Here is a 57,671-nt window from a genome sequence, read left to right on the forward strand (position 1 = left end):
AAATGAAAAAATCTCCCCGCGTTACCTTTGTCCCAAAGCGAATTGCTGAGGGCGAATGGCAGATCGAAGCGCATCTTTCGGGCACGGAAGTCCGGTACATCAAAGGTCTTGCGAACAAGACCGAAGTTCACGAATGGCTGGACGGCAATCGCAAGTTGGCGTGGCTGAGATCAGAGGGCTACGCGAAATGATTGCCGGATCTCGCTAGGCCTGCGGGGGTTGCTCCTCGCGCTTTTCGGTTCTTTTTTGCGCTTGCGCCGCCGACGGGAAATTCGGCTGCCTTTCACAATGCCGGCAAGAAATTCCCCCATCATCTCCCAGGAACGTTTGACGACCGACGTTTGGCGCCCAACATTTGGCGACCGCGGGGTCGTAGCGCGTCGCGGCCGGCGAGGTGCCTGTCGCCGGCGCCGACGTGTCCGCAAATGCACGCTGGCCGCGAATTTCGGCCGCGCATCGCGGGGCACGCGTGCCAAATTGAGCCGCAATCTCATCCAAGTTTCTGACTAATTTCCCGGGCGTATTGATTCCGGCTGATTCGGCGGAATGATCTCGATCGTCGGGGGATATTCAAAAATGGCATTTTTCACGCGAGAACTCACCCCGGTCGAGCGGTTTGAAAATGCGCTCAGGGACCGGCGTGCGGCCCGCCAGAAGCAGGCCGACCGGGTGAGTGCCGTTGAAACGGTTGTTGCAGAAAAACGTGCGGTGGCCGAACGGCTGGCGGTGGCCGGTGCCGCCGATGCCAAGCTCGGTCTGGCCGAGATGAAGCTGCGGGCGGTCGAGGAGCGCGCCAAGACGCTGCGCGCCGAATTGGCGGAGTTCGACGAGCAGATCGCCTCGACCGAGCGCGCATTGACTGAGGCGAAAGCGCAGCGCGACCGCGACCTGGCGGCGGATCAGATCGAGGAGATGGCGCTCGCCATCGAGCGCGCCGCGCCCGGGTTTGGCGCCAGCGCCGCCGTGCTCGTCGACGCCGTCACCAAAAATGCGGCGTCGGTGCCGGAGGCGACCAGGTTCTCGACCAGCGTGGATGCGATGCGGCGGGAGGTTCTCGCAGCGGCGGACCTGATCTGCTGGCAGCTCCGATCCGCCGCGGTGCGCACGCGCGCGGGCAACGCCAATATCGCCGTCGGTGGGCCGGCCGAGTTCGAGCAACCGCCAACTCAAGAGATCGACCGGCAGTTGATTTACACGCTCAATGCGCTGCTTTGGCGGGAAGGCGGGGAAGTGCGTAGGGCTCCCGCGTTCGCGCTGGTCGAGTTGCCGAAGGTGTTGCTGCCGGTCGCGCTGCGGCATCAGCATGTGGACTATCTGAATGCCCGGCGTGTGCAGACCCTGATTCACATTCATGGCAGCGATGGCGCCCAGGGCGAGCCGGCTGCCGACGATTCGCAGCCGATCGATCTAGACATGCTTGCCGCCGAGGAAGAGAGCGTCCGCGCCAATGTCGCGTGAACATTGTCGTTGAAGGTGCGGCGCCGAGGATCGCGGCGTCTGATCAATCCACCGCTTGAAGCGCTTCCGTGAAAGCGGCGAGATCGGCTCGCGTCGCCTCATCCGGCACCTGCTTGTCATGGCCGGCGATGTATTCGACGAGGCGGGTCCGATCCTGCGGCAGGAAATGGTTCGCCCAGATCTCGCGCGTGTCGCGGACCGCGGCCGTCACCAGGCGGGCGTTGGCAGGCTTGCCGCCGCTCTCGACCGTTGAACAGATGGCGGCGAGGACAAACTCGGCCATGCCTCTGCGTGCGCCCGTGAATCCGTCCGCCCGAATGCGCGTGCGCTGCGCCGGCGCGAGACCGTCCCAGAACATTCGCATCGAAACCGCCTCCCGCGCCTGGCTGCGGATCAGGAAGTTCATCGCCGCCGCGTACTGGTCCTCGTACTCGGTCATGTTGCGCTGAAGCGCTTCCAAATCGGGCTGCGGCCCCGGCTTCGAGCCATATCGAGTGATCAATTTGTTGACCGTGTTAGCTGCCTCCGTCCAGTCAAGCAGCCACTCGAGATCGCTTCCCTTGACGGGCGGCAGCGCGTTCAAGGCCTCAAGATCGAAGACGCGGCCGAGCATGGCGGCGACCTCCGGCCGGGTCAGGTCGGGCCGCTCGCCTTTTCTCCTCACCCCGTCGACGTAAACCCGGAAGTCCATCGCGGCCTCGCGCGCAGCGGCCGTGCTGCGTGGGGCGTCCTGCGCCAGCGCAGGCGTTGCGAGCGCAAGAAAGATCAGGAGGATTCTGGCGATCGGCACGGGCAACCTCGACATGGCAACCTCGATACGTTTTCACGATCCGCGCGGCACGCCGCCGCTCGCGAACCATGGCGATTGTTTGTCGCGGGCCGCGCCGCCAGGGTTCACGCCCGGCGGCCCGCCTGGGTATAAAGTAGCGGCTTCTCGAAGCGTGGGAGGAAGGGATGGCGCGCATACTCATCCTGGGCGCCGGGTTCGCCGGCCTCTGGGCGGCCATTGGCGCGGCGCGAAAGCTTGACGAACTTGGCGAGGCGGCGGAAATCCTCGTCGTCGACCGCAACCCCTATCACAACATCCGGGTTCGCAATTATGAGGTTGACCTGAGCGATGTCGCGCTTCCGCTTGCCGAATTCCTCGATCCGATCGGCATCCGTCATGTGGTGGCCGAAGTTTGCGCCATCGATCCCGCCGAACAAAGGGTAACGGTCAACGCGAACGGCGGCCGGGACGTTCTGAGTTACGATCGCCTCGTGCTGACATTGGGCAGCGAGTTGGTACGGCCGCCGGTTCCGGGGCTCGCCTCTCACGGCTTTGACGTGGATACCTATGCGGCCGCGGTCCGTCTCAATGGTCATCTTGCCGCTCTGGGCAGTCTCGGGCCCTCGACGGAAAGCTCAACGGTGGTGGTCGTTGGCGCGGGCTTTACCGGCATCGAGGTGGCGAGCGAAATGCCGGGCAGGCTTGCTCATGCCGGTATCGCCAATCCGCGCGTCATTCTCATCGATCCGAACCCGGTCATCGGAGCAACGATGGGTGAATCCGGGGGTCCGGTCGTCAATAAGGCGCTTTCAGCGCTGGGCGTGGAAACGCGGCTCGGTGTCAAGGTCAACGCCGTCGAGGCGGCCGGGGTCGCCCTGACGAACGGCGAGTTTATCCCAACGCGAACGGTCGTGTGGTGCGCGGGCATGAAAGCAAGTCCGCTGGCCGCGTCGCTGGCCGGAGATCGCGACCGGTACGGCCGGCTTGCGGTAGATCAATTCATGCGGGCCATCGACCTGCCGAACGTCTTTGCCGCCGGCGATGTGGCTGTTTGCAAAATTGACGGCGTGCACGCGACCGTGATGTCGTGTCAGTTCGCCCGCCCCATGGGTCGATTTGCCGGTCACAACGTTGCGGCGGATCTGTTCGGGAAGCCAATGCTTCCGCTTCACATCGACTGGTATGTCACCGTGCTCGATCTCGGCGCATGGGGAGCGCTTTACACCGTCGGTTGGGATCGCCAGGTGTCGGCTGTCGGATCTGCGGCCAAGGCCACCAAGCAGATCATCAATCACAACCGCATTTATCCACCGCGCACCGGACGCCGAGAAGACCTTCTTGCCGCGGCTGCCCCCACGGTCCAGGCGCCGCCGCCCGTGCGCGCCAAGCCTTCATGATGGAAAAGCCGTCGGGCAAAATCCTCGCAACAAGGCCGCGCCGTCAGGCGGCTTTGCCGGCCGCGTTCCTCAACAAGCTCTCAAGCCCCGAGATGGCTTTTTCTTCGGTGATACATTCCACCAGTGCTACTTCCGCGGACAGCCGATCGAGCGCCGTCGCGTAGAGCTGCCGCTCGCTATAGCTTTGCTCGGCCGTGGCCGACCGCCGCTGCAGATCGCGGACCACCTCGGCCAACGCGATGATCTCGCCCGATTTGATCTTGGCTTCGTATTCTTTGGTCAATTTTGCCCAATTGGTCCGCGACCTCGGGGCCGATTGACCCAGGGTCCGTCGAACCTGCGCGATGGCGGCCGGGCTGCACAGCTTGCGGATTCCGATGCTGGCCGCCTTTTGGGTCGGAGCGCGCACCTTCATCTTGCTTTTCGCAAAATGGATCACGAAAAATTCCAGGCTGGCGCCCGCAACCGTTTGAACCTCGATCGCCGTTATCTGGCCGACGCCGTGACCGGGATAGACGACAAATTCGTTTTTCCTGAACCCGAGAGCGTCCGCCGTCGACTGGACCAGGCTCCCATCGCTTTCAACCGTGAAATCTATTCGGGCCTCTCGCCCCTGATCCGCACCATCGAGCCTTCGAAGTTCAAGATTCATTTTGAAGAGCATCCATCGTTCGAGATCGGCGATCCCGCAAGTAGCCCGATCACTAATAAGCTGCCAGGCAGACAGCTTCTACGTCGATGATGCAGATGATACGATTACGTTGAGGTCTGTGCTTTCCCGGCAACTTGTTCCTGGCCGTTGAACTCAGCAACAGATCCGTAGATTTGCGGAATTGCGTCAAGTAACGCGATTACTGCAACGAGGGAGAGGAAGCATGAGGGCTCGGCTGGGTCTGCCGTTGCTGCTGCTGGCGTTTGTCGTGCAGGCGTCGTTTTCAGCGTCGCAAGCCGCCGAAATCCGCATCGCGGAGCAGTTCTCGATCGGCTATCTGCAATTCAACATCATGAAGCGCGATCGGTTGATCGAAAAATATGCACAGCGACGCGGTGTTGAGGACGCCAAGGTGAGCTGGATGCGCTTCAACGGTCCCTCGACCATGAACGAAGCGCTGCTCTCCAACTCGGCCGATGTGGTCGCGGGCGGCGTGCCGGGCCTGATCACGCTGTGGGACAAGACCAGGGGCACTGCCCAGGAAGTCAAAGGCATCTGCCCGTTGAGTACGCAGCCGTTCCTGCTCAATACCAGCCGCGAGGCGGTCAAGACGATCGCCGACTTCGGCGACAAGGACCGCATTGCGTTGCCCTCCGTCAAGGTATCGGTCCAGGCCGTCGTCCTGCAAATGGCGGCGGCGAAAGCCTTCGGCGAAAAGAATTTCGCCAAGCTTGATCCGCTGACGGTTTCGATGCCGCCGCCGGATTCCACCATCGCGCTGATGGGCGGGGCGGGGAGTATCACCGCGGTCTTCAGCGTGCCGCCGTTCCAGTTCCAGCAGCTTCAGCAGGCCGGGATCCATACCGTGCTGTCGTCGTTCGACGTCGTCGGGCCTCACACATTTTCGGTGGCCTGGACCACGTTACGCTTCCACAAGGACAATCCCGAGCTCTACGGCGCTTTTCTCGACGCCGTGAAGGAAGCCACTGGTATTATCGTTGCCGATCCGAAAGGCGCGGCGGAAAGCTGGATCAAGGACAGCAACTCCAAACTCAATGCGGATGTCGTCGCAGGAATCATCGGCGGCAAGGACGTGACCTGGACGCAGACGCCGCAGGCCAACATGACCTTTGCCAAATTCATGCATCAGGTCGGTTCGATCAAGGCGAGCCCGGAGAGCTGGAAGGATCTGTATTTCTCCGAGATTCATGACTTGCCGGGAAATTGAGCAGCGGCTCGGGGTGTGAATCCGGTGCTTCGCCGATCACTTAAAATTTTATCCAACGGCTAACTGGCAAGTAACCGCCATCGCATTTCGCACGCCGCGCTTAGGCCGGTGTTTATGGCGCCGGCTCCATCATGCATTCGTTGTTGGAGGGGTGGAAACAAGATGTCCATTGCAAAAGAAACTGCCATTGCGGTGCCGGCGCTGGCCGCGTTGCTATTCGTTAGCCATATTTATCTCGGCCCTGCCGAAAGCTACCGCGAAGTTACCGCCGTCCCCACGACGTGGCTCGGTATGGCCATTCCGGATCAGCGCTTTCTCGCCAAGGACTTGATCACCGGCCGTGCATCCAGTGCCGACGTCGATGCGGATACGCCGTCGCTCGAACAAAGGCCGTCAAGCGATTTGACGCCGGAAGCCCGGATCAAGGGCGTATTCGTCCAGTTCGTGCCGGGTGGGCGCCGTCCCGCAACTTAGCTCGCGCGAATGCCGGCCCGTCGCGCCAAACCTGGCTATCTATTTCTTCTCTGAATAGAGGCGTGCGATGTAGCCCGTTCGATCGAGCTCGTTCACGAAGGACGGGTCCGACAGATCTTTGGCCTCCAGCGGTGCGGCCGCCGGATATTGCTTCTCAACGAAGCCCTTGAGCCGGGTCATCTCGTTGAAGAAGGTCGGGTCCGGTGACGCCCGAAATAACGGCACATAGTAAGCGTGGACCTGCTCGACCGCCTTGCGGTCATCGATCTGCAAAAAGCGTTGCAGCAGCGGGATCGCGAGTTCGGGCTTTGTCTTGAACAACGCGATCGTATCGACAAGCGCCGCAACGATGCTCATGACAAGTTCGCGATTGGTCCCAATCAGCCGCCGGGTGGTCACGATACCGCCCGCGCCGGAGCTGATGCCGCCGAGCACATTCCAGCCGAACTCGTTCTCGCCGAGGAAGCGCAGATCAACCGGCAGATAGCCCGCCGCGACCTCGCCCTTGCCGAGCGCCTTGTAGATCCCCTGAAACGATCCGAGCGAGACGAGATCAGCCGAAACGCCCCACTTCTTCAGCATCGCTTCGACCGCGCGTCCGTACTGCCCCGTGGCGTCGAGCGCGCCGATGCGCGCGCCTGCCAGCTGCTCGGGCTTCGTGATGTCACGCCGTCCCATCAGGAAGGCGACGTCGTGAAGCTCGGCCGGCGTCAGGATCAATACCGGGTCCTGTCCCTGCAGCACGCCCTGAATGACTGGAAGATCACCGGTATGACAGAATTCCCAATCGCCGCGGACCGTCCCGCTGGCGGCCCGAGGGCCGCCGGTCTCCACCATGACAGTGACGTCGAGGCCATGGCGTTGAAAAAGCCCGGCCTCGGCGCCGATCGATATCAGGCTTTGCAATGCGGCTCTTAGCCCGGTTGCGGCGCGAATTTGAGTGGTGCCGCCGCTTGCCGGCAGTTGCGGCTGCTGCGCCCATGCGGGGAGCGACCACGCGATCGGTGCGCCGCCAACGAGGCCGATGAATTCGCGCCGTTTCATTCTGTCCCCCCGGAGGTCGGACAGCCCATTCATTGTGCAACACATAGCACATATTAGTGGAGTGGATTTGACATTCGCTACCCACCTGGCCACGAACGCCTTAGGCGAATGTCAAATCCTAAACTCCACTAGAAACATAAGTTTGCAGTGGTCCTACGATTCTAACATTCGCAAAAGTGGCCGTTGAGAAGGGATGCGAATGTTAGAATCGGACCACTGACCTTCTGAAAATCCGCTGGCATCGAAGGCTCATCAAAGATGACTCGCCGTACCCTGCGCGCAGTGCATGGCTATACGAAAAAACCAAGCGACATCGCCCTCGACAGCTGTTGGGGTTGCGCTAACCTCTCTCCTAATGACGTGGCGACGGCCAAACGACATCGAGGCGCTGTGGGCCTATGTCACCTTGGGCGAAAAAAAATAGCGATGCCGTCGCGCATCACAGGGGAGGTGACGATGAGGTCGGTGATCGCCGCAATCGCGGCCGTTCTTTTGTGCGCGCACACCGCCGCGGCGCAAAACTTCCCGAACCGGTCGATCACGCTCGTCGTCGCGGCAGCGGCCGGAGGCACGACGGATGTGCTGGCCCGGATCGTGGCCCGGCGCATGAGCGAAGACCTCGGTCAGTCTGTCATCGTCGAGAACGTGACCGGCGGCGGTGCCACGGTCGGCACTCGCCGCGTAGTCCGCTCGGACGCCGACGGCTACACGCTGACCTTCGGCAATATGGGCTCGCTGGCCGCGAATTTCTGGCTCTTTCCGAACCTCGGCTTCGATCCGCGCCAGGATCTCGCAGCCGTCGGTCTTGTCGCGATCGTGCCGATGGTTTTGGCCGTGAGCAAGAAGAGCGGCATACGCGACATGGCCGGCCTGATCGCCGCGCTGAAGGCGAAACCGGGCGCGCTGAATTTCGGCCATGCGGGTCCGGGCACGACCACCCATCTTGCCGCCGTCACCTTTCTGCATGTCACGGGCACGCAGGCCCACGACATCCCCTACCGGGGCTCGGCTCCCGCGGTCAACGATCTCGTCGCCGGCACGATCGACGCCGTGATCGACCAGACCGTCACCATGATTCCGATGCATACTGGCGGCAACGTCACGGCGATCGCGACCTCAAGCTCCACCCGGCTCGCCCAGATTCCGGACGTGCCGACTTTCGCGGAGGCCGGCGTGCCCGCTTTCGACCTGACGGTCTGGAACGCGATTGCGGCACCCGCCGCCACGCCGCGGCCGGTGCTCGAACGCCTTGAATCCTCGCTCAAGACAGCACTCGCCGATCCGGACCTGCGGCAGCGCTTCGCCGAACTCGCAGCCGACATACCCCAGCCCGACCAGATCGGCGCGGAGCCGCTGCGGCGGTTGATCGCCTCCGATATCGAACGCTTCGGCCCGATCATCAAGGCCGTCGGTGTGAAGTTGGAGTAGCAGCGTACGGCTCGCGCGAATATAAACCCAGGCATCGTTTGTCGAGCAACTATTCGGAGCCTCCATGCCTGCGGCCAGCTACGTCGATCCTCGTAATGGAAGAACCTATCCGCTGGATGTGCCGCGCTGGTGCTCCGATGACCGAACGCCGCTGCTTGTCACACCGGGCGCAGGCATCTCACGCGACGACATTGATAGCCGCACCCGATCGCTCTGGCGATACAGGGCGGCGTTGTCTGCCGATATCGCGAAGCCGATCACGCTGGGTGAGGGATGCACACCGCTCGTCGAGCAGGAGTGGGGCGACCTTCGTCCGTTCTTCAAGCTGGAATGGTTCAATCCGACCGGCTCCTTCAAGGACCGTGGCTCGGCGGTCATGTTGTCCTTTCTCCGGCGGATCGGCATCGATGCTGTGCTGGAAGACAGTTCGGGTAACGGCGGGTCCTCGATGGCGGGGCTCGGCGCGGCCGGAGGCATGCGCGTCAAGATCCTGGCGCCTGCGTCGACTTCGCCTGCGAAGATTGCGCAGGTGCGCAGCTACGGCGCGCAGGTGCAGTTGGTCGAGGGGCCGCGCGAAGAGTCGGAGGCAGAAGCGATCCGCCAATCGAACGAGACCTTCTACGCCAGCCACAACTGGCAGCCGTTCTTTCTGGAGGGCACGAAGTCGTTCGCTTACGAACTGTGGGAGGACCTGGGATTCCGCGCCCCGGATAATGTCATCATGCCGGTCGGCGCGGGCTCTAGCCTGCTCGGATGTGCGTTCGGCTTCCGTGAATTGATGAAAGCCGGCCAGATCGCGAAACTGCCGCGTCTCTTCGTGGCGCAGCCGCTCAACTGCTCGCCAATCGATGCGAGCTTCCGTGCCGGCGTCGACACGCCCGTCGCGCGCGAAGTTCACAAGACCATCGCCGAAGGCACCGCGATCAAGCATCCGATGCGCTTGCGCGAGATCATCGGCGCGTTGCGCGAGAGTGGTGGCGGCACCATTGCGCTGACGGAAGAAGAAATCGTCATCGCCTTACGTCGGCTGGCGCGACAGGGATTGTTCGCCGAGCCGACCAGCGCGAGCGGAGCCGCCGCTTTGGACAAGTTGGCAGGAACCGGCGCGATCAAGGCGAACGAAAACACCGTGGTCATCCTCACCGGCACCGGGTTGAAGGCGGCATCCGCCGTCGCCGATCTGGTACGGTGAGTAGTTTCGATGAACCCTGAAAAGTCCGGGGTTCGCGTTGCGCAGTTGGGAGAAGGCCTGATGGCATTTCGTGTCTTGATCATAGGTGGCACGGGGCAGGTGGGAGCGGCCGTGGTGCGCGCGCTCGCCGCGGAGCCATCCTGCACTGAGGTCGTGATGGTCAATCGCAAGGCGATTTCCCTGCCGACTGATCCCCGTGTACGCAGCGTAACTTTAGATACGGCGGCAGCCGAATTTCCGGCCGAAGTAACCAGGCTTGCGCAGGCCCTCGTTGCGCAAGGCGATCCGGTCTATGGCGCATCCTGTGTCGGCGTCGGCAGAGGCAGCATGAACTGGAGCGAGGAGCAATTAAAGGCGCTCGAAATTGGCGTGGTCGGGGGCTTCGCCCGCGGCTGTCTCGCCGGAGGCATCACCCGGTTTTCGCTGCTCTCGGCCGCGGGAAGCAGCACGAAAAGCCGAATTCGCTATGCGCGGATCATGGGGTTGAAGGAAGAGACGGTTCAGGGAACGGGCTTCCAGCGCCTCGCGGTTTTTCGCCCCGGTATTATCGCAGGCAATGCGCACACGCCGGGCTATGCGGCCTGGCTGGGGCGTCTCGTTCCCGGCTCTTTCGGCACGATTGAGCAGGACGATATCGGCCGCGCCTTTGTCGCTGAATTCGTCGATAGCCCCGCCCCAAGCGGGGTCGTGTATCTCGATAATGCGGCGATGAGGCAGATGTCTCGCGCTCTCACTGTCCACCAATGACCTGAAGGGGCGTGACGACCTCGCCGGTTTCCTTCATTCGCGCCCCTGACTGACGGTCCGTCTTCGCTCTCATTTCATTTGAGCTACGCCGGACACGCTTCGGTCTTGCATGGCTGTGCCACGCGTAGCCCGACTTGTCCGCCGAAGCTCGGAGAGCGAAGGCGGAAGGGCGAAGCGTGGTAGCGAATTTTTAACGATAATTTCTTTCCGGCGCGGGGTGCGGGGTTGCACAACTCTTTAAATACCCTTGGGGCGATAGGCTTTTCCGCAAAGATGGTGTCCCCTTTGTTTGGTGCATGATCTTTCGGAAGACCGCTACACACTTTTCCGGATCATGCCTTGGCGAGATCAAGCCCTAGATGTCCGTGTACGAGCGACCTGCAGTGGAAAATTCCGACGTCCTGCTGGCCGCCCTCGAGCGGGCGAACGATGCTGTCGTGATCCTGGATCAGGATCATCGTATCACGCATTTCAACGCCTCGGCTGAGCGGATTTGGGGGCTGGCCCGCGCTGAGATTCTGGGCCGGCCCGCCAGCCTGCTCGGCCTCAACGACCTCGACGACGGCGCGAGAGCCGAACGCACGATCACGCGTCCCGACGGCGCCCGTCTGCGCGTCGCGCTGTCGCTCTCGCATGTCACATCCGGCGAGGCGCCACGCACGACTGCGCTGGTACGGGACATTACGCCTGAGCTCGAGCTGCGCGAGCGGCTGGCGCTGCACGTGATGATCGCCGACGGGACCAATCGCGCCGTGGTCATCGTCGATCGCAACATGAAGGTCGTCTACGTCAATGCCACCTTCGTTGGCATGTTCGGCCACAGCATCGAGCAGGCCGAGGGCCGGCAGATGGGCGAGCTGCTCGCCGGGCCCCATACCGATCGCTCCGTGCTGAAGCGGTTGCAGCGCTGCATCGGATACGAAAGCGGTATGGACGAGGAAATCCTCGCCTATGACAGCAAAGGCGAAGAGATCTGGCTCGGCGCCCACGTCAAGGCGTTCCGCAATGCCCGTGGCAAGGTCAAGTACATCGTGGCGCTGCTCGCCGATATCACCGAAAGCCGGCAATTATGGTCGTTGCAGCAATTGATCATGACGGCGCTCGCCGACGAAATTCCGATTACGGAAATCGCCGATCAGCTTTGCCGGCGCGTCGAGGAGATTGCGCCGGACGTTGTTTCCTCGCTGCTCCATATCGACGCCGAGGGACTGGTTCATCCGTTGGGTGGCCCGAGCCTTCCCGACGACTATTCCCGCGCACTGGACGGGATTGCGATCGGACCCGAAGTCGGCTCCTGCGGATCGGCGGCCTTCCATGGCAGAGCGGTACTTGCCATGGACATCGACAGCGATCCGCGCTGGCAGCCCTACAAGACGAGGCCGCTGGAAGTAGGCTTGCGGGCGTGCTGGTCCTCGCCGATCAAGGCCAAGGACGGCCGTGTGATCGGAACCTTCGCCTTCTATTTCAGGGAATGCCGCGCCCCCTCGCGCTGGCATGAGCGGATCGTCGAGGCCTGCGTTCGCCTCGGCGCGCTTGCGATCGAGCGCAAGGAAGCGCGGGCCCAGATCGCGCAGCTTGCCTATTACGACACGTTGACCGGCCTGCCCAACCGGGCGCGCCTGCGGCATCTGATCTCGGAAGCTCTCGCCTCCGTGTCCGGCGGGAAGAACGTCGCGCTGGCCTTCCTCGATCTCGACAATTTCAAGGACGTCAACGATTCGCTTGGACATTCCGCCGGCGACGAGATGCTGGTCGAGTTCGCGCAGCGGCTGCACGCGCAGGTCCAGCCGGGTGACGTGCTGGGGCGTCTCGGCGGCGACGAATTCGTGATTCTGCTTCCCGAGCGCGACGCTGCGGGAGCCTCGCTGGTGGCTTCCCGGATCATGGAAGCGCTAAGCCTGCCGCTCAAGTTAGGGGCGCGGCAAGTGCCGGTTTCGGTCAGCATGGGTATCAGCATCTATCCGGATAACGCGACCAACCTCGACACGTTGATACAGCAGGCCGATGCGGCGATGTACAAGGCCAAGCAGGCCGGCCGCGCCACCTATCGTTTCTTCAGCGCCGACATGAACCGGCTCGCCGAGCAACGGCTGGCCCATAGCGCGGCGCTGCGTGCCGCGCTCGCGAGCGGCGGCCTCACGCTGCACTATCAGCCGCAGATCAGGACCAACGACGGCTCCTTGCAGGGCGTCGAGGCGCTGGCGCGCTGGCATGACCCGGTGCTTGGCGATGTCTCGCCAGCGAAATTCATTCCGCTCGCCGAGGAATGCGGGCTGATCGAGCAAATCGGATTGTGGTCGATCCGCGAGGCCTGCCGGCAAATGGCGCAGTGGCGTGACGCGGGCCTCGACATTCCCTGCGTGTCGGTCAATCTTTCTCCGATCAATTTCCAGAACGCAGGCCTTGCTTCCGTCGTCGCCGAAACCCTGGCGGCGTTCGGTTTGCCGCCGGAAGTCCTGATGCTCGAGGTCACCGAAAGCGTGTTCCTGAACGAGCACTCGGTGGCGATCGAGACCATGAATGCGATCCGCAAACTCGGAGCGGGGCTGTCGCTCGACGATTTCGGCACGGGTTATTCGAGCCTGAGCCGGCTCGCGCATCTGCCGATTCGCGAATTGAAGATCGACCGCAGCTTCATGTGCGATCTGGAGAGCGATCCCGCGGCGCGCGCCATCGTGACGACCGTGGTGCGCGTCGGGCAGAGCCTGCAACTCACCGTCGTCGCCGAGGGCGTCGAGACCGAAGGGCAACGAAATCTGCTGTCCATGCTCGGATGCGATGTCATCCAGGGATTCCTCTACGCGCCCGCGCTGTCGCCGTCTGCCTTCGGACGCTGGCTGCTCGACCATAGCGCTACCGAAGCGAGCGCCATGCTGCGAAGCGTCGGCCGTTCGATCTCGGCGCGGCCATCCGGCGGCGCTCATGCGCGCAGCCTGCCGAACCAACCGGCATCCGCTATTGGCGCTTAGCGGACAATGCAGGTCGCCGACGCTTTAAGGGCGCTTCTTAATCCCTGGCGAGAGATTGAATTGAGTCGATACGCGGCACATACACGACGATTCCGTCTCGCGCATAGATACGCTGCCACATCTTGCTGTGCGCGAGTTCTTCGGTAATCGGGGCATTGCGGCCCGTATCAAGCACGAAGGCGGCGGGGTTCCACCTGCGTACGACGTCCGCCAGCGGGACGATGCCGCTCTTGATGTCGCCATCGTAGCCCCACTCCTCGCTCGAATAGCGGTAGTAGCGCCCGTCGTAGGCGACGCGCCAGTCCGGATAGCCAGTATCGATGATGACCCCGCCGAACAGCAGGTCGTTATAAACGGTCCCACGTATGTGTTGATCGCGCAGCACTTGCACCGCGGCGAGCGGCAGGATCTTGCCAAAGCGCGTCGGTGCGATCTGCGGCGTTACGACGGCGACCAGCAAAAGCGACGCAAGGACCGTGACGGCCTCCGATCGTGCGGGGCGCGCGACAGGCGCCGCCACCGCGCGCGCAATGACCGGCACCATCGCGACGGCCCAGAACACCACAAAGCGGTAGGCCGCCAGCGTCATCAAGCCGAGCCCGAGCGCGATCGCAATCTCGACCGGGTCAAAGCGCCGCTGGCGCGCCACCAGCCTGGCTGTCAGCAGCGCCACGACGACGACCGGCACGGCGATCAAAAGGTTGGTGGGATCCCACAAGGGCAGCCACTCGGTCGCGCCGATGGCCATGCTCATCTCGGCGTTCGCAGCGGAAGTCGCGATGATCGAAGTCCCGTCAGGGGTAGCGAAGATCGCCGCCACGCCGATCAAGGCGAGCATCATCGGCACGACAGGCAGCGCGCTTCGTCCGCGCAGCCATCCTACCGCGCCGGGCAACGCGGCGAAGCCCATTGCCGCCACACCCACGCTCACGGAAGGATGCAGGTTCTGCCATGCGACCAGGAGCGGCGCGCCAAGGGCGATCGTCAGCGCCGGTTTCAGCTCAAGCCGTCGCAGCGCCAGCAGCAGTCCGAAACACAGGCAGCCGAAGCTTTGCGGTCGAACGCTGGCGGTGGGCACCGCGGCCAGGAACGCGAGACTGAGCGCGATAGTGACCGCGAGGAGCGACGCGCCGCGAAGGCGGCAGGCGATGGCAACCGCCCCGAAGCCGCCGAGCCAGCACGCCGCATCGAACACGCGCAGGAAATTCCAGCCACCGATCTGCCGCGCCAGGGCCATGACCACCTGCCCGGCCCAGGCCACGGCGGGAACTGGCTCGCCGATGTGTAGCGCAGCGAACGGCTCACCTGGTAGCGGCCCGCCGCTGCTTAGGATGAGTTCGCCCAGCTTGAGCTGCCAGAAAATGTCGGGGTCCCATACCGGGCGCAGCAGCAGCACGAGCAGCATTGCGGCAGGCACGAGTGCGAACACGAGATGCGTGCTTGCTGTCCAGTCGCCGCCTTCGCCGCGATTTTGCTCGATCATCTGCTCGTCCGACCTCGGTCCACAATTCATTAATTCGACGTGAACGGACCCGCAGGCGAAACTGCATTAAATCCATCAACCCGACGTTAAATCGCTATATAAAAGCCGAAGGACGTGTGGCTCCGGGGCCGATTTGTACAAGGTAGCGTTAGGAAAACCTCGCTCCGACCCTTCTCAACCAGACATGAACGGATAGTATCTGGCTCGCATTGGGCGAGAAATGAAGCGGCACGACTTCATCACCGGCCAGGCAGGGGAGGTCTTCAATAATGTCCACGGAAACAGCGCAGCCGCGAACTGCTGCGGGCGAGCGGACGCATGTCCGCGTCTGGATCTGCGCGCTGATCCTGCTGCTGTCGACCGTGGCCTATGCCGACCGCTCCATCCTTTCGATCTCGGGGTCCGGTATCAAGGACGAGTTCGGCCTGACCACGGTCCAGCTCGGCTTCGTGTTGTCGGCGTTCAGCTGGGCCTATGTCATCGGCCAGGTTCCGGGCGGGCTGATACTGGATCGCTTCGGGACCAAGCGGGTCTACGGTGTGACGCTCGTCATCTGGTCTCTTGCGACATTCCTGCTCGGCTTCGTCGGCAAGTTCGCCAGCGGCGCGGCAGGTGTCGTTGCGCTTCTGTTCGCGCTGCGCTTCATCCTTGGGTTCATCGAGGCGCCGAGTTTTCCGGCCAACGCCCGCATCGCAGTCATGTGGTTTCCCAAGCTCGAGCGTGGCCGCGTCACCTCGCTGTTCGCTTCGGCTTCCTATTTTGCGGTCGGCATCTTCTCGCCGCTCGCCGGCTGGCTGGTGTCGAGCTTCGGCTGGCCCTGGCCCTTCTTCGTCCTGGGTGCGATCGGCTTTGCCGCTGCGTTCGTCTGGGCCTGGTTCATGCATGAGCCGCGCCGCCACCCGATGATGTCGCAGGCGGAGCTTGACCACATCATCGCCGGCGGTGCGCTGGTGGACATCGATGATAGCGAAGAACTGCGGACCAAGCCGCACGTCTCCGGCACGGTCGTGAAGGCACTGCTGACCAGCCGCATGCTGTGGTGCGTCTATCTCGGCCAGTACGCCACCATTGCGCTCAGCTACTTCTTCATCACCTGGTTTCCGATCTACCTGGTGCAGGCGCGTCACATGGACATCATGTCCGCCGGGTTCGCCACCGTGGCGCCGTCGTTGTTCGGCTTTGCCGGCGGCATTTCGGGCGGCTGGATTTCCGACGACCTGATCAGGCGCGGCTGGTCGGTCACCTTTGCGCGCAAGACGCCCTACATCGTCGGCATGTTCGCCGCTTCGAGCCTGATCCTGGCCGCGTTTGCCGACAGCAACATCCTGATCGTCGCGCTGATGTCGTTCGCGTACTTCGCCAAGGGCCTCGCCGCCGGTTCCGGCACCTGGGCCGTGGTCACCGACACCGCGCCAAAGGAGGCGGTCGGCCTCGCCGGCTCCATCTTCAACTGCATCGGCAACATCGCCGGCATCGTGACGCCGATTGTGTTCGGCTACATCGTGGCGATGACAGGCGGCAATTATGGCGCCGGCCTCTACTTCGTCGGCGCGCATTGCATCGCGGCCGCGCTACTGTTCCTGTTTGTGATGGGCCGCATCGAGCGGGTGGGCGGCGAGGAGCAGCCCAAGCCCGCTATGTAAAGGCCGAGCTGCCTTAAGCGGCAGCCTGGGTTTTTCGGACGCTTTCCAGAAGCGACGTGCGCATGAGAAAGGCGCGATGCGCAACAGGTTCGGCTGCGGTACGACGCAGTGTCTCGAAGTTGGCCGCGCGCATCGCGGCATCCTTTTCTTCCAGCCGCTTTTTGTTGGCGATGGTCTGCTGCTGAACATATTCGATGTTTATCGGCCGCCGGATCGCGTCGTAGAGGGCCAAATCGCTTTCCGGCCGCTCGCCTAGCATCACGGCGGACAGTTGCCGTGAAAGTTGGATCGCATCGTGAATGCCGCAGTTCAGGCCGAGACCGCCGATCGGATTGTTCACATGCGCGGAATCGCCCGCCAGAAACACGCGCCCGTTGCCGAAGCTCGCCGCGACGCGCTGATGAACGCGATAGATGTTGCGGTGAAAGATCTCGTAAGGACCCGTCTTCGGGAAAAATTTCTGCAGCCGCATCTCGGTGGCGTTTTCGTTGAGCACCTCGTCGTCCGTCTGACCTGGCTGGGCCGGAAACACGGCTCGCCAGCGGCCCTTGCCGTCGTCGCCGGCCACCTTGAACAGATTGGCCCACTCGTCGGGATCGGAGAAATAGGCGCGAAACGCTACGCCGTGTTGCGCCGCAAAATCAAACGGCGTGGTCAGAACCAGAAACCGCTCCGGAAATGTGTAACCGTCGAACGCGATGCCGAGTTGCTTGCGTACGGTCGAACGCCCGCCGTCTGCCCCGATCAGATAACTTCCAAGATGCGTTTGCGTGCCGTCTTTCGTTTCGATCGTCGCCTCGACCCGATCATTGAAGTTGGCAACCGCGCTGACCGGTGAGGAAAACGTGACCTCTGCATGGGGAAAAGCTTTGAGCCGCTCAAGGCCAAGCCGGGCAATCTTGTGCTGCTCACACTGCACGACGAAGGGAAAAGGGGTATCGTCCGAGAGGATGGCATGGTCGAACTCGGCGACCAGTCGCCGCGCCGGCCGATCCCAGAACTGAAAAGTGCGTGCGACCAACCCTTGCGCGAGCACATCGTCCAGCAGGCCAAGCGCAGCCAGCATTTCGAGCGTCGCAGGATGCAAGGTCGAGGCGCGGGGAGCGTCGTTGACATCGGCCTCCGCCTCGAACAGGCGTACTGGAATCCCGCGTTGTGCCAGGGCCAGCGCCGCAATGACGCCCACCGGCCCCCCGCCGGCTATCAGGACGGGATCATCGCTCATTTCGCGTCGTCCTCCTGCTTCACCCCGGCCGCATCGAGGGCCTCGGTCCAGACCGGGATGTCTTTCGCCAGCATTGCCTTGTATTCCGCCGGTGTGTTGCCAAGCGGATCGACGCCGTAGTCGGCAAGCTGGCTTGCAAATTTTGGATCCTTCACCGCGGCTCCGACCTCACGAGCGACCTTGTCGATGATGTCCTGTGGTGTTCCGGCCGGCGCCATCAAACCGTTCCAGGTGAGCACGTTGAAGTTCGGGTATCCGGATTCGGAAACAGTCGGCACGTTCGGGGCCAGCGGTGAGCGCGCTTCGGACGAAATTGCGAGCATCCGCACCGTACCGCCATTGGCCTGTGCCAGCGCATCGGACAGATTGGAAAACATCGCCATAACGTGTCCCGCCATGACATCGGTGAGCGCCGGTGCATTGCCCTTGTAGGACACATGGACCATCTCGAGACCAGCCCGCTTGAGAAACAACACCATCGAGAGGTGGTTCAGGCTGCCGATGCCGGCTGAGCCATAAGACAGCTCGCCATTATGTGCGCGCACGTAATCCACGAATTCCGGCAGTGTTTTGACCGGAATGTCCTTGTTCACCACCAGCGCGAACGAATTGGTCGCAATGTTGCTGATGGGCGCGAAGTCCTTCTGTGGATCGTAACGTACTTTCGACATCGCCGGCACGATCGCCATCACCGGCAGCGCAGCGACGAACAGGGTGTAGCCGTCCGGTGCCGCTCGTTTCGACAGCTCCGCCGCGATCGCTCCGCTCGCACCGGGACGGTTTTCTACGATAAACGGCTTGCCGAAGGCAGCGCCCAGACGCTGCGCGGTCATGCGGGCGATGCCATCGGTGTTGCCTCCCGCTGCGAAAGGTACGATGACGGTCACCGGCCTCTGTGGCCAGGCTTGCGCCAGCGCGGCCGAGGATATTCCCGCGGAGGCGATACCCATGGCCACGAGAAATATTGTCAGTTGAGAGCGCACGGTCCATCTCCGCTGTCTGAAAAAGTCTAGCGCAACCCGCATCCCAGCCACCGAATACAGGTTCCGGTTAGAGATGCCGGTCAGCGAGCCATTTGGCGATTACGTCTGCAAGCGGCTGCTCATTGCCGTCAAAAAAATGTCCCTTCAAGCTGACCGGCTTGGTATCCGGTAAAATCACATAGTCGATGCTGGGCGCAAGTGAGCCTTCGGCATGGGCGGCCGCCAGCAGCTGGTAGGGCTCGAACGGTTGGATGATTCCGTCAGATTGATCGCGAACGACAAGGATTGGCGCCGGTATGCGGCGAATCCAGAGCGTGCCATCGGCAACACTGGTCTCGCTCCACCGGTAGGTCAGAAAATGCTGGCCGGTGACCGGGACGTCCTGGCCGGTGAAATAGTGCATCTTGACTGGCAGCACCTTGTCGAGCGTGCCTTCGCGCAGCGACTTCATCGCTGCATCGACAAGAGTCCTGAAGCTGTCCTCGTTCTGCACCAGGATCGTGCGGGTCTTCCACGGCAGGTTGCCGAACGGGCCCAGCAACATCACCGCTTTGATATCGCGGTCCCACGTCGTTGCCGCATAATATTGCACCTGAATGTTACCGAGGCTGTGGCCCTGCATCACGATCGTTTTGTAGCCAAGAGCCCGGCCGGTTCGAACGGCAGCGTCGATATCGTTGCGCACGTCGAAGAAGTTTTCGGTGTTGATGGCGTCGTCGTGCTGGCGGGTGCTGATCGCAAGGACGGAATAACCCTTTGCGGCCAGCCGTGCACCGAGGGCGCTTTGCGGGGGCTTTTGATAACTGTCGCCGCTGCCATGTACCATCACGACGAGCGTGGTATCTGCCGCCGGCTTTCGATCCGGTTGCCACAGGGCGGCGTCAACTTGGAACCCGTCGATGGCCTTGATCGCGAGGAACCGCAAGGAAATACCTTCATGGGGCGCGAAATCAGCCGAAAGCCCGGCAGGTGGTTGGGCAAAATCGTACTGGATGCTGGCAGCGATCTCGGCTGCATGACCTGCCGGGATGGCGAACGCCAGGGCGGCAGCGGCGATGAGCGTGAGAGCTGATCTTCGCGACATGATGTTCCTTCTCCGTTGCACAATCGAGGACGGCGCCGCTCATCAGATAGCACGCATTGCTCATCCGCCGATGGCACCAACACGATCCCCTGATGTCTCGAAATGCATGGCGGGCTCCGCCGACAGCTTTGCCCGATACCATACTGCAGTACACATAAGGGAAATGTCTCGGAGAGTGATGGTCCGGTCGGCCAAGCGCTGATAGGTTGATCTTCATCTGTCCTTTCCGACCAGGGGCGCACGAATGACCAGGGTTTTTCTGTCGGTCGCATTGCTCGTGAGCTTGGCTGGCGTGGCATTTGGACAGCAGGCGCCAGCGTCGGAAATTGCACCAAGTGGAAAACTGCGCGTTGGCATGATTGCCATCACGGTGCTCGGCGGCGTTGCTGAGCCTGTTGCGAGGTTCATTGGACAGAAGCTCGGCGTGGACGTTGAACCTGTGATGTATTCGAATCCAGATGCCTATCTGCAAAGTTTCGGCAAGAGTGAATGGGACATCGCTATCGGGCCTCGCGTTCTGGCCCCTGCGGATAAGGCAGTATCCACCGCTGACCTCTGGGTCATCAGTCTTATCTATGTCGCCGCACCTGGAAAGGAATTTCCCGATATCGCCTCGGTCGACAAGGCAGGCGTGAGGATCGGCACGTATCCCGTTGAGCCCGACCATCGCGGCTGATGCAGCCGAACTGCTACGCTCCGGGAAGGCAGATGTCTTCGGAGCCGATTCTGGCGTCGGATATCCTGCCGCCGACGCACTGCCGGGTGCAAAGATCGTATCCGGCGCGTTTGCAATGGTTCGCGTGGCAGCCGCGCTTCCGAAGGGCCGCTCTCGCGAGGCGCAGGCTGCCCTCGCGACAATCGTCGATGAAGCAAAACGGATCGGCGTTGTGCAGAAAGAGATCGAGGCGAGGGGCCTCAAGGGCGTGAACGTTGCGACGAAGTAGCGGCGCGCCTGGAATTGCCGCTTGCACCGTCGGGCAGATCACCTTTAGAAGCCCGCGCGTCTTGCACCCGATAAGAGGGGCGTTTCGCGATCGTCACGAACGTTGGGCGTGGGCTTCCGCTTTTGACCCTGAACGGACGTAGGGCAGGGAAGCAGGAGGCTTCCGCTTTTGATGCTGTGGACGGCGCCCACTCTGCGGCATCGGAGTGCCATAGGGTGGTTGCGTTGAAGCAAACCACATTGAGGGGAGCCGTCCATGGGCGAGGTTAGCACGATTGGTCTCGATATTGCGAAGTCGGTCTTCCAGGTGCACGGGGTGGATGTTGCGGGCGCGGTTGTAATCCGCAAGCGCGTCAGTCGCGCAAGGGTGTTGGAGTACTTTAGCGATCTGCCGCCATGCCTGGTTGGGATCGAGGCGTGTCCATCAGCGCATCATTGGGGCCGCGAACTTCAGGCGTTTGGTCACACGGTTAGGCTGATCCCGCCGAGCTACGTGAAGGCTTACCTCAAACGCAGCAAGAACGATGCGAATGATGCGGCTGCGATCTGCGAGGCGGTCACGCGGCCATCGATGCGGTTCGTCCCGATAAAGACGAAGGAACAGCAGACCGCCTTGATGCTGCACCGGACCCGACAATTGCTAGTGCGCCAGCGCACGATGTTGAGCAATGCCCTACGCGGGCACTTGGCCGAACTTGGTATCGTGTCGGCCAAAGGCCGCAATGGAACGGCTGATTTGCTCAGCATCATCAAGGATGGCTCGGATAGCCGGCTGTCACCGGCCGTGCGTGGCATCCTCGATGTGCTGGCGCGGCAGTATGGTGCCATCGGAGTCGAGATCGCATCCATCGACAGGAGCATCATGGCGCTGCATCGCGGGTGTGAGGCGAGCCGGCGGCTTGCGGAGATCCCCGGTGTCGGCCCGATCGGCGCCACCGCACTGGTTGCCGAGATCGGCGACTGGAAGACATTCTCATCGGGGCGCAGCCTTGCGGCCTGGATCGGACTGGTGCCGAAGCAGCACAGCACTGGCGGCAAGGACAGACTCGGCAGCATCACCAAACAGGGTAATCGATATTTGCGATGGTTACTGGTCGTCGGCGCGATGGCCGTGATCTGCTACGCGCGCAAGCACGGTACCGAGAAGCGGCCGTGGCTTGGCCGATTGATGGAGCGCCGACCCACGAAAGTGGCGGCCGTGGCGCTCGCCAACAAGATTGCACGGATGGCCTGGGCCATCATGGTCCGGGGTGAGAGATACAAGGAGCCGAAACTGTTACTGGCGACATGAGGCAGGCCAGCAGCTAGATCGGCAACGAATTGGCGAGGGCATGACGACGTAATGCAGATACGGTCGTTCCGGGGATCGGGAGAACCCGCTTGGGTCAACGCACTTTCAAGTGCGAGCTTACGATTGGGACCCGATCCGCGCAGAGCATTAGGGCCAGCGGCCATCCCTGCCGCAGTAACAGGCCGGACACGTGACCGCATCCGACCAATGCTGCAAAACGTCAGAAAGTTCTTGCCAGGGCGCCGTCCACACGTGACCCAAAGCGGACGGCGCAAGCGAGTGGCTTTTGTGAGCGAGCGTGACTCGCTCGCATCACGCTGTGAAGCTTGAACGCTGCTAGCAGCCACTTCAATTCGTCGTGGTCTTGCCGCCGCGCATGGACACGAGCTTTTCCTCACGAAATCGGAGAATGAGCCATGCGGTCTCATCGAAACCGTCTGCGAGCTTTCCGTTGTGAGAATACACCATCTGAGCAGCTTCCGACTTCGACGGCGGTCCCAGCGCTTTGACTACCTCCAAACGCGACATACCTAAATGCAGCTTGCCGTCGAAGACGACGGGCGCGAACTTTTCCGGGATGATGGCGCAATCGGTCGAGGTCTCGGTGTCTTTCTCGGTGAGCTCTTCAACGATCTCTGTGACGAGATGGCCCGGGCCGCCGATCTCTCCGCTGGACACGACCCATAATCGATGCTGCGCGCGTCTATAACACAGCCAATAGATGCTACCTCCAGCGTCGCCCTGGTGTTGGATGGTCCCTTCGCCCACGGCTTCGCGGACCGCGCGGAGCCGCGTCTTCTCGAAGCGGCCGGCGAATGCGCCTAGCGAAAAGCGGGTCGCCAATCTCTTCACGACCGTCGGCGGCACGCGCTCGAGCGCATGTTCGTCGACTGGTGGCGGCGGTGTCTGCGCGGAGCAGTCGTGCGCGGGGATCGCAAAAAGCAGAAGCAGCAAGAAGAGCGTCTTTCGACCATCAACTGCGAATTGCCTTACATTGGAGATTGAGCGCTTCTGCAATAGCTCCTTTCCTTTGGCAAGGATGGCGTCAACATCGAGGTCTTTGACGCGACCAGCCGCTCCTTCCGCCAGTCCTTTATATATCTCTCGCCTCAGCAGGTCGCGCTCAGGCGTCGAGAGTGCGGGCGTCAGTTTCTGAGTGTCGGACACGTCAGTCTATCTCCGGCGATGAAGAAAGGCACAACATATCATAGCTGACGTGTGGAGGAGCCTCCCTCACCCCACCGCCTTCACCTGGCTTTGGCCGGCCCACGTGCTGCATATTCGAGCAACGCCGCGATTGCGGCTGCAGCATTGAGTGGAAGCAGCGGCGATGACGCACTGCATCAGCTAAGGGCCATGTGTGGACGGCTGACTTCCGCTGTTGGCCCCTAGCGGACACCACGCGCGTTTGCGTCGATGTCCGCCGCTGAGGGCGAAGCAGACATGACGCCACCGGGCTGTGACTTCCGTTAGCGACCCCGCAGCTGACTTCGCGACGCCTGCACAAGAGTGGAAATCAACGCTTTCCTATGTTTAGTGCTTGCTGACGGCAAAGTTCGGAATGTACTGGCACGGGTCCGACGGATCGATGTGGCCCTCGTCGAATTCAATCACATCGCCCACATTCACGGTGAGCCCAGTACCAAGCACCACGCCGGTCTTGCCTTCCCATGTTTCGGCGAAGGCCGCCATGCCTGTGGCATAATTCGGACTCACGCGTCTGTCTGCCAGGACCTGGCTTGATCGGGTCATGGCCAGCGCCTGAGCCGGAGTTGCTATTCCGGTCACCACCGCCTGTTTCCGGGTCCCCGTCCGTGGTGACAGCCACTTCGCCTTGGCGCCGCACTCAAGCTTCGGCTCCTTGATGGCCGTCAATTCGTCTTCGCCCGGCTCGCGCGCCATCGCCTGCTGTTGCGCTGGGCCGACCGGTTGAACCGCCCAGGACGGGAGGGAAGCGGCGCCGGAAGCGAGATCGCCGGCAGCGCTCGGCGTGGCGAGCCCGGCCGGATTCGCGCTGGGATCGCCGCCATCGTGTCCTGGCTGCTTCGGCTGATCGACACCATTGACGTCGCGCGCCGTGCGTGGCGCCTTGGCGCGCTTGTCTGCGTCGGCTACAGCCGGAATGTTCTGCAAAACGTTCTTTTCATTCGGCGCGGAAACCGGTGGCGGCGAAGCAGCCGCAGGCTCTTCCATCACGATTTCAACCGGGATCGCGGCAACCAAAGCGGGCTCGGTCTGCCCGAAGAACCCGAGCAGTAGAATCAGCGCAATGACGGCATGTCCCACAATCGCCAATGCACCGGCCAAGCGGCGGTTGTTGGATTCCTGCTGAAGGAAATGCTGCAACCGCCGCACCAAAGCCACCGCGTCAATCGGAACCGCCTCAACTTGGCGCTAGTTTACTTAGGCATGCCTTTGGCTTCAACGCTTTCTCAGTCATGCGGATATTCTGCGACCGACAACGTGTTGGCCTCAGGCCGCTCGAGCGATGTCCGCTTCTCTAATCGGCCGTTAGGGGTCAAGCACTTTCAGACTATCCATGTTTGCGGTGTTGGTGTCGCCCACGGGCTCGTGCTTCTCTTCGGAATCGGCATCAAGGCCCTTCCAGTATGGGATTCGAAGACGAGGCGGAACAATCTTTGGGGCGGCCTTGCCGTCTTACAGACAGTGGGTCCAAGCGGACATACGAACTCACCTCATCCATCGTCCCGTGAGGGACATCATTCCACCGCTCGGTGGAACTCGAGTGTCCTCCTATCGCGTTTAATCCTGCTAGTCCTCACGCCGCTGTAACTTCCCGGCTCCATCGGAACTCGGTACCGTCAACCCAGATGCGGTGCATGATCACCGCCAACCGGCGCGCCAGCGCCACGATCGCCTTCTTCATCCCGCGGTGCCTGGCGATCTTCATGGCCCAGGCCTTGAGCCAGGACCACTTCGCCAAACGCACCAGCATGATATGAGCCGCTTCGTAGAGCATTGCCCGCATCATCTCGTCGCCGCACCTTGATATGGCGCCGGGTCGGTCAATCTCGCCAGATTGATACCTGGAAGGCGTGAGCCCAAACACCGCCCCGACCGCCTTGGAGTTTCGGAAGCGGGCGGGCACGTCGACAGTCGCGCGATAGGTCAGCGCCACAACGGGACCAACACCCGGGATGGTCATCAGGCGCCGGCACACATCATCATTCCGAACGATAGCCAGCAAGCGACGATGAAGAATGCCGATCTGCTCACGAAGCGTCCGCCGGACAATCAGCAGCGGTTCGACTAACTCAGCAAGATCCGGGAAGCTTTCGACAAGCTCCTTGATGCGCGCCTCGAACTTCACCGTTCCTACCACGCCCACCTTGAGGCCGAAGTTGCGCAAAGTCCCTCGCAGGTCGTTATCGACGGCGATGGCCTTGGACTGCAGCAGTTTGCGATGGGTCAGCAGCACTCGCAGTTTCTGACTGCGTAGCGTCTTCACATGCACCGGGCGATAAAGCCCCGCCCGCATCATCTGGGCCATACCGCGCGCATCGTTGCGATCCGTCTTGTTGATCTGCGCCTTCAGAACCGCCCGCATGTGCCGCGTCTCGACACAGATGACAGGCAAGCCTGCTTCGGCAAGCGCACCGAAAAGCCATTGCGACAGCGGCCCAGCCTCCAATCCGATCCGCTTGAAACGGTAGGCCGGGTTCCCCAGAACCCGCAGCAGAGCGTCTGGCTCGCTTGCTACCCTTAATTCCTTCGCGATCCTGCCCGTGTCATCCACAATGCAGACACTTGTCTCCTTGACCGATACGTCCAATCCAGCAAAATGGTCCATGCTGCGCTTCTCCTTCTGATGCTTGAGGCCGTTACCACGGACCTCGTTTCACCATCAGCCTGAAGCGCAGCACCCAAAATCTTCAGCTATCCACAAGCTGGGCCGGCCGATAACCCCATCTTTTGGCGGTGAAGCGATCTATGGACGCGGCCCGAAATTGCCGCTTGCGCCGTCGGGCAAATCACCTTTAGAAGCCCGCGCGTCTTGCACCCGATAAGAGGTGCGTTTCGCGATCGTCACGAACGTTGGGCGTGGGATGCGATGGTCGTGGTGGTACAGCAAGGGCGGCTGTTGCCAGGATTGGCAATCAGCCTTTCATTGCCAGGTCGGCTTCTGGCGGCAGAGCGGACGTAGGGGAGGGAAGCGGGAGGCTTCCGCTTTTGACCCTGAACGGACATCACCGTCGCGGCTACGCACGGATAAGGACTTCATGTGCTATCCCATTATAGCCGATCCGCAACGTATCGGGACAAAACCGGACCAATGACAAGGACGAGCATAAAACGAGCGATCTGCTGCGCCATAACAAACCCGACATCGACATTGGTGGATGCCGCAATAATGGCGACCGAGTCTGCCCCGCCCGGGCTGGTGGCAAGATAGGCCGTCAAAGGATCGATATCGAAAACTTCGACGAGAGCGAAGGCCAAGCCGCCGCAAAATGCGATTAACATCAGAATTGATACTATCATTTTCGGCAAAGCCCGGATGGCATACACAAGAATTTCCCGGGTAAACCGCAAGCCAATCGTCCAGCCAAGAAGCAAATAGCTGACCGCCAGCAGCCAGCGTGGCAATTCGATTTCGACAACACCGTTGGATTGTAGAACCGCACCGAGGAACATGGGTATCAAAAATATTCCTGCCGGAATGCGGGAAACAGGTCCCAGAATGACACCTCCAAGAACGAGGACCAGTGTTTCAAGAAAAGGCAGTGCGTGGATCGGCGCAAACCAGACCGCAGGCGCTGCGGCCGCGACCGCTGGTGCGTGAACCCAGAAACGGGCAATGATGGAAGCTACGAGAGCGACCATGAGAACACGCACATATTGCATGAAGGCAACCAGCCGGGCGTCAGCGCCGTAGGCATCGGCCATCACCATCATGGCTGGCGCTGCGCCAGGCAATAATCCCCAAATGGCCGTTGTTTCCGGCAAAATGCGTAACCTGCTGATGAGCCAGCCCAACAAGCAACTCGCAACGATGACCGAAAAGCTGATGCCTAGAAGTAGCGGCCACTGATGCAGAAAGGAATGAAGAATGGTGGACGTAAGAACGCGAGCGATCATGCAGCCGATGATCGCCAGGGCGAAGCCGAAAGGCAGTTGCGGCACAAGGATGCCGGCTCCGCCATTTTCGACGAGGATGCCGGCTAATATTGAACCGAGCAGAAGGGCTGCCGGCAACCGGGCCCATGTCAACAACGCAGCGAACAGAACCGAAAGAGCGATCAGAACTCCCCAGCGAGCGAACACTGGCAGTGTGGATAAAGACATGGACGGCTGCACTGTCAGGCTTGAGGAAGCGTGAGATCAGCACTTTTGACGACCCTGCTGATCCTTGGAAAAATATTGTCGATGGCAAAGTAGTGCATTTCGGCGGACATGCCGCTCGTCGCATCTTCGGCAAGAACGACGGCATAGCCGTGTTCCCATGCCTGTCGTGCCGTCGACTCGACGCCGATATTCGTCGCGACGCCCCCAAGGACGATTGTCTGGATACCGCGGCGGCGCAACTGCAAATCCAGCTCTGTTCCATGGAAGGCGCCCCATTGGCGCTTGGTGACGAGAATGTCGCCAGGCTTTGCCAAACCATCAAGCAACTCGCTGAAATTTTCAGGAAAGCCGCCGGGCGGCGCGGCAAACGCTTGATCGACCGGCTGCCGCAAGGCGTCTTTGAAATCCTTGGCGAAGCCAACATTCACGAGAACGACCGGCGCCCCTGCTTCGCGAAACGTGTCCGCAAGCGCGCTGCCGACTTTCGTGACCTGGTCGGCCGAGAGTGGACTGAGTCCGTGCCTCATGATGCCTTTTTGGAAATCTATGAGGACCAGTGCGGTCGTCTTGGGATCGAGTTCAAGCATGGTTTTTCGCCTGTTGGGTTGACGTTCGGTGTTTCAGCTGCGTTAATTGAGTCTGCACTCACATAACGAGATAATTGAGCATGCCCTCAACTATGTCAAGACCCAGTGAAGTTCCACAAGCGAGGACGCCGCAACGGCGCAACGGGAAGCTGCGTGTCGCCGCCATATTGAAGGCAGGTGCTGCCGTCATCGCCGAGAAGGGTTATGAGGCGGCGACAATGGCCGAGATCGCGGCGAGATCGAGCACCAAAATAGGTTCGCTCTATCGTTTCTTTCCCAACAAGGAAGTCCTGGCGAATGCGTTGATCGCGCATTACCACGAGGGCGTTCACGACGCCTTCGATGAACTTGATTCCAGAATTCAATCGCTATCCATCTCTGCGCTCGCTGATTTTTTGCTGGATCTGATGGTCGATCTCCACAAGGGGGCCGGGCCGACGATGAAACGATTGTTGGAAATTCCTGAAGTTCTGTCGGTTAAGCGCGGTGAATTCAGCAGATCCATTCACAAGCATATCGTCCGGACATTGACGCTGCGCAGCCCGGGACTGACCGCCAACAAGGCGCAAGATATGGCCGTCGTGATCCTCGGCAACATGAAGACGATGGCCGCCTTCTCGGACGCCACCGACCAAAGCGTTCGTCCGGGCGCTATTGAGGAGTTGCGCGAGATGACCCGGATTTATCTGAAAAGCAGGCTGAAGACGAAGCCGGTTTAATCGATGTCGGGATCTCCTTTAGACTGCGAAAATTACGATGGTCGTCTGGTCGCGGAGGAACAGCGTGCAAAAAGCGCAAGATCGGCGATACGACGTGCTGCAGTCGTCGTCTGAGTTGGGTTGGTCGAATCTTTTCGCCGAGGTCCGTTCCTATGGTCGCGGAGGAGGGACGCACCCCGCTGACCCGGAGACCAAAATCGCAATCTTGCTTGATGGATCGGAAGGCACCTCCGTCTGCAGAATCGGTGGAAGCTGGCGATTGTCGGAGCACATACCGGGCAACGTCTGGGTCAGACCAATGGGCGGCAAGTATGATGAGGGCTACACCGCTACTGCCACAACGATTCGAGTCTTGAACTTACACTTGACCGCCAGTGTCTTTACGCAACTTGGCGATTACTACGGTCTTCCTGCAGCGCTCGCTCGGTCTGTTCGCTACGTGTGCGGCGAGCAGGACGAAGTCGTCAATCAGATTGGCTTGTCGGTGCTATCAGAGATGATGACCCCTACGGCTGCTGGACGCATGTTCGCGGAAACGGCCTCTCTGCTGCTTGCTGCAAGATTGCTACACGCGCATTGGGATGCTGGTTCCGTCCGCTTGCCGATTGAACGACGTCACCAGCTCGATGAGCGACGCCTGAGGCGTGTTCTTGATTATGTCGAGGAGCATCTTGCTGACGATATCGCGGTTGCCGACCTCGCCAACGTCGCGTCTCTCAGCATCTTTTACTTCACGCGCGCGTTTTCTGCCGCAGTAGGCATGCCTCCGCATCGCTACGTCAGCCAAAGGCGGCTGGAGTGGGCAAAGACAAAGATCGCGGCGGGGGGCACATCGATAGCGGAAATGGCCTTCGTGTGCGGATTTTCCTCGCAATCGAGCTTTACCCGTGCGTTCCGGCGGGCCACGGGTTTGACCCCCGCGATGTATCGCCGCGAGTTCGGTTCGTAGCTGTCAGCCCAGCCAAGAGGGTTGAGCAAAAACGGTCTAAACAACGGCAGACACGGTGCATACGGCGCGATTACTTGACATTAAAATGCGCGGTAGACGATGGAAGTTGCGATGCCGGGTTGCTCTAGCCATGGTGCATAGAACGCTGAGATTTGGTCCGTTTGAGCTTTCGGGTAGCAAGAGGGTGCTATGGTGCAACGGTGTCACGCTTCCCCTTGGCAGTCGGGCGTTCGATATTCTGGTCTATCTCGCCGAACGTCCAGGCGAGGTCATCGGTAAGAACGAGCTCATCAATCATGTCTGGTCGAACGTCACCGTGGAGGAGGGCAGCCTCCGGGTCCACGTGGCCGCCATCCGCAAGGCGCTCAGGGATGGTCAGTGCGGTAACAGATATATCGCCAACGTTAAAGGACGAGGCTACTCGTTCGTAGGATCGGTCGTTCGTCTCGAAGACAGCACGGAACACGTCGGCGACTGGCACATGAAAGCTAGACTGCGCTATGCGCTTGTTTCGCCGAACACTCATCGACGGTCGTCAAAACTTCGGAGCGTGCGTTTGCGCTGAACCCACCATCAGCACAAGGTCGCCTTCTGGCCCATCGTGACATTTGCGGCGGTTGCACAAAGGCGGTCGGTGTCGGGGCGAACCGGACACTCGGCGGCGAAGCGATCTATGGACGCGGCCCGAAATTGTCGCTTGCGCCGTCGGGCAAATCACCTTTAGAAGCCCGCGCATCTTGCACCCGATAAGAGGGGTGTTTTGCGATCGTCACGAACGTTGGGTGCAGGATGCGATGGACGCAGGTCGTCAACTGACGAGTGACGATGCCGCGGACGGTGAAGTCGTGTGGTCCTGATATCCCGACGCTGATGTCAAGTTGGCGACAATGCTACGCATTGTGGCCTGCGACGGAGACAACAAAGCCGGTCTCCGGGGAGAGTACGAAAGAAACCGTAAAACCATCGTGCAGGGAATGCCGGATTGTTTCGGCGAACCTGTGGTGGATTTATCTGCGTGCTTTCTATTTTTGCACGCGGAGCTGCGGGTGAGTCGATCGCCCGGCATTCCCTGCGCCCTCTTTCATCGAGGGACGTGAACTTGCAAAAGCTCGGGCGCGATTGGCGCCGCGGGAACGCGCCGCGTTGCACTAGAGGGATCGACTAGAGAGATCGAGACGACATCGCGGCGATCACATTCGCGAGGCGCGCGTGAACCCGTGCCGTTTTCCTGCCGACCAATCGGCATGGAGGGTTTTCTGCCGCGCCGCACTTTGCCGATGATGATGCAAGTCAGTTGCAACTCAGAAGTTAACGGCGGTCGTGAAACTGTCATCGCTTTCAATGAGTCCAACGAGTTAATGCCTCTGTCACAATCGCTACGACTAAAGATTGTCGCGAGCACTGTGCTGCACGCTTCTTGTGGAAGCGCTAGCGCAAGGCCAGATTCTGCGCCCCTGCAATTTTAAGCTGTGACGATTTGCAGGCATGGAGATGTCAAATGGACGTCAATCATCTGAGTGCTGGTTTAACCAACATCGCTGTTTGGGCTGGCGCAGTCGTCGCCTTTCTCATCCTGCTGCGTCTCGCCAACATCTTTCGTTACATATCGAACAACCAGGTCGGTATCGTCGAAAAGCTGTGGTCGACCAAAGGGTCGATCAAAGACGGCTTTATCGCCTTGAATGGCGAGGCCGGTTACGAGCCTGAAGTGCTGCGCGGCGGCCTGCACGTGTTCTTCCCGTTCATGTACCGGATCCACAAATCCGATCTGGTCACGGTCGGGCAGGGCAAGATCGCCTATGTGTTTGCGCGCGACGGTGCGCCGCTCGGCGCTTCGCAGGTGTTAGGCGCCAACGACACCGAAGACAAATCGGACTTTCAGGACACGCGCAAATTCCTGCTGGCGGGCGGCCAGAAAGGCCCGCAGCGGAAAGTGCTGCGCGAAGGCACTTATGCGATCAACACCACGCAATTCGCGATCATCACCGATGAGCGCGTCTACGGGCATGCGTTGAGCGGCCAGGAACGCGCCGTCCTCGACGGCATGCAGTTGACCATCAGCGAACGTTGGGGGTTCACGCCGGTGATCCTGGCCGCAAATCAGGATCTCGTCGGTGTCGTGACGGTCCACGATGGTCCGTCGTTGCCACCCGGTGAGATCATCGCGCCCGAAGTCGGGATCGATCTGCGCGACGAGGCGACCTTCCACAACAACTTCCAGGAGCCGGAACATTTCCTGAAGGCGGGCGGCTATCGCGGCCGCCAGTTGCAGGTCATCGTCGAAGGCACCTGGTACATCAACCGGTTGTTTGCCACCGTCGAGTCGGTGCCGAAGACGGTCATTCCGGTCGGTAATGTCGGCGTGGTCATTTTCTACACTGGCCCGCGGACCGACGACGTCTCCGGCGAGCAATATCGCCACGGCGAACTGGTGCTCAACGGCAGCCGCGGCGTCTGGAAAGACCCGCTGTTGCCCGGCAAATACGCCTTCAACACCTATGCCGGCAAGATCGAGGTCATTCCGACCGTCAACTTCATCCTGAAATGGGTGCGCGGTGAAGTCGGCGCGATGAAGCTAGATGAGAATCTGTCGGAGATTTCGCTGATCACCAAGGATGCGTTTGAGCCGACATTGCCGCTCTCGGTGGTGATGCACATCGACTACAAGAAGGCGCCGATGATCATTCAGCGTTTCGGCGATGTGAAGAAGCTCGTCGAACAGACGCTCGATCCGATGGTCAGCGCGTTCTTCAAGAACATCGCGCAGAAGATGACGTTGATCGAATTGCTGCAAAACCGCGCGGCGATCCAGCAAGAATCGGCCGCTGAAATGAAAGCGAAGTTCGAAGGCTATTCGCTGGATCTCCAGGAAGTCCTGATCGGCACACCTCGTGCGCCGGCCGGCGATCATACGATCGAGAATATCCTGATTCAGCTGCGCTCGCGCCAGGTCGCGCGCGAGCAGATCGAGACCTACCAGGAGCAGGAACGTGCCGCCGTGCAGGAGCGCACGTTGAATGAGGCGAAAGCAACGGCTGCGGCGCAGTCGGCGCTGACGCAATCGCTCATTCAGGTCAAGGTCAACGAAAACGAAGGCGCGGCCGCGCTGGCCCGCGCCACCAAGGACGCCGAAACCCGGAAAGTAACGGCGGCCGCCGTCGGCGAGCAGTCGCGGCTTGAAGGCCAGGGTGAGGCCGATCGTGTCTTGGCGGTGGGTGCGGCGAACGCGCAAGCGACGAAGTTGGCGGTCGATGCTTATGGTGGGCCGGAGTTCCGGCTTGCCGAGCAGAACTTCTCGCGGTTCGCCGACGCACTGACCAAGATCAACCAGCCGCTGGTGCCGCAATTCCTGATGTCCGGCGGACAGGGTCAGGAGAATAATAGCGGTGCCGGTCTTATTCCAACGGCGATGCTGAGCTCGATGTTCGGCCAGATGATGCCCGATGCGCTGGCGCGGCTGAAGGACGAAGCGCCGAAAGCAACGCCTCGGACCAACGGCGGCGGCTAGACTGATCAGAACTGCGGCGGCCGCAGCATCTGCGGCCGCCCGGTCATCCGGCCGGGACCATCCCGGCCGTCCGGCCGATAGTCTCAGGGGCCTGCAATCCGCAGATTCCTTCCTATCTTCAGGGATAGGAGCAGCCCATGTCTTCTTCGTTAGAGCCTTCTTCGTCAGAGTCCTTTTCGTCAGACGTCCTCAGCCAGTTGTCGAGCGCGATATCCGCGCGCACGGAGGCCGCGAAGAATGCGGTCGTCGCGACCCGTTTTGGTGAGGGCAGGCATCTCACCGGACTGGTGTGGCAATCAGGCGTTGTCGTCGTTTCCGAGCAGGCGTTGCCGCGCGGCGAGGAATTTGAACTGGTGGCGCCCGGCGGCGCAACGGTTGCAGCCAAACTCGTGGGGCGCGACGCCAGCACTAATATCGCGGTTCTGAAAACGGACGAGGCGATTGCCGCACCGGTCTACACCGCAGCTCAGGCGCAAGTCGGCACGCTCACATTGACGGTCGGTGCCGATGGTGCCGGTGGCGCGAGTGCGCGCCTGGGGATGGTCAACCTCGTCTCGGGCGAATGGCATTCCCGCCGTGGCGGCCTGATCGATCGGCGCATCGTGCTGGATATTCAACTTGCTTCGCGTGAGGAGGGAGGGCCGGTGTTCGATGCCGCGGGCGGCTTGCTCGGCATGTCGACCTTCGGGCCGCGTGGCCAGGTCATCGTCATTCCGCACGCGACACTCGCCCGCGTCGTGCCGCAACTCGTCAAGGACGGTCACGTTTCGCGCGGCTGGCTTGGTGTCGCGCTGCACGCGGTTGCGGTGCCGGACGCTCTGAGGGAGAGCGCCGACCAATCGAGCGGCATGATGGTGATGTCGGTCGTGGAAGACGGTCCGGCGGCGCAGGCGGGGATCGTGGCCGGCGACATTATCCTCAGCGTCGACGGTATTTCGGCTAATCGCTTCCGGAAGATCGCCCGTTACTTCGGGGGCGACAGCATCGGACGCAAAGCCGATGTTCGCGTGATCCGCGGCGGGGCGATCGTCACGATCCAGACCACCATTGCAGAACGGCGGGCTGCGTGAGCGAAGTGGCAGGCAATATCGATTTGGCTCAACGGCTGCGGGTCGCCGTTCACGCGGACGACCCGCTTCGCCGCACCGCGCTGTGCAGGACGGTTGCGGAAGCCGGCCACATGGTCGTCGATCTCACGGACGAGGCCGACATCGTGCTCGCCGACGGCAGCCGTCCACCCGAGGAGGCTCGTAGCGTCATCGGGCTCGGCATCGCCGATGATCGCCTGCGTGGCGCCTTGCCGCGCGACGCCGATGCACGCCAGATCGATGCGGCGATCCGCGCGGTCGCCGCAGGCCTCGTCGTGCGCACGCCGCCGCCGCGTGACAATGGTTTCGGCGCCATGCGGGAGAGCGAGGGTCATCAGGCCTTGCTCACGCCGCGCGAGCTCGAGGTGCTTGCGGCACTGGCCGAGGGGTTGACCAACAAGGCCATTGCACGCCGCCTCGACATCTCGCTGCACACGGTGAAATTCCACGTTGAATCGCTGTTTCGCAAACTCGGTGCGCGCACCCGGACAGAGGCCGTCGCCAAGGCGGCCGAGCGACGCCGCAACGACATCATCATGTTGTGATCGCGGGTTGATATCGGTGTTTTCTTGCCGCGTCCGTCAAGCGGCCGCGCCGTCAAGTAAAATGCATCAGGAATAAAGCGGCGACCGCTCCGGTCTTCTCTCGGCGTCAAATGACGGCCGAGTAACCAACCGGAGCGATCGACATGACCAAAAATTTAGAATCGGCGGAGACATCTACCGTCGCGACTCAGGCAGATGATCGGTTCGATGGAACCAGCATCATGCTGCACTGGCTGACCGTGATCCTGATCGTGATTCAATTCTCCAGCGCGTGGATGCGCGAGAGCGTCGATCACCACAGCTCGATCGCCGCAAGCCTTCTGGCGGCACATCTGAATTCCGGTGTGCTGGTTTGGGTCGCGGGTGTGGCGCGCCTCATCTGGCGACACAATTTCGCCTACCTGCCGCCATTTCCACCGAGCATGCCGAAACTTCAGCAGACCATTGCCAAGGTTAATGAATACAGCCTTTACGTCCTGCTGCTGGTGCAGCCGATCACTGGACTAGGCCGGGTTTTGTTCCGGGGTCAGCCCTTCGATTTGTTCTTCTGGCAGGTGCCGGCACTGTTCGAGGAGAATGATTCCATCCGCCACTTCCTGGCGGAGAGCCACGAGTTCGGCGCGAAAGCTCTGCTTGCGCTGATCGGGCTCCATGCAGGCGCCGCGCTTTTCCATCGGCTGGTACTGCGCGACGGCGTTCTGCAACGGATGTTGCCGCGGATGTCGGCGCGCGCGAAGCTGGCGCCGGTGCTTGCAAAAAACGACGCGGAATAAAATCGACGCGTCGGAAGTCTTTGAGACGGATGGGTTCAAGCTCAGAAGGAACTTAGATGATGTTTACCATTTCAAAATCGATTACCGCACTTGTGGCCTCGGTTGGTCTCTTTACCACGTTTGCCATGACCGCCCCGGCCGCGCGCGCTGACGACAAGGACATTGCGCAAGCCTTGCGTGCCGGCGGTCTCGTTCTTGTCGTGCGCCATGGCGCAACGTTTCCCGACAAGGCTGACACCGACCCGCTCAACTTCGACAACATCGCCGCGCAGCGCAATCTGAACGACAAGGGCAAGGCGCTGGCGAAGGCGTTTGGCGACGCGCTGCGCCAGGCTGGCGTTCCCGTCGGCAAGGTCTACACCAGCAAATACAACCGCGCCTATGAGACGGCGGTCATTGCCGGCTTCAAGGATATCGAGAAGACAGCCGACCTGACCGAGGGCGGATTGATTGTCACGCCGAATGAGAACAACCGCCGCGCGGAGGCGTTTCGCAAGATGATCGCGGTGGCGCCGACCGATCACACCAACACGATCCTCATTACCCATCAGCCGAACATCGTTGCCGCGCTCGGCAAGGACTGGTTCGACGTCAAGGAGGGCGAAACCTCGATCTTCCGTCCTGCTGACGGCGGCTACAAGCTCGTCGCCCGCGTTCAGATGGACGAGTGGCCGCGCATTGCGACCGTTGCGTCGAAATAGGGCGACCACGCCTCACGGCGATCCGATGCTGACTTTGAATTGCGCAACCGCCATCCGGGCGGTTGCTTCGTTTGTGGTGGCTGTCATGCCGCGATCAGATTGATCCGGAAGGCGAGGCGCGATATGGAGGAAGCATAACGGCGCTGCGTCAAAGAGCTCAGCGCCCAAGACCGCGAAGGCTTAAGGGACCTTCAATATTCAAGGAGCGGCTAGGGCATGGTTTCCCCCAAAATTGCAATCATTGGCGCCGGGATGGGTGGCATGGCCGCGGCCGGAACGCTTCGTCAGGCGGGCCTCGATGTCGAGGTCTTCGAGCAGGCGCATCAATTCGGCCGGATCGGCGCCGGCATCCAGATGTTGCCGAATTCGATGAAGGTCCTGCGCGGCATCGGCGTCGAGGACAGGTTGCGCCAGCGCGCGTTTGCGCCGTACTCCCATCTCAACCGCGTCGGCGATACGGGCGAGCTCAAGCGCGAATTGCCGATGCCGGAGGATCTGTACGGCGCGCCGTTCCTTTGCATGCATCGTGCTGACCTGCACGAGGCGCTGACCTCGGTCGTTCCGCCCGAAATCATTCATCTGAACAAGAAACTGGTCCGGCTCGAGCAGAACGGCGGCCCGGTCACGCTGTTCTTTGCCGATGGCACGACGGCTGCGGCCGACGCCGTGATTGGCGCCGACGGCGTCCACTCGGTCGTGCGCGACATCATCATCGGTCCCGACCGGCCGATTCACCGCGGGCGCATCGCCTATCGCGCGGTGTTCGACTCGAGTCGCTTGCCGCGGGAAATCTCGCGTTCGCGCGTCAAGTGGTGGGGCGAGGACCGCCATATCGTGATCTATTACACCACCAAGGACCGCAGCCAGCTCTATTTCGTCACCAGCGTGCCGGAGCCGGCCGACTGGATGACAAAGGAATCGTGGTCGGCGAAAGGCGACGTGCACGAGCTGCGCCAGGCCTATGCGGGCTTTCATGCCGAGGTGCGGATGGTGCTCGATGCCTGCCCGGATTGCCACAAATGGGCGATCCTTGAGCGCGACCCGCTGCCGACCTGGAGCCAGGGCAGGGTGGTTCTGATCGGCGATGCCTGCCATCCGATGACACCCTATATGGCGCAAGGCGCGGCGACGTCGATCGAGGATGCCGCTGTGCTGGCCCGTTGCCTGAAGGGCGTGGACGTCTCCGGTGTCGAAGCCGCTTTCAAGCGCTTCGAGGCGCACCGCAAGCCGCGCACGTCCAAGATCCAGGAGATTTCGAGCGCCAACACCTGGATGAGCGGCGGCAACGACGATCCAAGCTGGCTCTACGGCTATGATGCCTGGAACGTCTCGCTGGACGCGCCGGCCCCGACGCCCGGCTCCACGCCGAAACCGGCGGCCGCATGAGCCGTGCCGTGACGTCGTCATCGGGAACGATATCGGCGGCGGATGGCGCTTCGATCGCCTATACGCTGCACACTGCGGCCGGTTCGAAAGCGCGCCCGCGCATCGCCCTGATCCATTCGCTGGCGCTCGATCGCAGCTTCTGGGACGGCGTAGTGCCTTTGCTGACCCCGCATGCGGATGTACTGATTTATGATTGCCGCGGCCACGGCAAGTCCGCCAAGGTCAGGATGACCTACACGGCCGAACTCTTTGCCGGCGATCTGGCAAGTTTGCTCGACGACGTGAAATGGCCGCGCGCCATCGTCGCCGGCTGCTCGATGGGCGGATGCATCGCGCAAGCCTTCGCCGGTGTTTATCCCGATCGCGTGCGGGGCCTTATCGTGATGGACAGCACGGCCTGGTATGGCCCGACTGCACCGAAGGATTGGCGCGAACGCGCCGCGACCGCCGTCACCAAGGGACTTGCAGCGCTGTCGGCGTTCCAGTCGACGCGCTGGGTCAGCGAGGCTTTCCGAGAGACGCACGCGGATGTGGTCCAGAAGCACATCGACGTGTTTCTTGCTAACGACGTCGATTGTTATCGCGCGACCTGCGAGATGCTCGGCGACGCCGATCTGCGCCATTATCAGGCGAACCTGCGCGTGCCACTGAGCGTGGTCGTCGGCGAAGAGGATTACGCCACGCCCGTTGCGATGTCGGAGCAGATTCATCAGGCGGTGCCGAGCTCGACGCTGTCGGTGCTGCCGAAAGTTCGCCATCTGACCCCGATCGAATGCCCGGTGGTGATTGCCGAAAAAATCCTGGAGCTGGTTGCGCGCGTCGACAATGTCTGATCGGTCTCTCAACAACGTTGTCGCCTGAGGCGGCCTGAAAAAGCGGAAGAGCGGAGGAAGCCTTGTCAGTTGTCAGCGCCACGTCGCGGTCCGAGGCTTCCGGCGTTTCCCCGTCCCCGTCAGATTTCGATGCCGAACAGGCTTCCGCCGGCCTGATCGCGCGGATGGAGCAGGTGCCGACCTCGCGTTGGTTCGTCACGGCGCGGATCGTGATGGGAAGTGCTACGTTTTTCGACGCTTTCAACGCGCTGTCGATCGCCTTCGTGCTCCCGATTCTGGTGCCGCTCTGGCACATCACGCCGCCGGAGATCGGCATCCTGATCGGCGCGAGCTATGTCGGCCAGATCATTGGCGCGCTGGCGTTCAGCTGGGGTGCCGAGCGTTATGGCCGCATTCCCTGCGCGGCGGCGGCGACTGCGATTTACGCCGTCATGAGTCTGGCCTGCGCCACAGCCTGGAGTTTCAACGTCCTGCTTGCGTTTCGGTTTATCCAGGGGATCGGTGTCGGCGGCGAAATGCCGGTGGCTGCGACTTACATCAGCGAGCTTTCCAAGGCGCACGGCCGCGGCCGTTTCTTCATGCTGTATGAAATGATCTTTCCGATCGGACTGATGGTCACCGGCCAGGTCGGTGCGATACTTGTGCCGCTCATGGGATGGCAGATCATGTTCTTGATCGGGGGGATTCCTGGCCTCATCATCGCGCTGTTACTGTTGCGGTTGCCGGAATCGCCGCGCTGGCTGATCGGCAAGGGCCGGCTCGCCGCAGCCGACGCAGTCGTGCGGCGGTTGGAGGCGGCGGCCTCGGATAAGTCCGGCGCTGCGCTCGCCGCGCCAAGCACAGAGACCCTGCCTCAGCAGGTCGAGGTGCCACAGCGGTCGCGCGGCAGATGGGGCGAGTTGCTTTCGCCTGCCTACCGCGGCCGCACGCTGATCGCCTGGGTGTTGTGGGCCTCGGCCTATCTCGTCGCCAACGGTCTCAACAACTGGATGCCGACGCTTTACACCACGCTCTATCATCTTGAGTTGACCCAGGCACTCCGCGCGGCTTCGCTGACCAACGTCGCGCAGGTGGTGCTGGTGTTGATCTGCGCGCTTGTGATCGACCGTACCGGCCGCAAGTTCTGGATGATGGGCGCCTTTGGCATGGGCGCGGTGACGCTCGGCATTCTGGGATTCGGCGGCGCGAAAGATGTCTCGTGGCTCATCGTGCTCGGCACGATCAGCTATGGGCTGATCGGATCGATCGCCGCGGTCGTCTATCTCTACACGCCGGAAATATACCCAACCCGGATGCGCGCGGTGGGAACCGGGGTCGCGACGTCCTGGCTTCGGATCGCCTCGGCGATCGGACCGGCCTTGATCGGCTTGATGTTGGGCAAAGGTGGCGGCATCGATTCGGTTTTTCTGATGTTCGCGGCCGTGGCCATTGTGGGACTGATTGCCGCAACCCGCATGATCGAAACCCGAAATTTACGCCTGGAGGAAATTTCGCGCTGATCTCGGCCTCGTTCAACTGATCGTCACTCGACCTTCGTGTGTTGATGAATATCGTATCTGCCTGATGTTGGCACGGCTGCTGCATTGTATTCCTGCACGTCCGTGAAACCTGATATATAATGAACCAGCAGAAACGATAGGCGATCCCACCATGAATGCGTCACAATCTGGCCCCGCGACACCGATCGATCCCGTCAAGCTCGACCGGCTGGCGGAAGTCGCGATCAAGGTCGGGCTTCGACTTGAAAGAGGGCAGGATCTTCTGGTGACGGCGCCGACGGTCGCATTGCCGCTGGTCCGTAAAGTGGCTGAGCACGCCTACAAGGCCGGCGCCGGCCTGGTGACGCCGATCCTGTCGGACGAAGCGATCACCTTGCTGCGTTATCGGTATGGACAGGATGAGAGTTTCGATCGCGCCGCAAATTGGCTCTATGAGGGAATGTCGAAGGCATTCGCTGCCAACACGGCGCGGCTCGCCATCGTTGCCGATAATCCGATGCTCTTGTCGAGCGAAGATCCGTCGAAGGTGGCGCGGGCCAGCAAGGCGACCTCCATTGCCTACAAGCCGGCGCTGGAGCGGATCGTCAATTTCGACGTCAACTGGAACATCATCGCTTATCCATCGCCAGCATGGGCGAAGCTTGTGTTCCCGCAAGATGACGAAGACACGGCGGTCGGTAAGCTTGCCGATGCCATCTTCGCGGCGTCGCGGGTCGACAGGGAGGACGCCGTCGCAAACTGGCAAGCACACAATGAAGTGCTGCGTAGCCGGAGAGCTTGGCTGAACGATCAGAGATTTGGTGCCTTGCATTTTTCCGGTCCCGGCACTGATCTCACGGTTGGGCTCGCCGACGGACATGAGTGGCAGGGCGGCGGTTCGACCGCCAAGAATGGCATCACCTGCAACGCCAACATTCCGACCGAAGAAGTCTTCACCACGCCGCATGCCCGGCGCGTCGACGGACACGTGGTCAGCACCAAGCCGCTGTCGTACCAGGGCTCGCTGATCGAAGGCATCGCGGTGCGTTTCGAGGAAGGGCGTATTGTCGAGGCGAAGGCGACGCGTGGCGAGGAAGTCCTCAACAAGGTGCTCGATACCGACGAAGGAGCGCGCCGGCTCGGCGAAGTGGCGCTGGTGCCGCATTCGTCACCGATTTCGAAGAGTGGTCTGTTGTTCTTCAACACCCTGTTCGACGAAAATGCGGCCTGCCACATCGCGCTTGGCCAGTGCTATTCGAAATGCTTCCTTAACGGCACCAATCTGACGCCGGAGCAGATTGCGGCGCAGGGCGGCAATTCCAGCCTGATCCACATCGACTGGATGATCGGCTCCGATCAGATCGATATCGACGGTCTTTATGCCGACGGCCGGCGCGTGCCGGTATTTCGGAAGGGCGAGTGGGCCTGAATTCCAGAAGGCCTGTGCCGATACGGCGCAAGCTAGTGGAGTGGATTTGACATTCGCTACCCGCCCCAGCCGCGGGTCCGAAAAGCGAATGTCAAATCCAAAACTCCACTAGAAACTTGTATTTGCTAGTGGTCCTCTGATTCCAACATTCGCAAAAGTGCCGGCTGCGAAGGGATGCGAATATTGGAATCGGACCACTAGGGCGGATTGTCACAGCGCCCGCTAAGAAAAGTTTAAAATCTTGTTATTAGCTTGCCCTCCCAACACGCCGGGCCAATCCCGGCGCATTTTAAGAATTTGTTCGGGTTAAGGGACGCAGATGGAACTGATCGAAACCAACAATGTCGTGGTCAACCTCTCGCCGAGGCCGATCGAGCCGTCCTGGATCATCGAGGGTAATCCGGTCGCGCAATCCTGCGTGCTGTCGCAAAGCGCCGATGGCCTTGCCTCCACCATCGTGTGGGAATGCAGCGAAGGCAAATTCAACTGGTATTACGATTTCGATGAAACGATCATGATCCTGGAAGGTTCGATCGTGCTCGAAAACGACGCGATGAGCCCGACCCGTTATGGACCTGGCGACGTCATCTTCTTCCGCGACGGCGCCCATGCCAGGTGGCATGTCGAAGGACGCGTTCGCAAGCTCGCCTTCTGCCGGACCACCCAACCGTTCATTCTGGGTTTCGCTGCAAAAGTATACAACAAGATCAAGCGCGTCGTGTTCCTGTCCGAGAAGCGGGTGGCGCCGGGTCTAGCCTCGACCTGAGCCTTTGGCCGGTCACGCCACTATCTGACGGTTACTCGAGCTTCAGTCGGTAAACCTTCATCGCCGTTTTCGAGAACAGCGCGTCTTTCTCCGCCTCGCTTAGCGGAGTGGCGATGCGCTTGAAGGCGTTGAAGATGACCTGATAACTGCACTGGCCTTTGTCGGGCGGAAAGTTGCTCTCGAACATCGCGCGATCGACGCCGAATGCCTCGATGCATGTCTCTATATATGGCCGCCACACTGTAGCCAGTTCTTCCGAGGACGGTGGCCGCGCGCGCTCGTGGAAGTCATAGCCCAGCAGGCACATCGCGAGCCCGCCGAGCTTGACGACGACATTCGGGCATTTCGCGATCTCGCGGATCGATGCCTTCCAGGTCGGGAAAATCTCTTCGCGCCGATTGGCATATTGTCCGGTGCCGGCCGGCCCGCCGCAATGGTCGAGCACGATCTGTGTATCGGGAAAGGCGCGCGCGAGGTCGGTGAGTTCGCCGATCTGCGGATGAAACAGCCACGCGTCAAAGCTCAAGCCGAGCGGCGCGAGGCAGGCAAAGCCTTTTCGGAACGTCGGATCAAGCAGAAGCCCTTTCGGCCGCGTCGCGTACATATGCGCGACGTTGGGATCGGAATCCCAGGCGACAGAATGCCGGATGCCGCGGAAGCGGCCTCCACCTGCGGATATTTCCGCATCAAGCACTGCGCGCGCGTCTTCACCCGATAGCAGGTTGACATGGCCGACGATGCCGGCGCAGACCGCGGCCGGGCCATAGCCGCCGCTCGCGCTCATCGCCGCCGCGCCGTTGGCGAATTCCACTTCGCCCACGGGACGAAACGCTTCAGGTCCGCTGGCGCGGTACATCGAACGCGCCTCGACATAGACGGTTGCAACCACGTTGTGGCCGGAGGCGATGTCGGTCGTGATGTCGTCGAGCAGGTAGCGTTGGCCGCCGCGGTCCCACAAATGATGATGCGGATCGACAATCACACGCCCGCCGTCGAGCACGTCCTCCTGGTGCTGGGCCAGCCAGTCGGGCCGCGGATCGGCATAAAGGCCGGTTTTGGCGGACGGCAAAGTGCTGGCGACCATGAATTTCCTCGCGGTGATTTCTTGTTGGTTAGACGCCGCGAAGAATGATCACTGTCGGCGCTTGAGGCAAGGACTCCCGCGAGATCGTCAGGCTGCGTTCGGTCCGCTCGTCGATGGCGAATTGCTGGCCGATCCGGCGCATGAACTCGTCGAGCGGCGTGGCGAAGCGATGCATCGGCAGAACGACCGAGGCGCGCAAGCGCCGCGTGATCTCGGAGACGCCGTCGAGCGACATGGTGTAGGCGCCGTCGATCGGCACCATCACGATGTCGAGCCGGCCGATCGCGGCGAAATGGCTGTCGGTAAGCTTGTGGTGCAGGTGGCCGAGATGGCCGATACAAAGTCCGGCGACCTCGAAAATGAAGATCGAGTTGCCGTCCTTGATCATCTCACCGCTGGAATCGTCCATGAAGTAGCGGCGGATGTCGGTGGTCACATTGCGAACGAGCACGTCACCGATGCGCTCGTTGATCCGGGCCGGAGAGCCATCGTCGGTCCAGCCGTGAAAGACGTGAGCAATGCGCGGGTCAGGAAATAGCGAGTAATGCGTGCTGTGCGCCCGGTTCATGGTGACGATGTCGGGCATGCGGCCGGTGGTGTAGGCGCCGCTGAAGTCAGTCGCGATCCGCAACCCCCCGGGCGTATCGATGTAGTAGGTCGAATGGCCGGCATAGGTGATCGTGACTTCTTCGGCCTTCGCGGCCGCGAGAGGCAGCGACACCGGGGTAACGCGGAGCGGCGATTGCGCCATCGCGAGGCATTCGCTGCCGCGCGGGGCATCCTGGGCAGCCGCCATCGAGAGCGAAAGCCCCAACAGGCCGAAGACAACCGCAACGACACGCAACATCGGAACGCGCAACCCTGTGCTTTTCGCGACCACTCTAGCGGCGAAAGTGTGAACCGTCATGCTGACGATCGCGCATGTCTGGGCTGACGGCAAAGTGCCGGGGACGATGCTATTTGAATGAGCACGTACCGCACTTTCCGGCTAGATTCCGGGCGGTTCTTGCAGCCAGAGTGCCGATGCCGGAGTTCCGAATGCCAGAGTCCGTCGACCGCAACCGCCGTCATCTACTCATGATCGGCGCGGCCATGTCAGGAGGGTTTGCGATGGAGTTTTCCCAGGCGCGTGCGGCCGATGATGGCGCAGGCCAAACCCGGTCGCCGCGTGCGCCTTCGTCACGTCGCCTGGAGCCACTTCGCTCCGTCGATGCCGGCGTTCTCAATATTTCCTACTACGAAGAGGGGCCTGCCGCGGGTCCCGCCGTGGTTCTCCTGCACGGCTTCCCTTACGACATTCACGCCTACGTCGATGTCGCCCCGCAACTGGCCGCCAGGGGCTGCCGCGTCATTGTCCCCTATGTGCGCGGCTATGGCCCCACCCGTTTTCTGGATTCCAAAACGCCACGCTCGGGTGAACAGGCTGCCGTCGGTGCCGATCTGATCGCGCTGATCGATGCGCTGAAAATTCAGCGCGCGGTCTTTGCCGGCTATGACTGGGGCGGGCGCGCCGCCTGTGTCGCCGCCGCGCTGTGGCCCGAACGCTGCGCAGGACTGGTGACGGTGAACGGCTACGCCATCCAGGACATCGCGCACGCGATGACGCCGGCCAAGCCGACGCGCGAAGTCGCTTATTGGTATCAGTATTATTTCCAGATTGAGCGCGGCCGCGCAGGCCTTGTGGCCAGCCGGCGCGAGATCGCCAAGATCCTGTGGCGGCAGTGGTCGCCGAATTGGCACTTCGACGAAGCCACCTTCGAGCGGACCGCGGCCGCCTTCGACAATCCCGACTATGTCGATGTCGTGATCCACAGCTATCGCCATCGCTACGGCCTCGTGGACGGCGATCCGCGCTATGCCGATCTGGAGCGGCGTCTCGCGGCGCAGCCGGTTATCGCGGCTCCCACCATTACCCTCGACGGCGATGCGGATGGCGTCAATCCGCCGACCGACGGCACCGCGCACGCGGCGAAATTTGGCCGCCGGGTCGCCCATCGCGTTATTCCGCACGCCGGACATAACCTGCCGCAGGAAGAGCCGGAAGCTTTTGCGACGGCTGTGATGGACGTGTTGAAGGCGTGAAGCGCCGCCTTAGTGGCGCCGCGGACTGAATTTCCAGGTCGCCGCGAGAAGGATCGAGGTCATCAGTCCAGTCACCAGTGCGGCCACCGGAAGCGTTAGCGCCAGCGCCGAGGTCGCAGCCCATCCGATCGAGGAAAAGGCTTCGGCGAAGGTCGCAAACCGCGACGATGTCTGGCGGCGACGGAATTGAGCGCGGCGCGCCTGCACGCGGAACCAGAGCTGGATCGCGGTGGCCGATGCCGCCGCGACGAGGACGCCCGCGGCCGTGATGGCCGCCTGTTCAGGCGAGGCAAACAGCAGCGCAAATACCAGCGGCGCGAACAAGGCGCCGATCACGAGCAGCACCACCTCGATCTTCGCCCGGATCAGCCGGGACGGCGGCAGCGGCGCGGCCGTGACAAGATCAGGCGCGTCTTCGCCCGAAATCGTCAACCACCCAAGGCCGCCGGCAAGTTGCCCCGCGGCCATTACGATGACGGGCGTAATCAGCATGATCGCGACCGAACTGTCGCTAAAGCTTCGCCACAGCAGGACGGCGGGCGGCACCAGGTAAAGCAGTTGCATCAGGCTTTGCGACACCAGCCATGGGTCGCGGCCGAGCAGCATCAATTCCTTGCGCCGCAACGCCTGTTGCCGCGATCCCGATCGAAATGCGCGCTTGCGGGAATTGCGGTGCGTGGCGTTGGTGCTGGTCGAGGCGCGGACGGCGGTGTCGGCAAAATGCGCCGAAAAGCCGGCCATGACGGCGCCAAGCAGCAACAGCGAAACTGCCAGCAGCAGCAACAGCGCCTCGCCATCGCCAAGCGCCGCGCGGGCTGGCCACCAGAGCATGCTGTCAGGTCCAGGCGCCAAACCGGCGACGGTGTCCGAGGTGAGAACTGCGAAGCGTGACAGCGTGCCGTAGGACATGATCGCCGCGATCTGCAGCGCGATGACAAAGCCGGCCCCGATCACAGCGGCGACGATCTGGGCGACAAAGCGCGTTCGCCGCGGGCCGATGGTCCGAAACAGCAGGATAGTGATGGCGATGGCGACCGCAGCCGCAGTCAGGCCAACAGCGATCACGACGCCATAGACGGCGAGCCAGCGCAAGCCGCCGCCAAGTATGAGAACGTCGACGAACGGCGTTGCCAGCAACATCGCCATCGCGGTGATCGAAAGCGCGATGGCGGCGAGCCGTACCGAAAAAACATTGGTGAGCGCGACAGGCGAAGACATGATGAGATCGAGATCGGAACGGGCGTAGAACACCCGCGTCACGGATTCGATCGCCTGCGACAGCATCAACGCCCACGCAAGGAAGATCGTGGCGGTCATCACGATCAACGCCGGCTTGTCGAGCGGGGCTTCCAGCGTGGCATAGCGCCCGATCACGGCATAGGCCGGTATGTGCAGCAGCCCTCCAAACACCACGAGGCCGATAATCACGGCGCGGCGGCGTCCGCGCCGCCCGCCCGTCATCATTGCCAGCCATTCACGCCACGCCAGCCGGATCTCGTGCCGGGCAAACCAGCTTAGCGCGAGGGACGTCATGCGGCTGCCGCCTCGCTGTGGACGAGCGCGATGAACACGTCTTCGAGGCTGGTGTCGTTCCGGCCGTTCTGCTGGCGAAGCTCGGCCAGCGTGCCTTCGGCGACAAGCCTTCCCGACGTGATCACGCCAATGCGGTCCGCCATGCGCTCTGCGACTTCGAGAATATGTGTGGTCATGATGACCGTGCATCCCGCTCGCACGCGCTCGCCGAGCAGCCCCTTGACGTGACGGGCGGACACCGCGTCAAGACCGGTCAACGGTTCGTCCAGAATGATCAGGCGCGGGTCATGAATGAGAGCACCAGCCAGCGCGACCTTCTGGCGCATGCCCTTGGAAAATCCTTCGCAGCGCTCGTGCATGTTTGCTTCCAGGCCGAGCGAGACGAGCAATGCGCGCGCCGAGCGCTCGGCGAGCACGGGATCAACGCCCCAGAGACCGGCGACGAATTCGAGATATTCGAGTGGCGTCAGCTTGTCGTAGATCATCGGCTCGTCCGAGACCCAGGCCGTCACTTGCTTGGCGGCGACCGGATCTCTCAGCGCATCGATGCCCGCGATCGCGATCGAACCGGCGTCGGGCTGGAGCAGGCCAGCGACCATGCGCAGCGTCGTCGTCTTGCCAGCGCCGTTCGGGCCGAGCAGGGCATAGAATTCGCCTGACCGAACGATGAGATCGAGCGCATCGACGGCCGGGCGGTCAAAACGCTTTGTTAACCCTCGCACTTCGAGGGCTGATGGATGGGAAGCCATGATGCCGCGCGGTCCTGGTTACAGCCAGCTGGAACCATGGACCGGAAACCATTGCGGTGCGGTGAATCGGGGCATCCAAATTGAAAGATACGCGCGAGTAACCGCGCGTATCTCTTGCGTGGCGTTACTTCTGTGGCGCCGCATCCGCCTTCTTGTCGGGCTCGGCGGGTTTGGGACGCACAGCGTCGGCTGTTCCCTGAATGAAAGCCTGGATCTTGACGACATCGGCCTCGGTCAGCTTGCCGGTGAAGTCCGGCATGCCCTTGTCGGTGAAGGGCCCCTTGAAGACCATGTCCTTCAGGTTGGCGATGGTTTCCGTCGAGACGTAGCCGAGGTTCTTGACGTTGCCGCCTTTGTCGACACCGGGCACGCCGTGACAGGTGGCGCAGGCCTCGACATAAAGTGCAGTGCCTTCCGGAACGTCCTTGGGATCGTATTTGACGCCCGCCAGCAGATTGCCAAGTTGGTACTTGGTGAACTCCGGCAACGGCGCCTTGGCTCCGACCGCGAAAGTATAGACCGTGCCGGGCGCCTCCTTGTCGGCGACGTGTTGCGTGATGCCGAACACGCCGCCCCATCCGACCGCGATCGATACATATTGCACGCCATCGATCAGATAGGTCGAGGCCGCCGCGACCGCGCCCGTGCCGGTCGGCGTCTCCCAGAGCTTTTCACCTGTCGTTGCGTTGTAGGCGATGAAACGTGCATCGGCTGTGCCCTGGAATACGAGGTTGCCGGCGGTCGTCAGCGTCCCGCCGTTCCACGGGGCAACATATTCCTGATGCCAGGCCTCCTTCTGCTTCACCGGATCCCACGCGATCAGCCGTCCGAACGGCAGGTTCTTCGGCGGCGCCGCGTTGAGTGTGAAGCCGACGTTCCAGCCGGTGGTGGCGCCGAACTTGAACGGCGCGGCCGCATTCTGCGTCAGCGTCTTTTCGCCGGTGAGGTTGAGCGGCACGCCATGCGCCGGCAGATAGACAAGGCCGGTTTGCGGATTGTAGGACATCGGGTGCCAGTTGTGCGCCCCGAACGGGCCCGGAATGCTGTCAAAGGACTGGTCCGGCGAGCGCGCCGCGGTGACCTCCATCGGCCGTCCGTCGGCGTCAAAGCCAGTTGCCCAGTTCACATCGACGAAATTCTTCGCCGAGATGAACTTGCCGTTGGTGCGATCGATGACGAAGAAGAAGCCGTTCTTCGGCGCATGCAGGATCACCTTGCGCGGCCGTCCGTCGACCTTGATGTCGGCGAGGATCATCGGCTGGGTCGAGGTGTAGTCCCAGTTGTCGCCGGGCGTTTCCTGATAGTGCCAGACGTATTTGCCGGTATCGGCGTTCAGCGCCACTAGCGACGCGAGATAGAGATTGTCGCCGCCGGCCGGGCTTCGCAGGTTGCGATTCCAGGGTGATCCGTTGCCGGTGCCGATATAGACGAGGTTCAGGTCGGGATCGTACGTCATCGTATCCCACGGCGTGCCGCCGCCGCCATTGACCCACCACTTGCCGGAGGGGTCCCAGGTCTTGGCGGCCTTCTCCATCGATTCATCTTCGAACGGCTTGCTCGGGTCTCCGGGCACCACGAACCAGCGCCATGCCTGTTCGCCGGTTTCAGCGTCATAGGCGGTCAGATAGCCGCGCGCGCCATATTCGGCGCCGCCATTTCCGATCAGCACCTTGCCCTTCACCACGCGTGGCGCGCCGGTGATGGTGTAGGAGTGCGAGTGATCGATGACGGTATCTTTTTCCCAGATCTTCTTGCCGGTGACGGCGTCGATCGCGACCAGGCGTCCGTCATAGGCGCCGACGAAGATCTTGCCCTTGTAAAGCGCGACGCCACGGTTGACGACGTCGCAACAGCCTTTGTAGCCGATCTCGCGGTTGACGCCGGGATCGTAGCTCCAGATGCGCTTTCCGGTGCGGGCGTCGATGGCGTGAACCACGCTCCATGAGGCGCTCACATACATGATGCCGTCGACCACCAGCGGCGTTGCCTCGATGCCGCGAACCGATTCGAGATTATAGGTCCACTTCAGACCGAGGTTTTTGACATTGCCGGTATTGATCTGGTTCAGCTTGCTGAAGCGCGTTTCGGCGTAATCGAGCCCGATGGTGGGCCAGTCCTTTGAGGTCGACGTATTGGCCTTGACGAAATTGGCATCGACCGCCGACGTCGCTGCCTTGATGTGATCGGCCGAGCCCTTGTCCATCTTCTGAGCGACGGCGACGCCGCCGGAAATCGCAAGACTGAAGCCGATTGCGACGGCCGCGCGCGTCAGATGCGGCGGACCTGATAATCTGGCGGCGGTATCGGAGAAAAAACGGCGAGCAGAAGCGGCATACGGCGAGCGCATCATCAGTCCCTCCCATTTTGATCTCTAACGGATCTGCCGGCAATCGTATGCCGCGCCAGACTCTTCCGTCAATCAAAGGTGCGCGGATTGATACTTGCGTTGCGGCTCCTTCCGCCACGCGAAATAAGCTCGCGCACGTTTCGCTGGCCGAAATCCCGTCTTTGGATCGAGCAGCCTGGCGGCTATCACGGCCCGCTCAAGGCAATGCCGACTTCCACCGGAGGAATCGTCGTGGCGTTGCAGCGCCAGCCGCTGCCGTTCTTCTGAAAGGCGAATGACTTTTCGATCCGCAAGCGATAGCCGACCCGGAATTGCTCGCGGCTTCCTGGCGTCGACTTCGGCTTTCCGGATTTCAAATCCCAGCAGGTGCCGGTGCAGTTCGATGCAATCGGGCTGCACGCCGTGAACGGCGAGACAACCACCATCTCAATGGAACTGACCACCTCGGCGCTGTCACCGGTCTGTTTGCCATCGATTTCAAGGACGCGGTTGACGGCAAGAAAATTCCCGCACGCTCCCGACGCGTGAATTTGCGCCACGCACAGATCGACCGCATCCGCGTTTGGCGCGGGCGACATCAGCTGTTTTCCGAACAGTCGCTTGGCGTCGCCCTTGGCGGCCGTGACTTCCGCTGTCTTCCCGGCAAAATAGTCGGACAGGCAGGTTTCCGAGGGCGAAAGCTCGCGCAACGGCACATTTTCCTTGTTCGCAAGGCCGCACTTGCGATCGCGCTCGCGGGTCCAGCGTTCGTACTCGTCGAAGGCGTCCCGCGCCTCGTTGTCCTTGAGCTTGGTGATGACCCCCATCACCTTTTCATTGAGCTCGGCCTTCGCCAGCGCAAGCGTCGGATCGCTGCAAATCAAAAGACCGGCGGTGGTATTGACCGCGAGGCAGTCGAAGTTCGGGTCCGCCAATATGTCGATCCGCTCTTCGGTCTCCTTCAGCAGACAGTTTTTGACCGGTTTGATGTCCTCACGCTTGAGGGGCTGCTGCCCGAGAATCCCGCAGCTGGAGTTGCGGTCCCTGATCCACTCGGCGTTTTCCTCGATCGCAAGGCGGCGGTTCGGGATGCGGTTCAGCCGTTCGGAGATGGCGCCGTTGAGTTTGACGCCGGCGGCATTGAGCGCCGGGTCGCCGCAAAACAACTGGTCCGCCGGCGCCTTGATCGCCTCGCACTGGTTCTTGGCGAACAAGGGCAGGATATCGGTGATCGGCCGGCCGGCGTCGGCATTATCGGCATGGGCCGGCGGCGCCAGTCCGATTCCGATCGTCACAATTGCCAGTGCGAGTGCCCGCATCCCTGTCCCCCGAAAGGAAAAGCCAGACGATAATCCTGGCCATCGTAGCTTCTCGGCCGCCGCGGCGAAATGAAATTGTTGGGACAGGTGGGGCTGCAAGGCCTGCGTCAATTGATGCCAGCCGCCGTGGGTGATACCGTAGGCCTGTCATTCAGCCGGCGGGAGCAGTCCCGCCTTCATTTTGATCGAACGAGATTTGAATCATGACATTTCAGCCTCGCGCGGCAGCGCGCCGACTTTTCGTCGGATGTGTTCTGCAACTCGGCCTCATTGCAATCCTGGCGCCGAATGCGGGCGCGGACAAGCTTGTCGATCCCGGCGCCGTCGCGCCGGAACATCGTGACGCGGCGGAAAAGCGCCGAGCCGAGCAGCTCAAACTATTCCAGTGCTCGAAAAAGGCCGATGAGGCCAAGGTGCTGCGCCGGGACCGCAGCGCCTTTGTCAACGAATGCCTCGACAAATGAGGCTGATGGCTGCCGCGACGGCGGATAGCCGTCGTGTTCAGTTGGCCCTTGAGGCGACGTCAACCGGGGCCGCAAAATTCACAGGCGTGGCAGGCGCGAAATCCTGGCGCGCTGCGATTGGGACCGGCTCCTCATAGCGCATGACGCCCTCGTCGCCGATCACGAACAGCGGCCGATGGTTTCTGACGTCGACGTCTTCGATCATTGCCATGCGCCGGTTGTCCAGCATCAGCCAATGGCCGTCGAGCCGCGCCAGCACGGCGGCGTGGTCTTCGCCATGGATCTGGTCGCGCAGCACGACGATCCGCAGGTCTTCGGGCGAAATGCCGGCCATCCGCAGGGCTACGAATTTGGCGATGGCGTAGTCCTCGCAATCGCCGGCACCGGAGGTAAACGTCGCAAGCGGCGTACTCCAGACGTCGGGCTGGCCATGCTGAGCCATGTCGCTCGTCGCCTTGACCGCCAGATTGATGGCGCGATTGATTTCACCAAAGCGGGCGCGGCCATCGCGGGTTCTGCCGCTGTCCACGATGGCAAGGAATTGCAGGGCGGCCGGCGACACGCAACGCTCGCGGTCGCCGTCGCAAAGCGCAAGCTGCACCATATCGTCTTCGAGCTTTCGCTCGACACCGTTCCACTTGTCGTTGAGGCCGCCCGCGGACAATTTGATCGCCAACAGTCCGAAAGGCTCGGCTGATTTGCGCATCATGTTGAACGTTCCGGGCGAGATCAGCGTGCCCGCGTTCAGACTGGCCGCAGGGCCGAAGCAGATCAGGCCAAAAGCCAGGGCCACCGAACGCCAGGCCCGTGCAATAATGAAGACACCCATTCGACACCCCTTCGTCCGGGTCTCGACACGGCTATGTCAGCCGTGCGTGACCGGATCGTTTTGCCGGGATGATCGGCTGGGGAGCTTTTATTCAGCTTAAGGACCGCGGGCTGCGTGGGGATTGTCCCAAACAGGCTCAAGGGCACCCTACCGATTTGCAGAAAATTCTAGGGAAATCTGCCCCTTGGCAGGCGTCGAACCATTTTCCGCGCGGTATGACTAATTTGATGAAAGTTTGTGGATTCTGTAATCCAGTTCACACTCTCGCGGATGGAACTGGAGCAGTATACCTCCAGGGGGGCTAGGGGAAAGCTCTATCCAGTATAGATGATCGAATTCTATACATGCTAATACGTTTGAACTTTCCCGCGGTGCATGGAAATACCTGAGTAGAGCATGAAATTCCGAAATCTATATCTCGCTTTACGTGGAGCTCGTAGAACAGATGCGTTGGACACGTTGGTGCCGGGCCGGTCAGACTGGGCCTTTTGCAAGCAAGAGATGGTTTCGCAATGGGCCCGCTGGTGATAAGGAAGCTTAGATCTTTGAAATTATATACTTATTAACCATTGCGGTGGCGGGGTGAATTACTTCGGCAAGTTTGATGCCACGGTCTCTGATGCGCTGGGTCAGCACCCGGGCGCTCACCTTTATTCTGAGAAGGTGCACGCCGCGCATGTTCCGTCGGACGCGGTCGTCGTTCCCGACGCTGAGTTGCTGTTCAGAGGCGACTTCAAACGCGCAGGCGTCGACCTTGTTCTTTCCGGCGACGGCCACGAGTACGTCGTCCACGACTACTTCAAGGGCCAGAAGCACGCGCCATTGGCTGCGACCGATGGCGCTTTCCTCACCGGCGATATCGTCAACGCGTTGGCCGGTCAGGTTCAGATCGCGCAGGCTGGTGGCGCTGCGGGCGGCAGCCAGGTCATTGGCCATGTAACGAAGCTGGTTGGCACCGCGACCGCGACCCGCAACGGCGTCTCGATCATTCTCAACAATGGTGACAACGTCGAAAAAGGCGACGTTGTCCAGTCTGGGGCGGATTCGACGCTCGGCATCACCTTTATCGACGGCACCGTGTTCGGCCTGTCGTCGAATTCGCGGATGGTGCTGAACGAGATGGTCTACGACCCGAACGGGTCGAACAACTCGTCACTGCTGAGCCTGGTGGCCGGCACCATCACCTTCGTCGCCGGCGAAACCGCCAAGCACGGCGACATGAAAGTCGATACGCCGGTTGCGACCATGGGTATTCGCGGCACCGCGGTCCTGGTCGAGATCGACTTCGCATTGAACGATGCGAAATTCCAGGTTCTGGTCGAGCCCGACGGCACCACCGGCTCCTACATCCTGTTCGACAAGACGACGCTGACGCCGCTGGCCGTGGTCGACAAGGCCGGGCAGCAGATCAACATCTCGAATGGCCTGTTGAGCCAGACGACGTCGCCGCTGTCGCCCGAGATCCAGAAGCTCATCACCGATGTATTCTCGCTGAAGTTTTCCGACAGCACGAGCACCAAGGCGCTCGAGCATTTTACCGACTCGATCATTCCGACCCCGTTCGGGATCGTTAAAGTCGTCCTGGTTAACAGCACCCTGCCGCAATTTACGGTTACGAACGCGCTAGCACCGACCAGTGGTCCACCTGCGAACAACGGCGCGAACATCAGTCATATTGCCGAGGCGCCGTTCTTCACGACGGTCAGCGATGGCAAGATAACCGAGCTGCCGGTCACGACTGGTAGTAGTGCGGTCGACAAGACGACCGGCACATTCAACTACTTCGACGTCAATGCGAGCGATCATCCGACGGTGTCGGTGTCGTTTGCCTCCTTTTCCTATACGCAGAAGCAGCCTTCAGGGCAGGTGGTGGACATCACCGCCAAGCTGAACGCGCTGGAGCTTGCAGATATCAAGGCGGTCGAAAACGCCATCACCGTCACCCAGGGCACTTTCAATAGCGTTGGCAATGGCACGGCCTCCTACATCTACAAGATCGCCGACGGCGCCTTCGATTTCCTCGCGGCGAACGAGACGCTGACGCTGACCTTCAATGCGACCGTCGATAACAATTATCTGCCGGCCGACCAGACCGGATCGCAAACGTTCACCATCACGATCACGGGCAGCAACGACGTACCGAAGTTCACCAGCCCGCAGCAGAACATCACCTTTGCTCCTGCCGGCCACGACACCAGTGGTGGCAATCTGTTCCCGGACACCGCGACAAACGGCACGCTGGCCTTCACCGATCCCGATCTGACCGACACCCACACGCCCAGCGTGGAAATGACGAGCGCGCTGCTCAACGGACAGCCGCTCAGTGAGATCGTCGGGGCGGATCGTTACAAGGCGTTCGCGGACGCGGTGACCGTCAAGATCACGACGGCGGACGACAGCACGGGCACCGGCACCGGACAGGTCGAATGGACGCTTGCGGATCTCGAGGTCTACCTGGCGGACCTCGTTCCCGATGGCGAGAAGTTGATCCTGACCTACACCGTCACCGTGACGGATTCGCAAGGCGCGACCTCGCAGCAGAACATCGTCGTTACGATTGAAGGCAACCAGCCGGCAGTGACGGCCTGGATCGATATCAATCCGATCCCTGACGGCGGTGCGGCGCTTTGGAGCGACGCGGCCAATTGGGAAAGCGATCTGGCGCCGACCAAGGCCGACGATGTGTTTATCGGCAACGATCAGGTAAACCCCAAGGCCGCGACGTTCCCGGTGACGGTGGATGCCGACGCGCAGGCCAAATCGCTGAGCATGAACGACTTCAGCGACGGGATCGGAAGCCCGACGTTACATGTTAACTCGGGCGTCACCCTGGCGATTTCCGGTGACCTGAACCTGAACACGTCCACGGCGACGGACTCGCACAATAAGCCTCTTGTCCTCGCGACCGCTCAAGCGATTATCGACAACTATGGAACGATCACGGTCGGCGGCATCGCCGAGTTGCTGAAGAGCAGCGTCCTGGATAATTACGGCTCGCTCGTTCTGAGCGGGGGCGGTGATTTCAAGGATCAAACCAGCGTCACCAACGCCGGGACGATTGAAATCGCCGACAGCAGTACGTTCAACGTGGCGGTCGATATCCAGAATTCCTACAAGGGCACTAACGGTACGTTGCAGATCGACCAGGGTGCCACGCTGAAGATCCTGGACGGAGTCGATAGCTCAGGGCACACGGTCGGCACCACCATTTCCGACGGCAAGGTGACGATTGCGGGTGGCGGCACGCTCGATGTTGAAAGCGGCAAGGGCGTAACGCTCAACAATGTGGAGGTCGACGGCACCAACGCCGCATCTCCGGACCCGGCCAGCCTCATCGAAGTCGGTAAGGCGGGCGCAGCGACCCTGGTGCTGGAGAACGGCACCAAGATCGAAAATGGTGCGCTCAAGGTTTTCGGCGGCAGCACCCTCGATATCGAGAGCAGCGCCGGCGCCACACTGGACGACGTGTCCGTCATCGGCGTGCCGGGCGTGCCCGAAAGCATGATCAAGATCGGCGCCGGCTCGACGCTTGTGCTGGACGACGGCACCATCGTCAGCGACGGCAAGGTGACGATCGCCGGCGACGGTACGCTTGATGTTGCGGCCGGAACGAGTGGTGCGGGTGCAACGCTCGATAATGTCACTGTTTCCGGTGGCAACGTCACGGTCGATCCTGGTGTGACATTGACGCTGGATACGGTGACGCTCGATGGCGTGACGCTGTCCGGTGGCACCGACGATGCCACCGCGGTGACGGTGAGCGCCGACAGCACGATCAAGAATGCCACGGTGACCGGCGACATCACGACCGATCCGGCGGTGACGCTGACCCTGGATACGGTGACGCTCGATGGCGTGACGCTGTCCGGTGGCACCGACGATGCCACCGCAGTGACGGTGAGCGCCGACAGCACGATCAAGAATGCCACGGTGACCGGCGACATCACGACCGATCCGGCGGTGACGCTGACGCTGAATACGGTGACGCTCGATGGCGTGACGCTGTCCGGTGGCACCGACGATGCCACCGCGGTGACGGTGAGCGCCGACAGCACGATCAAGAATGCCACGGTGACCGGCGACATCACGACCGATCCGGCGGTGACGTTGACCCTGGACACGGTGACGCTCGACGGCGTGACATTGTCCGGTGGCACCGATGCGGCGACCGCGGTGACGGTGAGCGCCGACAGCACGATCAAGAATGCCACGGTGACCGGCGACATCACGACCGATCCGGCGGTGACGCTGACCCTGGATACGGTGACGCTCGATGGCGTGACGCTGTCCGGTGGCACCGACGATGCCACCGCAGTGACGGTGAGCGCCGACAGCACGATCAAGAATGCCACGGTGACCGGCGACATCACGACCGATCCGGCGGTGACGCTGACGCTGAATACGGTGACGCTCGATGGCGTGACGCTGTCCGGTGGCACCGACGATGCCACCGCGGTGACGGTGAGCGCCGACAGCACGATCAAGAATGCCACGGTGACCGGCGACATCACGACCGATCCGGCGGTGACGTTGACCCTGGACACGGTGACGCTCGACGGCGTGACATTGTCCGGTGGCACCGATGCGGCGACCGCGGTGACGGTGAGCGCCGACAGCACGATCAAGAATGCGACGGTGACCGGCGACATCACGACCGATCCGGCGGTGACATTGACGCTGAATACGGTGACGCTTGATGGCGTGACGCTGTCCGGTGGCACTGACGATGCCACCGCGGTGACGGTGAGTGCCGACAGCACGATCAAGAATGCCACGGTGACCGGCGGCATCACGACCGATCCGGCGGTGACGCTGACCCTGGATACGGTGACGCTCGATGGCGTGACGCTGTCCGGTGGCACCGACGATGCCACCGCAGTGACGGTGAGCGCCGACAGCACGATCAAGAATGCCACGGTGACCGGCGACATCACGACCGATCCGGCGGTGACGCTGACGCTGAATACGGTGACGCTCGATGGCGTGACGCTGTCCGGTGGCACCGACGATGCCACCGCGGTGACGGTGAGCGCCGACAGCACGATCAAGAATGCCACGGTGACCGGCGACATCACGACCGATCCGGCGGTGACATTGACGCTGGATACGGTGACGCTCGATGGCGTGACGCTGTCCGGTGGCACCGACGATGCCACCGCGGTGACGGTGAGCGCCGACAGCACGATCAAGAATGCCACGGTGACCG

At 61.6% G+C, this 57,671-nt stretch carries 48 protein-coding genes and 1 pseudogene (1 of these 49 only partly in view); 29 read left to right on the forward strand and 20 right to left on the reverse strand.

Annotated features, from left to right (window positions below):
* Positions 1-546 precede the first annotated feature (546 nt).
* Complete coding sequence (locus tag BUA38_RS16255) at positions 547-1,458, forward strand: hypothetical protein (protein ID WP_244553262.1); 912 nt, start codon at positions 547-549, stop codon at positions 1,456-1,458.
* 43 nt (positions 1,459-1,501) lie between these two features.
* Here the strand turns inward: BUA38_RS16255 and BUA38_RS16260 are convergent, their stop codons facing one another.
* Positions 1,502-2,263: a hypothetical protein gene (locus BUA38_RS16260; RefSeq protein WP_072819181.1), complete on the reverse strand. Its 762-nt coding sequence runs from the start codon at positions 2,261-2,263 to the stop codon at positions 1,502-1,504.
* 149 nt (positions 2,264-2,412) lie between these two features.
* Between BUA38_RS16260 and BUA38_RS16265 the strand changes: the two genes are divergently transcribed.
* Positions 2,413-3,624, forward strand: coding sequence for an NAD(P)/FAD-dependent oxidoreductase (locus BUA38_RS16265; RefSeq protein WP_072819183.1), 1,212 nt, complete (start codon positions 2,413-2,415; stop codon positions 3,622-3,624).
* Positions 3,625-3,667: 43 nt separating this feature from the next.
* Here BUA38_RS16265 and BUA38_RS38605 read toward each other — a convergent pair whose 3' ends face one another.
* Both BUA38_RS38605 and BUA38_RS38610 read right to left on the reverse strand, forming a co-directional pair.
* A complete protein-coding gene (locus BUA38_RS38605) occupies positions 3,668-3,907 on the reverse strand; it encodes a hypothetical protein (protein WP_338076363.1) in 240 nt (79 codons plus the stop codon).
* A 138-nt stretch (positions 3,908-4,045) separates the two neighbouring features.
* Positions 4,046-4,288: pseudogene (locus BUA38_RS38610) on the reverse strand (CarD family transcriptional regulator); the annotation flags it as partial.
* A gap of 211 nt (positions 4,289-4,499) precedes the next feature.
* Here BUA38_RS38610 and BUA38_RS16275 point away from each other — a divergent pair.
* Together BUA38_RS16275 and BUA38_RS16280 are read left to right on the forward strand one after the other, a co-directional pair.
* The gene (locus BUA38_RS16275) at positions 4,500-5,504 is read left to right on the forward strand and encodes an ABC transporter substrate-binding protein (RefSeq protein WP_072819186.1); all 1,005 of its coding nucleotides are present in this window, start codon (positions 4,500-4,502) and stop codon (positions 5,502-5,504) included.
* Between the two features lie 162 nt (positions 5,505-5,666).
* On the forward strand, positions 5,667-5,978 hold the full coding sequence (locus tag BUA38_RS16280; protein ID WP_072819188.1) for a hypothetical protein: 312 nt from the start codon (positions 5,667-5,669) through the stop codon (positions 5,976-5,978).
* A gap of 39 nt (positions 5,979-6,017) precedes the next feature.
* Here BUA38_RS16280 and BUA38_RS16285 read toward each other — a convergent pair whose 3' ends face one another.
* Complete coding sequence (locus tag BUA38_RS16285; protein ID WP_072819189.1) at positions 6,018-7,022, reverse strand: ABC transporter substrate-binding protein; 1,005 nt, start codon at positions 7,020-7,022, stop codon at positions 6,018-6,020.
* A gap of 456 nt (positions 7,023-7,478) precedes the next feature.
* Here BUA38_RS16285 and BUA38_RS16290 point away from each other — a divergent pair, with 456 nt between their 5' ends.
* From BUA38_RS16290 to BUA38_RS16305, 4 genes are all read left to right on the forward strand, one after another.
* Positions 7,479-8,450, forward strand: coding sequence for a Bug family tripartite tricarboxylate transporter substrate binding protein (locus BUA38_RS16290; protein ID WP_072826167.1), 972 nt, complete (start codon positions 7,479-7,481; stop codon positions 8,448-8,450).
* Between the two features lie 64 nt (positions 8,451-8,514).
* Positions 8,515-9,642, forward strand: a complete 1,128-nt coding sequence (locus tag BUA38_RS16295) for a threonine synthase (RefSeq protein ID WP_072819191.1) — start codon at positions 8,515-8,517, stop codon at positions 9,640-9,642.
* 60 nt (positions 9,643-9,702) lie between these two features.
* Complete coding sequence (locus tag BUA38_RS16300; protein ID WP_072819193.1) at positions 9,703-10,389, forward strand: hypothetical protein; 687 nt, start codon at positions 9,703-9,705, stop codon at positions 10,387-10,389.
* A gap of 359 nt (positions 10,390-10,748) precedes the next feature.
* Positions 10,749-13,358 carry an EAL domain-containing protein gene (locus tag BUA38_RS16305; protein WP_072819195.1) on the forward strand — a complete coding sequence of 870 codons (2,610 nt, stop codon included), beginning with the start codon at positions 10,749-10,751 and terminating at the stop codon, positions 13,356-13,358.
* Positions 13,359-13,395: 37 nt separating this feature from the next.
* Here BUA38_RS16305 and BUA38_RS16310 read toward each other — a convergent pair whose 3' ends face one another.
* The gene (locus BUA38_RS16310; protein WP_072819197.1) at positions 13,396-14,841 is read right to left on the reverse strand and encodes a hypothetical protein; all 1,446 of its coding nucleotides are present in this window, start codon (positions 14,839-14,841) and stop codon (positions 13,396-13,398) included.
* Positions 14,842-15,110: 269 nt separating this feature from the next.
* Here BUA38_RS16310 and BUA38_RS16315 point away from each other — a divergent pair, with 269 nt between their 5' ends.
* On the forward strand, positions 15,111-16,484 hold the full coding sequence (locus BUA38_RS16315; protein ID WP_083587600.1) for an MFS transporter: 1,374 nt from the start codon (positions 15,111-15,113) through the stop codon (positions 16,482-16,484).
* Positions 16,485-16,497: 13 nt separating this feature from the next.
* Here BUA38_RS16315 and BUA38_RS16320 read toward each other — a convergent pair whose 3' ends face one another.
* The 3 genes from BUA38_RS16320 to BUA38_RS16330 form a co-directional block, all read right to left on the reverse strand.
* Complete coding sequence (locus BUA38_RS16320; protein WP_072819201.1) at positions 16,498-17,709, reverse strand: FAD-dependent oxidoreductase; 1,212 nt, start codon at positions 17,707-17,709, stop codon at positions 16,498-16,500.
* Entirely contained in the window at positions 17,706-18,692 is a 987-nt protein-coding gene (locus tag BUA38_RS16325; protein WP_172806032.1) for a Bug family tripartite tricarboxylate transporter substrate binding protein, read from the reverse strand. The genes BUA38_RS16320 and BUA38_RS16325 overlap by 4 nt, the downstream gene beginning before the upstream one ends.
* A gap of 67 nt (positions 18,693-18,759) precedes the next feature.
* Complete coding sequence (locus tag BUA38_RS16330; RefSeq protein ID WP_172806033.1) at positions 18,760-19,617, reverse strand: alpha/beta hydrolase; 858 nt, start codon at positions 19,615-19,617, stop codon at positions 18,760-18,762.
* A 12-nt stretch (positions 19,618-19,629) separates the two neighbouring features.
* Between BUA38_RS16330 and BUA38_RS38460 the strand changes: the two genes are divergently transcribed.
* From BUA38_RS38460 to BUA38_RS16345, 4 genes are all read left to right on the forward strand, one after another.
* Positions 19,630-19,764, forward strand: coding sequence for a hypothetical protein (locus BUA38_RS38460; RefSeq protein WP_276328162.1), 135 nt, complete (start codon positions 19,630-19,632; stop codon positions 19,762-19,764).
* A gap of 256 nt (positions 19,765-20,020) precedes the next feature.
* A complete protein-coding gene (locus tag BUA38_RS16335) occupies positions 20,021-20,452 on the forward strand; it encodes a hypothetical protein (RefSeq protein WP_072819207.1) in 432 nt (143 codons plus the stop codon).
* Complete coding sequence (locus BUA38_RS16340) at positions 20,430-20,720, forward strand: hypothetical protein (RefSeq protein ID WP_072819208.1); 291 nt, start codon at positions 20,430-20,432, stop codon at positions 20,718-20,720. Before BUA38_RS16335 ends, BUA38_RS16340 begins: the two co-directional genes overlap by 23 nt.
* Before the next feature lie 255 nt (positions 20,721-20,975).
* Entirely contained in the window at positions 20,976-22,010 is a 1,035-nt protein-coding gene (locus tag BUA38_RS16345) for an IS110 family transposase (protein WP_072819210.1), read from the forward strand.
* Positions 22,011-22,358: 348 nt separating this feature from the next.
* On the opposite strand, the gene BUA38_RS16355 is transcribed toward BUA38_RS16345, so the two are convergent.
* The 5 genes from BUA38_RS16355 to BUA38_RS16375 all read right to left on the reverse strand — a co-directional run bounded on the left by BUA38_RS16355 (position 22,359) and on the right by BUA38_RS16375 (position 27,904).
* The gene (locus BUA38_RS16355) at positions 22,359-23,027 is read right to left on the reverse strand and encodes a hypothetical protein (protein ID WP_156898541.1); all 669 of its coding nucleotides are present in this window, start codon (positions 23,025-23,027) and stop codon (positions 22,359-22,361) included.
* 516 nt (positions 23,028-23,543) lie between these two features.
* Positions 23,544-24,365: a hypothetical protein gene (locus BUA38_RS16360; RefSeq protein WP_156898542.1), complete on the reverse strand. Its 822-nt coding sequence runs from the start codon at positions 24,363-24,365 to the stop codon at positions 23,544-23,546.
* A gap of 424 nt (positions 24,366-24,789) precedes the next feature.
* Positions 24,790-25,821 carry an IS110 family transposase gene (locus BUA38_RS16365; RefSeq protein WP_072819215.1) on the reverse strand — a complete coding sequence of 344 codons (1,032 nt, stop codon included), beginning with the start codon at positions 25,819-25,821 and terminating at the stop codon, positions 24,790-24,792.
* Between the two features lie 443 nt (positions 25,822-26,264).
* The gene (locus BUA38_RS16370; protein ID WP_072819217.1) at positions 26,265-27,317 is read right to left on the reverse strand and encodes an AbrB family transcriptional regulator; all 1,053 of its coding nucleotides are present in this window, start codon (positions 27,315-27,317) and stop codon (positions 26,265-26,267) included.
* A gap of 14 nt (positions 27,318-27,331) precedes the next feature.
* Positions 27,332-27,904 carry a hydrolase gene (locus BUA38_RS16375; protein ID WP_072819219.1) on the reverse strand — a complete coding sequence of 191 codons (573 nt, stop codon included), beginning with the start codon at positions 27,902-27,904 and terminating at the stop codon, positions 27,332-27,334.
* Between the two features lie 80 nt (positions 27,905-27,984).
* Here BUA38_RS16375 and BUA38_RS16380 point away from each other — a divergent pair, with 80 nt between their 5' ends.
* The 13 genes from BUA38_RS16380 (at position 27,985) to BUA38_RS16440 (ending at position 42,079) form a co-directional block, all read left to right on the forward strand.
* Entirely contained in the window at positions 27,985-28,623 is a 639-nt protein-coding gene (locus BUA38_RS16380; protein ID WP_156898968.1) for a TetR/AcrR family transcriptional regulator, read from the forward strand.
* Positions 28,624-28,687: 64 nt separating this feature from the next.
* Complete coding sequence (locus tag BUA38_RS16385) at positions 28,688-29,572, forward strand: helix-turn-helix domain-containing protein (protein ID WP_172806034.1); 885 nt, start codon at positions 28,688-28,690, stop codon at positions 29,570-29,572.
* Between the two features lie 130 nt (positions 29,573-29,702).
* Positions 29,703-30,137 (forward strand): winged helix-turn-helix domain-containing protein, encoded by a 435-nt coding sequence (locus BUA38_RS16390; RefSeq protein ID WP_072819223.1) that lies wholly within the window; start codon positions 29,703-29,705, stop codon positions 30,135-30,137.
* 933 nt (positions 30,138-31,070) lie between these two features.
* Positions 31,071-33,080 carry an SPFH domain-containing protein gene (locus BUA38_RS16395; protein ID WP_072819225.1) on the forward strand — a complete coding sequence of 670 codons (2,010 nt, stop codon included), beginning with the start codon at positions 31,071-31,073 and terminating at the stop codon, positions 33,078-33,080.
* A gap of 137 nt (positions 33,081-33,217) precedes the next feature.
* Positions 33,218-34,150 (forward strand): S1C family serine protease, encoded by a 933-nt coding sequence (locus tag BUA38_RS16400; protein WP_072819227.1) that lies wholly within the window; start codon positions 33,218-33,220, stop codon positions 34,148-34,150.
* Positions 34,147-34,713, forward strand: coding sequence for a response regulator transcription factor (locus tag BUA38_RS16405; protein WP_072819228.1), 567 nt, complete (start codon positions 34,147-34,149; stop codon positions 34,711-34,713). Before BUA38_RS16400 ends, BUA38_RS16405 begins: the two co-directional genes overlap by 4 nt.
* A gap of 143 nt (positions 34,714-34,856) precedes the next feature.
* On the forward strand, positions 34,857-35,486 hold the full coding sequence (locus BUA38_RS16410) for a cytochrome b (protein WP_072819231.1): 630 nt from the start codon (positions 34,857-34,859) through the stop codon (positions 35,484-35,486).
* A 59-nt stretch (positions 35,487-35,545) separates the two neighbouring features.
* Complete coding sequence (locus BUA38_RS16415; protein ID WP_172806035.1) at positions 35,546-36,187, forward strand: histidine phosphatase family protein; 642 nt, start codon at positions 35,546-35,548, stop codon at positions 36,185-36,187.
* A gap of 216 nt (positions 36,188-36,403) precedes the next feature.
* A complete protein-coding gene (locus tag BUA38_RS16420; protein ID WP_072819242.1) occupies positions 36,404-37,573 on the forward strand; it encodes an FAD-dependent monooxygenase in 1,170 nt (389 codons plus the stop codon).
* Positions 37,570-38,406: an alpha/beta fold hydrolase gene (locus BUA38_RS16425; RefSeq protein ID WP_072819244.1), complete on the forward strand. Its 837-nt coding sequence runs from the start codon at positions 37,570-37,572 to the stop codon at positions 38,404-38,406. The genes BUA38_RS16420 and BUA38_RS16425 overlap by 4 nt, the downstream gene beginning before the upstream one ends.
* Before the next feature lie 62 nt (positions 38,407-38,468).
* Positions 38,469-39,905 carry an MFS transporter gene (locus BUA38_RS16430; RefSeq protein ID WP_072819246.1) on the forward strand — a complete coding sequence of 479 codons (1,437 nt, stop codon included), beginning with the start codon at positions 38,469-38,471 and terminating at the stop codon, positions 39,903-39,905.
* Positions 39,906-40,056: 151 nt separating this feature from the next.
* On the forward strand, positions 40,057-41,313 hold the full coding sequence (locus tag BUA38_RS16435) for an aminopeptidase (RefSeq protein WP_072819248.1): 1,257 nt from the start codon (positions 40,057-40,059) through the stop codon (positions 41,311-41,313).
* Positions 41,314-41,632: 319 nt separating this feature from the next.
* On the forward strand, positions 41,633-42,079 hold the full coding sequence (locus BUA38_RS16440) for a cupin domain-containing protein (RefSeq protein ID WP_072819249.1): 447 nt from the start codon (positions 41,633-41,635) through the stop codon (positions 42,077-42,079).
* Positions 42,080-42,110: 31 nt separating this feature from the next.
* Here the strand turns inward: BUA38_RS16440 and BUA38_RS16445 are convergent, their stop codons facing one another.
* Positions 42,111-43,163 (reverse strand): amidohydrolase family protein, encoded by a 1,053-nt coding sequence (locus BUA38_RS16445; protein ID WP_072819251.1) that lies wholly within the window; start codon positions 43,161-43,163, stop codon positions 42,111-42,113.
* Between the two features lie 28 nt (positions 43,164-43,191).
* Positions 43,192-44,010: an MBL fold metallo-hydrolase gene (locus BUA38_RS16450; RefSeq protein ID WP_072819252.1), complete on the reverse strand. Its 819-nt coding sequence runs from the start codon at positions 44,008-44,010 to the stop codon at positions 43,192-43,194.
* A 191-nt stretch (positions 44,011-44,201) separates the two neighbouring features.
* Here BUA38_RS16450 and BUA38_RS16455 point away from each other — a divergent pair, with 191 nt between their 5' ends.
* Complete coding sequence (locus BUA38_RS16455) at positions 44,202-45,245, forward strand: alpha/beta fold hydrolase (RefSeq protein ID WP_083587603.1); 1,044 nt, start codon at positions 44,202-44,204, stop codon at positions 45,243-45,245.
* 9 nt (positions 45,246-45,254) lie between these two features.
* On the opposite strand, the gene BUA38_RS16460 is transcribed toward BUA38_RS16455, so the two are convergent.
* The 4 genes from BUA38_RS16460 to BUA38_RS16475 form a co-directional block, all read right to left on the reverse strand.
* On the reverse strand, positions 45,255-46,778 hold the full coding sequence (locus tag BUA38_RS16460) for a permease (protein WP_072819254.1): 1,524 nt from the start codon (positions 46,776-46,778) through the stop codon (positions 45,255-45,257).
* Complete coding sequence (locus BUA38_RS16465) at positions 46,775-47,527, reverse strand: ABC transporter ATP-binding protein (RefSeq protein ID WP_072819256.1); 753 nt, start codon at positions 47,525-47,527, stop codon at positions 46,775-46,777. Before BUA38_RS16465 ends, BUA38_RS16460 begins: the two co-directional genes overlap by 4 nt.
* A gap of 124 nt (positions 47,528-47,651) precedes the next feature.
* Entirely contained in the window at positions 47,652-49,730 is a 2,079-nt protein-coding gene (locus BUA38_RS16470) for a PQQ-dependent dehydrogenase, methanol/ethanol family (RefSeq protein WP_425304979.1), read from the reverse strand.
* Positions 49,731-50,059: 329 nt separating this feature from the next.
* Complete coding sequence (locus tag BUA38_RS16475) at positions 50,060-51,172, reverse strand: lysozyme inhibitor LprI family protein (RefSeq protein ID WP_072819259.1); 1,113 nt, start codon at positions 51,170-51,172, stop codon at positions 50,060-50,062.
* A gap of 203 nt (positions 51,173-51,375) precedes the next feature.
* Between BUA38_RS16475 and BUA38_RS16480 the strand changes: the two genes are divergently transcribed.
* Positions 51,376-51,636 (forward strand): hypothetical protein, encoded by a 261-nt coding sequence (locus BUA38_RS16480; RefSeq protein WP_072819261.1) that lies wholly within the window; start codon positions 51,376-51,378, stop codon positions 51,634-51,636.
* A gap of 37 nt (positions 51,637-51,673) precedes the next feature.
* On the opposite strand, the gene BUA38_RS16485 is transcribed toward BUA38_RS16480, so the two are convergent.
* The gene (locus BUA38_RS16485; protein WP_072819264.1) at positions 51,674-52,465 is read right to left on the reverse strand and encodes a transglutaminase-like cysteine peptidase; all 792 of its coding nucleotides are present in this window, start codon (positions 52,463-52,465) and stop codon (positions 51,674-51,676) included.
* A gap of 582 nt (positions 52,466-53,047) precedes the next feature.
* Here BUA38_RS16485 and BUA38_RS16490 point away from each other — a divergent pair.
* A protein-coding gene (locus BUA38_RS16490; protein ID WP_072819276.1) for an autotransporter-associated beta strand repeat-containing protein crosses the window boundary here: on the forward strand, positions 53,048-57,671 show its 5' portion. The gene runs 5,492 nt beyond the window's last position; the window shows 4,624 of its 10,116 coding nt (coding positions 1-4,624); its start codon is at positions 53,048-53,050; the stop codon falls past the right edge of the window.

Origin of the sequence: Bradyrhizobium erythrophlei, assembly GCF_900142985.1 — a bacterium.
In the GTDB taxonomy this organism is placed as follows: domain Bacteria; phylum Pseudomonadota; class Alphaproteobacteria; order Rhizobiales; family Xanthobacteraceae; genus Bradyrhizobium; species Bradyrhizobium erythrophlei_B.

Excerpts from the sequence above, each read along its gene's own strand:
- BUA38_RS16345 (WP_072819210.1), top strand. The coding sequence starts at position 20,976 with ATGGGCGAGGTTAGCACGATTGGTCTCGATATTGCGAAGTCGGTCTTC.
- BUA38_RS16380 (WP_156898968.1), top strand. The coding sequence starts at position 27,985 with ATGCCCTCAACTATGTCAAGACCCAGTGAAGTTCCACAAGCGAGGACG.
- BUA38_RS16465 (WP_072819256.1), bottom strand. The coding sequence starts at position 47,527 with ATGGCTTCCCATCCATCAGCCCTCGAAGTGCGAGGGTTAACAAAGCGT.
- BUA38_RS16415 (WP_172806035.1), top strand. The coding sequence starts at position 35,546 with ATGTTTACCATTTCAAAATCGATTACCGCACTTGTGGCCTCGGTTGGT.
- BUA38_RS16435 (WP_072819248.1), top strand. The coding sequence starts at position 40,057 with ATGAATGCGTCACAATCTGGCCCCGCGACACCGATCGATCCCGTCAAG.
- BUA38_RS16370 (WP_072819217.1), bottom strand. The coding sequence starts at position 27,317 with ATGTCTTTATCCACACTGCCAGTGTTCGCTCGCTGGGGAGTTCTGATC.
- BUA38_RS16275 (WP_072819186.1), top strand. The coding sequence starts at position 4,500 with ATGAGGGCTCGGCTGGGTCTGCCGTTGCTGCTGCTGGCGTTTGTCGTG.
- BUA38_RS16375 (WP_072819219.1), bottom strand. The coding sequence starts at position 27,904 with ATGCTTGAACTCGATCCCAAGACGACCGCACTGGTCCTCATAGATTTC.
- BUA38_RS16280 (WP_072819188.1), top strand. The coding sequence starts at position 5,667 with ATGTCCATTGCAAAAGAAACTGCCATTGCGGTGCCGGCGCTGGCCGCG.
- BUA38_RS16410 (WP_072819231.1), top strand. The coding sequence starts at position 34,857 with ATGACCAAAAATTTAGAATCGGCGGAGACATCTACCGTCGCGACTCAG.
- BUA38_RS16475 (WP_072819259.1), bottom strand. The coding sequence starts at position 51,172 with ATGCGGGCACTCGCACTGGCAATTGTGACGATCGGAATCGGACTGGCG.
- BUA38_RS16265 (WP_072819183.1), top strand. The coding sequence starts at position 2,413 with ATGGCGCGCATACTCATCCTGGGCGCCGGGTTCGCCGGCCTCTGGGCG.
- BUA38_RS16420 (WP_072819242.1), top strand. The coding sequence starts at position 36,404 with ATGGTTTCCCCCAAAATTGCAATCATTGGCGCCGGGATGGGTGGCATG.
- BUA38_RS16470 (WP_425304979.1), bottom strand. The coding sequence starts at position 49,730 with ATGGACAAGGGCTCGGCCGATCACATCAAGGCAGCGACGTCGGCGGTC.
- BUA38_RS16305 (WP_072819195.1), top strand. The coding sequence starts at position 10,749 with ATGTCCGTGTACGAGCGACCTGCAGTGGAAAATTCCGACGTCCTGCTG.
- BUA38_RS16285 (WP_072819189.1), bottom strand. The coding sequence starts at position 7,022 with ATGAAACGGCGCGAATTCATCGGCCTCGTTGGCGGCGCACCGATCGCG.
- BUA38_RS16485 (WP_072819264.1), bottom strand. The coding sequence starts at position 52,465 with ATGGGTGTCTTCATTATTGCACGGGCCTGGCGTTCGGTGGCCCTGGCT.
- BUA38_RS38460 (WP_276328162.1), top strand. The coding sequence starts at position 19,630 with ATGGGGCGCGAAATCAGCCGAAAGCCCGGCAGGTGGTTGGGCAAAATC.
- BUA38_RS16440 (WP_072819249.1), top strand. The coding sequence starts at position 41,633 with ATGGAACTGATCGAAACCAACAATGTCGTGGTCAACCTCTCGCCGAGG.
- BUA38_RS16445 (WP_072819251.1), bottom strand. The coding sequence starts at position 43,163 with ATGGTCGCCAGCACTTTGCCGTCCGCCAAAACCGGCCTTTATGCCGAT.
- BUA38_RS16395 (WP_072819225.1), top strand. The coding sequence starts at position 31,071 with ATGGACGTCAATCATCTGAGTGCTGGTTTAACCAACATCGCTGTTTGG.
- BUA38_RS16450 (WP_072819252.1), bottom strand. The coding sequence starts at position 44,010 with ATGTTGCGTGTCGTTGCGGTTGTCTTCGGCCTGTTGGGGCTTTCGCTC.
- BUA38_RS16315 (WP_083587600.1), top strand. The coding sequence starts at position 15,111 with ATGTCCACGGAAACAGCGCAGCCGCGAACTGCTGCGGGCGAGCGGACG.
- BUA38_RS16260 (WP_072819181.1), bottom strand. The coding sequence starts at position 2,263 with ATGTCGAGGTTGCCCGTGCCGATCGCCAGAATCCTCCTGATCTTTCTT.
- BUA38_RS16455 (WP_083587603.1), top strand. The coding sequence starts at position 44,202 with ATGCCAGAGTCCGTCGACCGCAACCGCCGTCATCTACTCATGATCGGC.
- BUA38_RS16295 (WP_072819191.1), top strand. The coding sequence starts at position 8,515 with ATGCCTGCGGCCAGCTACGTCGATCCTCGTAATGGAAGAACCTATCCG.
- BUA38_RS16310 (WP_072819197.1), bottom strand. The coding sequence starts at position 14,841 with ATGATCGAGCAAAATCGCGGCGAAGGCGGCGACTGGACAGCAAGCACG.
- BUA38_RS16335 (WP_072819207.1), top strand. The coding sequence starts at position 20,021 with ATGACCAGGGTTTTTCTGTCGGTCGCATTGCTCGTGAGCTTGGCTGGC.
- BUA38_RS16460 (WP_072819254.1), bottom strand. The coding sequence starts at position 46,778 with ATGACGTCCCTCGCGCTAAGCTGGTTTGCCCGGCACGAGATCCGGCTG.
- BUA38_RS16255 (WP_244553262.1), top strand. The coding sequence starts at position 547 with ATGATCTCGATCGTCGGGGGATATTCAAAAATGGCATTTTTCACGCGA.
- BUA38_RS16365 (WP_072819215.1), bottom strand. The coding sequence starts at position 25,821 with ATGGACCATTTTGCTGGATTGGACGTATCGGTCAAGGAGACAAGTGTC.
- BUA38_RS16480 (WP_072819261.1), top strand. The coding sequence starts at position 51,376 with ATGACATTTCAGCCTCGCGCGGCAGCGCGCCGACTTTTCGTCGGATGT.
- BUA38_RS16290 (WP_072826167.1), top strand. The coding sequence starts at position 7,479 with ATGAGGTCGGTGATCGCCGCAATCGCGGCCGTTCTTTTGTGCGCGCAC.
- BUA38_RS16400 (WP_072819227.1), top strand. The coding sequence starts at position 33,218 with ATGTCTTCTTCGTTAGAGCCTTCTTCGTCAGAGTCCTTTTCGTCAGAC.
- BUA38_RS16300 (WP_072819193.1), top strand. The coding sequence starts at position 9,703 with ATGGCATTTCGTGTCTTGATCATAGGTGGCACGGGGCAGGTGGGAGCG.
- BUA38_RS16425 (WP_072819244.1), top strand. The coding sequence starts at position 37,570 with ATGAGCCGTGCCGTGACGTCGTCATCGGGAACGATATCGGCGGCGGAT.
- BUA38_RS16390 (WP_072819223.1), top strand. The coding sequence starts at position 29,703 with ATGGTGCATAGAACGCTGAGATTTGGTCCGTTTGAGCTTTCGGGTAGC.
- BUA38_RS16320 (WP_072819201.1), bottom strand. The coding sequence starts at position 17,709 with ATGAGCGATGATCCCGTCCTGATAGCCGGCGGGGGGCCGGTGGGCGTC.